The 56,056-nt window shown below is 63.5% G+C and carries 53 protein-coding genes and 4 tRNA genes; 22 read left to right on the top strand and 35 right to left on the bottom strand.

What is annotated here, in order from left to right; translation table 11 throughout:
• Window positions 1-335 precede the first annotated feature (335 nt).
• Together EDD77_RS00280 and EDD77_RS00275 are read right to left on the bottom strand one after the other, a co-directional pair.
• On the bottom strand, window positions 336-1,064 hold the full coding sequence (locus EDD77_RS00280) for a ZIP family metal transporter (protein ID WP_243117483.1): 729 nt from the start codon (window positions 1,062-1,064) through the stop codon (window positions 336-338).
• Between the two features lie 356 nt (window positions 1,065-1,420).
• The gene (locus tag EDD77_RS00275) at window positions 1,421-1,933 is read right to left on the bottom strand and encodes a CYTH domain-containing protein (protein WP_058964073.1); all 513 of its coding nucleotides are present in this window, start codon (window positions 1,931-1,933) and stop codon (window positions 1,421-1,423) included.
• Between the two features lie 171 nt (window positions 1,934-2,104).
• Here EDD77_RS00275 and EDD77_RS00270 point away from each other — a divergent pair, with 171 nt between their 5' ends.
• Window positions 2,105-3,334: a class I SAM-dependent rRNA methyltransferase gene (locus tag EDD77_RS00270; RefSeq protein WP_058964072.1), complete on the top strand. Its 1,230-nt coding sequence runs from the start codon at window positions 2,105-2,107 to the stop codon at window positions 3,332-3,334.
• A gap of 287 nt (window positions 3,335-3,621) precedes the next feature.
• On the top strand, window positions 3,622-5,712 hold the full coding sequence (locus EDD77_RS00265; RefSeq protein WP_058964071.1) for a glutamine synthetase III family protein: 2,091 nt from the start codon (window positions 3,622-3,624) through the stop codon (window positions 5,710-5,712).
• 110 nt (window positions 5,713-5,822) lie between these two features.
• Here the strand turns inward: EDD77_RS00265 and EDD77_RS00260 are convergent, their stop codons facing one another.
• The 3 genes from EDD77_RS00260 to EDD77_RS00250 form a co-directional block, all read right to left on the bottom strand.
• On the bottom strand, window positions 5,823-6,932 hold the full coding sequence (locus EDD77_RS00260) for a hypothetical protein (RefSeq protein ID WP_058964070.1): 1,110 nt from the start codon (window positions 6,930-6,932) through the stop codon (window positions 5,823-5,825).
• Between the two features lie 458 nt (window positions 6,933-7,390).
• A complete protein-coding gene (locus EDD77_RS00255; RefSeq protein ID WP_058964069.1) occupies window positions 7,391-7,906 on the bottom strand; it encodes a flavin reductase family protein in 516 nt (171 codons plus the stop codon).
• 3 nt (window positions 7,907-7,909) lie between these two features.
• Complete coding sequence (locus EDD77_RS00250) at window positions 7,910-8,368, bottom strand: CBS domain-containing protein (protein ID WP_058964068.1); 459 nt, start codon at window positions 8,366-8,368, stop codon at window positions 7,910-7,912.
• 239 nt (window positions 8,369-8,607) lie between these two features.
• On the opposite strand from EDD77_RS00250, the gene EDD77_RS00245 reads away from it, so the two are divergent.
• From EDD77_RS00245 to EDD77_RS00210, 8 genes are all read left to right on the top strand, one after another.
• Window positions 8,608-10,182: an ABC transporter substrate-binding protein gene (locus tag EDD77_RS00245; protein WP_058964067.1), complete on the top strand. Its 1,575-nt coding sequence runs from the start codon at window positions 8,608-8,610 to the stop codon at window positions 10,180-10,182.
• Window positions 10,183-10,232: 50 nt separating this feature from the next.
• Entirely contained in the window at window positions 10,233-10,586 is a 354-nt protein-coding gene (locus EDD77_RS00240) for an Asp23/Gls24 family envelope stress response protein (RefSeq protein ID WP_058964066.1), read from the top strand.
• Window positions 10,587-10,637: 51 nt separating this feature from the next.
• Entirely contained in the window at window positions 10,638-12,329 is a 1,692-nt protein-coding gene (locus EDD77_RS00235; protein WP_058964065.1) for a DAK2 domain-containing protein, read from the top strand.
• A gap of 75 nt (window positions 12,330-12,404) precedes the next feature.
• Entirely contained in the window at window positions 12,405-13,061 is a 657-nt protein-coding gene (locus EDD77_RS00230) for a GIY-YIG nuclease family protein (RefSeq protein ID WP_077138534.1), read from the top strand.
• 25 nt (window positions 13,062-13,086) lie between these two features.
• On the top strand, window positions 13,087-15,135 hold the full coding sequence (recG, locus tag EDD77_RS00225; RefSeq protein ID WP_058964063.1) for an ATP-dependent DNA helicase RecG: 2,049 nt from the start codon (window positions 13,087-13,089) through the stop codon (window positions 15,133-15,135).
• Between the two features lie 66 nt (window positions 15,136-15,201).
• Complete coding sequence (locus EDD77_RS00220; protein WP_058964062.1) at window positions 15,202-16,200, top strand: acetylxylan esterase; 999 nt, start codon at window positions 15,202-15,204, stop codon at window positions 16,198-16,200.
• Window positions 16,197-17,084, top strand: a complete 888-nt coding sequence (locus EDD77_RS00215; RefSeq protein WP_058964061.1) for an acetylxylan esterase — start codon at window positions 16,197-16,199, stop codon at window positions 17,082-17,084. Before EDD77_RS00220 ends, EDD77_RS00215 begins: the two co-directional genes overlap by 4 nt.
• Window positions 17,085-17,112: 28 nt before the next feature.
• Complete coding sequence (locus EDD77_RS00210; protein ID WP_058964060.1) at window positions 17,113-18,228, top strand: Gfo/Idh/MocA family protein; 1,116 nt, start codon at window positions 17,113-17,115, stop codon at window positions 18,226-18,228.
• Between the two features lie 66 nt (window positions 18,229-18,294).
• On the opposite strand, the gene EDD77_RS00205 is transcribed toward EDD77_RS00210, so the two are convergent.
• The 4 genes from EDD77_RS00205 to EDD77_RS00190 all read right to left on the bottom strand — a co-directional run bounded on the left by EDD77_RS00205 (window position 18,295) and on the right by EDD77_RS00190 (window position 24,647).
• Entirely contained in the window at window positions 18,295-21,438 is a 3,144-nt protein-coding gene (locus EDD77_RS00205) for a suppressor of fused domain protein (protein ID WP_132587269.1), read from the bottom strand.
• 30 nt (window positions 21,439-21,468) lie between these two features.
• On the bottom strand, window positions 21,469-22,239 hold the full coding sequence (locus tag EDD77_RS00200; RefSeq protein WP_058964057.1) for a DUF4261 domain-containing protein: 771 nt from the start codon (window positions 22,237-22,239) through the stop codon (window positions 21,469-21,471).
• A 42-nt stretch (window positions 22,240-22,281) separates the two neighbouring features.
• Entirely contained in the window at window positions 22,282-23,625 is a 1,344-nt protein-coding gene (locus EDD77_RS00195; RefSeq protein WP_132587268.1) for an MATE family efflux transporter, read from the bottom strand.
• A 62-nt stretch (window positions 23,626-23,687) separates the two neighbouring features.
• A complete protein-coding gene (locus EDD77_RS00190) occupies window positions 23,688-24,647 on the bottom strand; it encodes a D-2-hydroxyacid dehydrogenase (RefSeq protein ID WP_058964055.1) in 960 nt (319 codons plus the stop codon).
• 180 nt (window positions 24,648-24,827) lie between these two features.
• Here EDD77_RS00190 and EDD77_RS00185 point away from each other — a divergent pair, with 180 nt between their 5' ends.
• On the top strand, window positions 24,828-25,337 hold the full coding sequence (locus tag EDD77_RS00185) for a hypothetical protein (protein ID WP_058964054.1): 510 nt from the start codon (window positions 24,828-24,830) through the stop codon (window positions 25,335-25,337).
• 74 nt (window positions 25,338-25,411) lie between these two features.
• Here the strand turns inward: EDD77_RS00185 and EDD77_RS00180 are convergent, their stop codons facing one another.
• Together EDD77_RS00180 and EDD77_RS00175 are read right to left on the bottom strand one after the other, a co-directional pair.
• Window positions 25,412-25,933 carry a hypothetical protein gene (locus tag EDD77_RS00180; protein ID WP_132587267.1) on the bottom strand — a complete coding sequence of 174 codons (522 nt, stop codon included), beginning with the start codon at window positions 25,931-25,933 and terminating at the stop codon, window positions 25,412-25,414.
• 215 nt (window positions 25,934-26,148) lie between these two features.
• Window positions 26,149-26,853, bottom strand: a complete 705-nt coding sequence (locus EDD77_RS00175) for an NAD-dependent protein deacylase (protein ID WP_058964052.1) — start codon at window positions 26,851-26,853, stop codon at window positions 26,149-26,151.
• A gap of 129 nt (window positions 26,854-26,982) precedes the next feature.
• Between EDD77_RS00175 and EDD77_RS00170 the strand changes: the two genes are divergently transcribed.
• The 3 genes from EDD77_RS00170 to EDD77_RS00160 all read left to right on the top strand — a co-directional run bounded on the left by EDD77_RS00170 (window position 26,983) and on the right by EDD77_RS00160 (window position 31,193).
• Window positions 26,983-27,858: an NAD(P)H-hydrate dehydratase gene (locus EDD77_RS00170; RefSeq protein WP_058964051.1), complete on the top strand. Its 876-nt coding sequence runs from the start codon at window positions 26,983-26,985 to the stop codon at window positions 27,856-27,858.
• A gap of 52 nt (window positions 27,859-27,910) precedes the next feature.
• The gene (locus EDD77_RS00165; RefSeq protein WP_058964050.1) at window positions 27,911-28,984 is read left to right on the top strand and encodes a helix-turn-helix transcriptional regulator; all 1,074 of its coding nucleotides are present in this window, start codon (window positions 27,911-27,913) and stop codon (window positions 28,982-28,984) included.
• A gap of 262 nt (window positions 28,985-29,246) precedes the next feature.
• Entirely contained in the window at window positions 29,247-31,193 is a 1,947-nt protein-coding gene (locus EDD77_RS00160) for an oxidoreductase (protein WP_058964049.1), read from the top strand.
• Between the two features lie 132 nt (window positions 31,194-31,325).
• Here the strand turns inward: EDD77_RS00160 and EDD77_RS00155 are convergent, their stop codons facing one another.
• The 11 genes from EDD77_RS00155 to EDD77_RS00110 all read right to left on the bottom strand — a co-directional run bounded on the left by EDD77_RS00155 (window position 31,326) and on the right by EDD77_RS00110 (window position 40,168).
• A complete protein-coding gene (locus EDD77_RS00155) occupies window positions 31,326-31,547 on the bottom strand; it encodes a hypothetical protein (protein WP_058964048.1) in 222 nt (73 codons plus the stop codon).
• The gene (locus tag EDD77_RS00150) at window positions 31,544-32,740 is read right to left on the bottom strand and encodes an MFS transporter (protein WP_132587266.1); all 1,197 of its coding nucleotides are present in this window, start codon (window positions 32,738-32,740) and stop codon (window positions 31,544-31,546) included. Before EDD77_RS00150 ends, EDD77_RS00155 begins: the two co-directional genes overlap by 4 nt.
• Window positions 32,741-33,016: 276 nt before the next feature.
• The gene (locus EDD77_RS00145) at window positions 33,017-33,883 is read right to left on the bottom strand and encodes a MerR family transcriptional regulator (protein WP_058964046.1); all 867 of its coding nucleotides are present in this window, start codon (window positions 33,881-33,883) and stop codon (window positions 33,017-33,019) included.
• Window positions 33,884-33,978: 95 nt separating this feature from the next.
• Window positions 33,979-34,257, bottom strand: a complete 279-nt coding sequence (locus EDD77_RS17925) for a hypothetical protein (RefSeq protein WP_058964045.1) — start codon at window positions 34,255-34,257, stop codon at window positions 33,979-33,981.
• 86 nt (window positions 34,258-34,343) lie between these two features.
• Window positions 34,344-35,060 carry a helix-turn-helix transcriptional regulator gene (locus tag EDD77_RS18240; RefSeq protein WP_058964044.1) on the bottom strand — a complete coding sequence of 239 codons (717 nt, stop codon included), beginning with the start codon at window positions 35,058-35,060 and terminating at the stop codon, window positions 34,344-34,346.
• Between the two features lie 156 nt (window positions 35,061-35,216).
• Entirely contained in the window at window positions 35,217-35,711 is a 495-nt protein-coding gene (locus EDD77_RS00135; RefSeq protein ID WP_242868356.1) for a GNAT family N-acetyltransferase, read from the bottom strand.
• Window positions 35,708-36,139 carry a hypothetical protein gene (locus EDD77_RS00130; protein ID WP_058964043.1) on the bottom strand — a complete coding sequence of 144 codons (432 nt, stop codon included), beginning with the start codon at window positions 36,137-36,139 and terminating at the stop codon, window positions 35,708-35,710. The genes EDD77_RS00135 and EDD77_RS00130 overlap by 4 nt, the downstream gene beginning before the upstream one ends.
• Before the next feature lie 66 nt (window positions 36,140-36,205).
• A complete protein-coding gene (gene rfbB / locus EDD77_RS00125; RefSeq protein ID WP_058964042.1) occupies window positions 36,206-37,264 on the bottom strand; it encodes a dTDP-glucose 4,6-dehydratase in 1,059 nt (352 codons plus the stop codon).
• A 26-nt stretch (window positions 37,265-37,290) separates the two neighbouring features.
• The gene (rfbD, locus tag EDD77_RS00120) at window positions 37,291-38,187 is read right to left on the bottom strand and encodes a dTDP-4-dehydrorhamnose reductase (RefSeq protein ID WP_058964041.1); all 897 of its coding nucleotides are present in this window, start codon (window positions 38,185-38,187) and stop codon (window positions 37,291-37,293) included.
• A 13-nt stretch (window positions 38,188-38,200) separates the two neighbouring features.
• The gene (rfbA, locus tag EDD77_RS00115) at window positions 38,201-39,088 is read right to left on the bottom strand and encodes a glucose-1-phosphate thymidylyltransferase RfbA (RefSeq protein ID WP_058964040.1); all 888 of its coding nucleotides are present in this window, start codon (window positions 39,086-39,088) and stop codon (window positions 38,201-38,203) included.
• 309 nt (window positions 39,089-39,397) lie between these two features.
• Window positions 39,398-40,168, bottom strand: coding sequence for a glycosyltransferase family 2 protein (locus EDD77_RS00110; protein WP_058964039.1), 771 nt, complete (start codon window positions 40,166-40,168; stop codon window positions 39,398-39,400).
• 298 nt (window positions 40,169-40,466) lie between these two features.
• Here EDD77_RS00110 and EDD77_RS00105 point away from each other — a divergent pair, with 298 nt between their 5' ends.
• The 5 genes from EDD77_RS00105 to EDD77_RS00085 all read left to right on the top strand — a co-directional run bounded on the left by EDD77_RS00105 (window position 40,467) and on the right by EDD77_RS00085 (window position 44,733).
• Window positions 40,467-41,486: an ABC transporter substrate-binding protein gene (locus EDD77_RS00105; RefSeq protein WP_058964038.1), complete on the top strand. Its 1,020-nt coding sequence runs from the start codon at window positions 40,467-40,469 to the stop codon at window positions 41,484-41,486.
• A 52-nt stretch (window positions 41,487-41,538) separates the two neighbouring features.
• Window positions 41,539-42,456, top strand: a complete 918-nt coding sequence (locus EDD77_RS00100) for an ABC transporter permease (protein WP_455577860.1) — start codon at window positions 41,539-41,541, stop codon at window positions 42,454-42,456.
• Window positions 42,449-43,243 carry an ABC transporter ATP-binding protein gene (locus tag EDD77_RS00095; RefSeq protein ID WP_058964036.1) on the top strand — a complete coding sequence of 265 codons (795 nt, stop codon included), beginning with the start codon at window positions 42,449-42,451 and terminating at the stop codon, window positions 43,241-43,243. The genes EDD77_RS00100 and EDD77_RS00095 overlap by 8 nt, the downstream gene beginning before the upstream one ends.
• Window positions 43,244-43,612: 369 nt before the next feature.
• Window positions 43,613-44,095, top strand: coding sequence for an RNA polymerase sigma factor (locus EDD77_RS00090; RefSeq protein ID WP_242868354.1), 483 nt, complete (start codon window positions 43,613-43,615; stop codon window positions 44,093-44,095).
• Between the two features lie 2 nt (window positions 44,096-44,097).
• A complete protein-coding gene (locus tag EDD77_RS00085; RefSeq protein WP_058964035.1) occupies window positions 44,098-44,733 on the top strand; it encodes a hypothetical protein in 636 nt (211 codons plus the stop codon).
• Window positions 44,734-45,112: 379 nt separating this feature from the next.
• Here EDD77_RS00085 and EDD77_RS00080 read toward each other — a convergent pair whose 3' ends face one another.
• The 10 genes from EDD77_RS00080 to EDD77_RS00035 form a co-directional block, all read right to left on the bottom strand.
• Entirely contained in the window at window positions 45,113-45,844 is a 732-nt protein-coding gene (locus tag EDD77_RS00080) for a LytR/AlgR family response regulator transcription factor (RefSeq protein WP_058964034.1), read from the bottom strand.
• Window positions 45,845-45,998: 154 nt separating this feature from the next.
• On the bottom strand, window positions 45,999-48,281 hold the full coding sequence (locus EDD77_RS00075; protein ID WP_058964033.1) for a xanthine dehydrogenase family protein molybdopterin-binding subunit: 2,283 nt from the start codon (window positions 48,279-48,281) through the stop codon (window positions 45,999-46,001).
• Entirely contained in the window at window positions 48,278-48,745 is a 468-nt protein-coding gene (locus EDD77_RS00070) for a (2Fe-2S)-binding protein (protein WP_058964032.1), read from the bottom strand. The genes EDD77_RS00075 and EDD77_RS00070 overlap by 4 nt, the downstream gene beginning before the upstream one ends.
• Window positions 48,746-48,748: 3 nt before the next feature.
• Window positions 48,749-49,528, bottom strand: a complete 780-nt coding sequence (locus tag EDD77_RS00065; RefSeq protein ID WP_058964031.1) for an FAD binding domain-containing protein — start codon at window positions 49,526-49,528, stop codon at window positions 48,749-48,751.
• Window positions 49,529-49,684: 156 nt separating this feature from the next.
• Window positions 49,685-49,760: transfer RNA gene (locus tag EDD77_RS00060), tRNA-Phe, on the bottom strand.
• A 6-nt stretch (window positions 49,761-49,766) separates the two neighbouring features.
• Window positions 49,767-49,842: transfer RNA gene (locus EDD77_RS00055), tRNA-Val, on the bottom strand.
• A gap of 11 nt (window positions 49,843-49,853) precedes the next feature.
• Window positions 49,854-49,929 (bottom strand) — tRNA-Gly (locus EDD77_RS00050).
• A gap of 8 nt (window positions 49,930-49,937) precedes the next feature.
• Window positions 49,938-50,013: transfer RNA gene (locus EDD77_RS00045), tRNA-Pro, on the bottom strand.
• A gap of 136 nt (window positions 50,014-50,149) precedes the next feature.
• Window positions 50,150-50,491, bottom strand: a complete 342-nt coding sequence (locus EDD77_RS00040; RefSeq protein ID WP_058964030.1) for a DUF1622 domain-containing protein — start codon at window positions 50,489-50,491, stop codon at window positions 50,150-50,152.
• 15 nt (window positions 50,492-50,506) lie between these two features.
• A complete protein-coding gene (locus EDD77_RS00035; RefSeq protein WP_058964029.1) occupies window positions 50,507-50,968 on the bottom strand; it encodes a DUF523 domain-containing protein in 462 nt (153 codons plus the stop codon).
• A 242-nt stretch (window positions 50,969-51,210) separates the two neighbouring features.
• Between EDD77_RS00035 and EDD77_RS00030 the strand changes: the two genes are divergently transcribed.
• The gene (locus tag EDD77_RS00030) at window positions 51,211-51,531 is read left to right on the top strand and encodes a thioredoxin family protein (protein WP_058964028.1); all 321 of its coding nucleotides are present in this window, start codon (window positions 51,211-51,213) and stop codon (window positions 51,529-51,531) included.
• Window positions 51,532-51,534: 3 nt separating this feature from the next.
• Complete coding sequence (trxB, locus tag EDD77_RS00025) at window positions 51,535-52,461, top strand: thioredoxin-disulfide reductase (RefSeq protein ID WP_058964027.1); 927 nt, start codon at window positions 51,535-51,537, stop codon at window positions 52,459-52,461.
• Window positions 52,462-52,617: 156 nt separating this feature from the next.
• Here the strand turns inward: trxB and EDD77_RS00020 are convergent, their stop codons facing one another.
• On the bottom strand, window positions 52,618-53,079 hold the full coding sequence (locus EDD77_RS00020) for a spore coat protein (protein ID WP_058964026.1): 462 nt from the start codon (window positions 53,077-53,079) through the stop codon (window positions 52,618-52,620).
• Window positions 53,080-53,163: 84 nt separating this feature from the next.
• The gene (gene rpoN / locus EDD77_RS00015) at window positions 53,164-54,573 is read right to left on the bottom strand and encodes an RNA polymerase factor sigma-54 (RefSeq protein WP_058964025.1); all 1,410 of its coding nucleotides are present in this window, start codon (window positions 54,571-54,573) and stop codon (window positions 53,164-53,166) included.
• Window positions 54,574-54,835: 262 nt separating this feature from the next.
• On the opposite strand from rpoN, the gene EDD77_RS00010 reads away from it, so the two are divergent.
• The gene (locus EDD77_RS00010; protein WP_058964024.1) at window positions 54,836-55,492 is read left to right on the top strand and encodes an HD domain-containing protein; all 657 of its coding nucleotides are present in this window, start codon (window positions 54,836-54,838) and stop codon (window positions 55,490-55,492) included.
• A gap of 96 nt (window positions 55,493-55,588) precedes the next feature.
• Here the strand turns inward: EDD77_RS00010 and EDD77_RS00005 are convergent, their stop codons facing one another.
• Complete coding sequence (locus EDD77_RS00005) at window positions 55,589-55,954, bottom strand: Hpt domain-containing protein (RefSeq protein ID WP_058964023.1); 366 nt, start codon at window positions 55,952-55,954, stop codon at window positions 55,589-55,591.
• Window positions 55,955-56,056 lie beyond the last annotated feature (102 nt).

The raw sequence follows: 56,056 nt of genomic DNA, 5'->3' as shown, positions 1-56,056 counted from the left end.
CCAACACATAAAAACACACTGGCCCCCGGAGTTAGCCGGTGTGGCATAAGAGAACGACGGTTCTGCCGTAGGATTTTGGCGCACAAAATGTTCAAAGGGGCAGGCAAGCCACCAAGGCTTGCTCTGCCCCTTTTCGCACTTTCCGCATCCAAAATCCTGGGGCAGAACTGCCCTGCACCGGAAAAGGTTCGATTTTGATGGGAGTGCAAGGAAAAGACCCGCAGGCACCCTTGGTGGTTGTCAAGGGGCTTTGACGCTGCAATCCCGCAAAAGCGGCCCTTTTCCGGCGTCATTTTCTTATGTCACGCCGGCTTTTGGGGGCCTTTTTCTGTGCGTCAGCCCAGCGCCAGATTCAGCGCCATCAACAGGCCAAAGCCCACCGCCACCGCCAGCACCCCCGGTGCGCCCTGCTGCACGGCCGCGGCCAGCGGCTCCTGCATGGCTGCCGCCAGCATCACCCCGGCGGCCAGCGCCAGCAGCCAGGGCATCAGCCCGGCCAGCACGCCCCCTGCCAGCACTGCGGCCAGCGCCGCGCCAATCGGCTCCACAAGGCCGCTGGCCACCCCTGCGCCGAAGGCCCGCCAGCGCCCGCCACCGGCCCGCCAGATGGGCAAACTCACCGCCGCGCCCTCCGGCAGGTTCTGCAGCCCGATGCCCACGCTCAGCGCCAGCGCCCCCGCGGTCGCCGCCCCGGTGGGGCCGGTGCTGCCCGCCGCAAGGCCCACCACCATGCCCTGAGGCAGGTTGTGCAGCCCGATGGCCAGCGCCGCGCTCCAGCCACGGCCCTTTTTTTCGCAGCCGTTTTCCAGCGCTCCGGCCAGCCGCTCGGCCAGCAGCAGCAACGCCGCCCCGGCCACCAGCCCCGCCGCCGGGGCAAGCCAGCCGCTTTCGGCCGCGGGCAGCAGCAGATTGAACACACAGGCCGCCAGCATCACGCCGCCGGCCAGCCCCTGCCCCGCCCCGCCGCCCGGCGCGGGCCGGGCCAGAAACACCGCCCCCGCCCCCAGCGCCGTGCACAGGCAGGGAAATACGGTCATGGATACCGCCGCCAGAATCTGGTGCATCCCTCTCTCCCCCTTTCCTCTGCCTTCACCCTATGCGAAGGGGGCGGCGGGGGTTCCTGCGCAGGCTTCGGGCAGCGCAAGGCGGCAAAGTGCCGGTTTTCAACACTTTCCACTTTTTTGTGTGGAAAACCCGGTAAAAAGGGCCCCTGTTTTCCACACAATGGGAAACACAGGGGCCCCTGCCTTGTTAAAAATCATTCCTGTTACCGGATTTTTTCCAGTTTCTCACCGGATTTTACAGAAATTTTACCGGACGGCCGGGTTTTCCACACCCCGGGGAAAACCCCGATGTTGAAAACCTGTCGAAAACCGTGGAATACTTTTCGTATTTTTGTGGAAAACTTTCCCACCGGGAATTACTCCACCCGGTATTCGTCGGCCAGATCGCCCCGGGTGGCGCACCAGTAGGCGGCCATGCTCTGGCCCGGCGTACCGGTGACCTCGTTTTCCAGATACCCCGCCAGCGCGCCGGGCTGCCACGCGCGGGCGGCATCCTCGGTGGCAAACTCCACCTCGGCATAGAAGAACTCGCCGGGCTGGCCCGCGTCCACCTGGTTCACCTCCAGCACAAGGCCGCCCTCCAGCGGGTAGCGCCGCTGCTCCTTCTGGATGAGGGGCCGCTGCAGAAAGGCCTCCAGCCGGGCAAAGAGGGCCGGGTCGATGGGCGCTTCGATCTCCTCCCGGGCCAGGCCGTCCGCACTGGCCTTGCCTTTAAAGCAGAGGATATAATCGGTCCTGCCCCCCGACTCCTCGCTGCGGATGCGCACGGTGGGGCGGGTTGTCACATAGCCCTGCCGCATCACGAAGGTTTTCACCGGGGTAAGGCCCTCCGGCCAGCCCTTTACCAGCCATTTGCGTTCGATCTCCATGGCGAATCTCTCCTTTTCCCGGCTGCTTTGCGGCGGCGGATTTCGCTTGCCACCGGGGTGCAAACCGGTTATACTTGAATTGATACAGAAAATTTTACAGGCGGGGCCCGGGGCCCCGCAAAAGCGTTCGGTTTTATTATAAAAGAAACCGTCAGGAAAGGAAAGTGCACCATGAAACAGACCCGTCCCTACCCCGTTTACACCGTGACCAAAAAGGCCGAGAACAGCATTCTGAGCGGCCATCCCTGGGTCTATGCCGACGAGCTCACCGGTCAGCCGGAAACCATGCCGGAGAACGGCGCACTGGTGGACGTGGTGAGCGGCAAGGGCCGTTATCTGGGCACCGGCTTCCTGAGCTGGGAGAGCAAGATCCGCATCCGGCTGATCAGCCGCAACGCCAACGACAGCTTCGACGAGGCCTTCTGGCGGCGGCGCTTTGAGTACGCCTGGGCCTACCGGAAAACCGTGATGGGCGAAGAGGATCTTTCCTGCTGCCGGGTGATCTTCGGTGAGGCGGATCAGATGCCCGGCCTGACCGTGGACCGCTTTGGCGACATTCTGGTCACCCAGACCCTCTCCTACGGTATGGAGATCCGCAAGGCCCAGCTGTTCCCCCTGCTGGTGGATGTGCTGCGCGCCGACGGCCAGATCATCAGCGGCATTTACGAGCGCAACGACGTGGCCCTGCGGGCCCGGGAGGGTCTGTTTGAAAACAGGGGCTGGTTCGAGCTGCACGGCGAGGATCACCCCGCCTCCACCACCACCGAGATCTGCGAAAACGGGGTGCGCTACGCGGTGGATTTTGAGAACGGCCAGAAAACCGGCTTTTTCCTGGATCAGAAATACAACCGCCGGCAGGTGGCAAAGCTTGCCCGGGGCAAGCGGGTGCTGGACTGCTTCACCCACACCGGCAGCTTTGCGCTGAACGCCGCCTACGGCGGGGCCGCCCATGTGACCGCGGTGGACGTGAGCCAGACCGCGGTGGACATGGCCCGCGCCAACGCCGAGCGCAACGGCCTGGCCGACCGGATGGACTTTGTGTGCACCGACGTGTTCGAGCTGCTGCCCACGCTGGAGGGCACCCACAATTACGACTTTATCATTCTGGACCCGCCCGCCTTCACCAAGGCCCGCAAAACCGCGGCCAACGCCATGCGGGGCTATAAGGAGATCAACTACCGGGCCATGAAGCTGCTGCCCCGGGGCGGCTATCTGGCCACCGCCAGCTGCAGCCACTTCGCCACCGAGGAGATGTTCGTCAAGATGCTGAAAAGCGCCGCGGCGGACGCGGGCCGCCAGCTGCGCCAGATCGAGGTGCGCCAGCAGTCCCCGGATCATCCCATTCTGTGGAACGTGGAGGAAACCAACTACCTGAAATTCTTCCTCTTCCAGGTGATCTGACCGGCGGTCTGGCCGGGCGCTGCCCGAACCGGCGCACTGCCGCCCGGGCGGGCCGTTCAATCCGCCGCTGCGGCCGGGAAAAATCACACTTTTCGCCGCCGCTTCTCGGCACTGTCACCAACAATTTTTGCCGCCATGGGCCCGGTCTTTGCAAACCCGCCAAACTGCAAAGCCGGGCCCTTGTTTTGAATTGACGGCGGGTGTAAAAAAACATATAATTTTTTGTGAAATATTCGTATGGGAAACCGCCGGACCCGTCCGGCCTTTTGTGTGAGGGAGGAACAATTATGGCACCAGCCAACACCAAGGAGATCTACGGTTCGCTCGTGTTCAACGAGCATGTGATGAAGGAGCGCCTGCCCAGCGCCACCTACAAGAGCCTGAAGGCCACCCTGCAGCGGGGCGCGGCGCTGGATCTGGATCTGGCCAACATCGTGGCCAGCGTCATGCGGGACTGGGCCATTGAAAACGGCGCCACCCACTACACCCACTGGTTCCAGCCGCTCACCGGCATCACCAGCGAAAAGCACGACAGCTTTTTGAGCCCCAACCGGGACGGCACCGCCATCATGGAGTTCTCCGGCAAGGAGCTGGTGAAGGGCGAATCGGACGCTTCCAGCTTCCCCAACGGCGGCCTGCGCGCCACCGCCGAAGCCCGCGGCTACACCGCATGGGATCCCACCAGCTACGCCTTCATCAAGGATGGCACCCTGTGCATCCCCACCGCCTTCTGCAGCTGGACCGGCGAAGCGCTGGACAAGAAAACCCCTCTGCTGCGCAGCATGAAGGCTGTGACCACCCAGGCCAGGCGGGTGCTGCACCTGTTCGGCAAGGACGTGAGCCATGTGGACGTGACCGTTGGCCCCGAGCAGGAGTATTTCCTGATCAAGAAGGAGCACTACGACACCCGCGAGGATCTGATCCTCACCGGCCGCACCCTGTTCGGCGCGGCCCCCTCCAAGGGTCAGGAGATGGAGGAGCACTACTTCGGCGCCCTGCGTGAGGAAGTGTCCGCCTTCATGAAGGATCTGGACGAGGAGCTGTGGAAGCTGGGCGTTTCCGCCAAGACCAAGCACAACGAGGTTGCCCCCTGCCAGCACGAGCTGGCCCCCATCTTCGACCGGTGCAACGTGGCGGTGGACCACAACCTGCTCACCATGGAGATGATGAAGAAGCTGGCCCCGAAGCACGGCCTTGTGTGCCTGCTGCACGAAAAGCCCTTCGACGGCGTGAACGGCAGCGGCAAGCACAACAACTGGTCTCTGTCCGCCCCCGGCATGAACCTGCTGGACCCGGGCGACACCCCCAAGGACAACCTGCAGTTCCTGATTTTCCTGGCCGCCATCATCAAGGCCGTGGATGAATACAACGATCTTCTGCGCATGAGCATCGTGGGCGCGGGCAACGAGCACCGTCTGGGCGGCAACGAGGCGCCCCCGGCCATCGTGTCCATCTTCATGGGCGAGGTGCTGGAGGGCATTCTGGACGCCATCGCCTCCGGCAGCGAGTACGTGGCCCCCGCCGCCGCCAAGATCGACCTGGGCGTGGAGGTTCTGCCCCAGTTCGCCAAGGACGACACCGACCGCAACCGCACCAGCCCCTTCGCCTTCACCGGCAACAAGTTCGAGTTCCGCATGCCCGGCTCCTCGGTGAACATCTCCGACGCCAACACCGTGCTGAACACCGCCGTGGCCAAGGAGCTGAAGGGCTACGCCGACGAGCTGGAGCAGGCCGAGGACTTCGACAAGGCCGTGGTTGCCCTGATCAAGCGCACCATCCGCGACCACAAGCGGGTGATCTTCAACGGCAACGGCTACAGCAAGGAGTGGGAGGAAGAAGCCGCCCGCCGCGGCCTGAAGAACGAGCCCAGCGCATGCGAAGCTCTGGGCGCCTTTGTGGACCCGAAGAACATCGCCCTGTTCGAGCAGATGGGCGTTCTGAACGAGACCGAGTGCCGCAGCCGCTACGAGGTAAAGCTGGAGAACTACGCCAAGGTTCGCCACATTGAGGCCGTTACCATGCTGGAAATGGCCCGCCGCCAGCTGGTGCCCGCCGCCAGCCGCTACATGGGCGACATTGCCAAGGGCATGAACCGGAAAAAGACCGCCTGCCCGGGCATCAGCTGCAAGGCCGAGGAGAAGGTGCTGCGCCAGCTGACCAACTACACCGACGCCATGAGCGACGCGGCCGACCGGCTGGAAGCCTGCGTGGAGAAGGCCGAGCGCAGCGAGGGCGCGCTGGCCACCGGCCGCTGCTACCACGATGTGGTTCTGCCCGCCATGGCCGACCTGCGTGCCGCCGCCGACGCCGCCGAGTCCATCTGCGGTGCGGAGTACTGGCCCCTGCCCAGCTACAGCACCATGCTGTTCTATGTGTAATCGCCGGGTGTAAGCGCCGGACAAGCCTTATCCAATAAAAAACAAAACCAGCCGCCGCAACCGGAATGTTGCGGCGGCTGGTTTTTTGTTATTCTGGCGTTTGCTGACCGTCAGGCCACGGCTGCCAGGGTCAGGCTCTGGGCCAGGGTTTCCACCTGATCGGCGGTGAAGGGGGCATCCTCCTCCATGCGCAGGGCCACATAGACCCCCAGCTCCTTATCGTAGGCCAGGGCCCCGTGGGCGGTGCGCTCTTCGGTGGCGTATCCCGGCTCGGACTCACCGAAATACACGGTGGCCACCGCGTTTTCGCCGGCGGCGGTCTTTTTCACCACCCGGTAATCCTCCCAGAAGCAGCTGGACGGGGTGCGCAGATAGCTGTACACCAGCTTGTAATACTCCCCCTCCTCCGGCTCGTTGCCCGGCTCGGTGGGCTCGATCAACCCGTAGCCGATGCGGCCCACGGCGTTGCCCGCGCTGTCGCAGATCAGCAGCTGGGTGTTCATGCCCTGATCAAACACCCGCTCGCTTTCCTCCGGCTCCGTCAGGCTCCAGCCTTGGGGCAGCAGAAAGCTGGCGGTGAAGGGGGCCTGATCGTAATATTCCCCGTTGAACTCGTTTCGCCCCTCCTGATAGGCGGGGAACCGGGCGCTCACCCGCTGGGTCATGTCCTGCTCGCTGGCGCTTTCCGGCTGGCTTTCCACCGGCTGCGCCTCGGGGGCATCCGGCTGCTCCGGCTGGGGCTGCCCCAGCGCCAGTGCCAGCAGATCCACCGAAAGCGGCTCCAGCCCGTCGTCCGAATCCAGCACCGCGCTCATGTTCAGCTCCAGATAGCCCTCGGCGCATTCGATCTGATAGGTCTGCCCCGGCTTCCAGGCCTTTTCCACGTTCTCCTTTTCCAGCAGATGCACGCTCATGCCGCCCTCGCCCATGGCGGCACGGCCACAGATCTGGATGTTCCAGTCCTCGCCGGGCCAGCCCTCGGGCAGGGTGAACTCCACGCCGCCCTCGCAGGGGCGCAGGCTGCCCTCCAGAAAGGCCATGGCGTCCTGCGCGGTCTGGGGTGTGCTGCTGCCGGACACCACGTTCCGGTCCGCCCCGCCTTCGCCGCCGGGGCTCGCCGTCTGCCCGCCGCAGCCTGCCATCAGCAGGCCCAGTGCCAGAGCCAGCACCAGCGCGGCGGTGATCCCTTTTCTTCTGTTTACGCTGCGTTTCTCTGTCATGGCGGCACACTCCCTTTCCGTTTGATCCGTTCATATACAGAACGGGCCGGAGCGGCCTTTTATTTCATCTTTCGCCCCCTGCCGGCAGATTTTTCATCCGCCGCGCCGGGCGTATCGCCGCCTTACAGGCTCAGCCCGCCTGGCCCAGCTCCTCCATGGCCTCGCGGGTGTTGTCGGCCGAGAACAGAAACACGCCGCTGCGGCTGTATACCTCCACATGAGACCCCACGTTCCGAATGATGCAATCCATACCCGACCCTGCCTTTCTCAATTTTTGTCGATGTTGTGTTTTCGGGGGCCGCGCCCCCTTCCGATGGTCTTATTCTATCAGAACATAAGTCCGATAATTTGTACTTTGCATCATTCCGCGGCAAAATGCAGTCCGATAAACAACCCTTTTAAAGCACACAGAAAAAGGCCCCCGGAAAAAGCCGGGGGCCTTGCTGCTTTTGATAAGCTTATTCCGCCTTCTCGTACACGGCCTCGATCTCGGCCACATACATGGTGTGGTAGTCCTTTTGGGGGTAGCAGTCCTTATCGCAGCTGTTGCCGGGTAAAAAGCACTCCGGCTCCAGCGTCTGGGCATACAGGCTGCGGCAGACCAGCACCAGCCGGGCCCCGTCGAAGGCGGGCGCGCCGTCGAAGTCCTTCACGGTGTAGCCCACCTTGGCGATCTTGTCCTCGTCCCGGCCGCTCACCTTGCCCAGATAGCCCAATTCCTTCTTCGCCCCTTCGCCGTAAAAGCTCAGGGTGAAGCGGCCGGCCTCGTCCACGAACTCCTTGGTGTAGCGCTGGGGCCGCAGGAAAATCTGCACCACGTTTTTGCCCCACAATACGCCCATGGAGCCCCAGCTCACGGTCATGGTGTTCACGGTGCCGTCGGCCTTTTTGGCGCTCACCAGCGCCCACTCTTTGCCGATCAGCTCAAAGGGATTGCCCGCGATGGCGGCGGACTCGATTTTCCGGTACTCCATTGTTCAAAACACCTTTCTTTCGCTCGATTTGCCGGTTTTCTGGCCGTCCAGCATGGGGGCCACGGCCCGGTAGCGGTCGTAGCAGTACTGGATGATGGCATTGCGCTTGACCAGACCGATGAAACTCTTCTTGTCGTCCAGCACGGGCACGAAATTCTGGGTCATGGCGGCGGCCACCAGCTCATCCATCTGGGTGGTCACGGCCACGGGCTTGTAGTCCCGCTTGCGGGGGATGCTGCTTAAGGGGATGTCCTCCGCGTCGTCCAGATCGATGCCCTGGTTCTTGATGGCCCACAAAAGATCGCCCTCGGTCATGGTGCCCACATATTCGCCCACCCGGTTCAGCACGGGGATGCTGGAATACCGGTGGTACTCCATCTTCTCCAGCGCCTGCCGCAGGGTGAAATCCTCATACAGAAAGGCCACATCCTGCTTGGGCGTTAAAAAGAACAGCAAATTCACTCACAAAACCTCACTTTACGCGCTGCATTTCTCAAAAAACGAACCGGAAGGCTCCGGCCCGGGATTCCATGATTCGGTATCTTTATTTTAACACATTTCGCGCCCCGGGGTGTGAAAAACTTATGAAGGCGGCGCCGGGCGGTGCAAAGGTGCTTTTTTGCCCGATTCTGCTGGTCAACGGCCTCGTTTTATGATATGCTTTAAGGTACCGATTCTGACCAGAAAAGGATGTGTTTCCCATGGCACGTTTTCGCCGCATCGCAGCCCTTGCGCTGTGTTTTGCCCTGCTTGCCGGCTGCGGCCGGCAGGCGGCTTCCTCCGCCTCGCAGGCGGCCTCCTCCACCTCTTCCGCCTCCGCCGCTTCGGGCGCGGCCTCTGTGCCCGGGCAGAGCGCCGGCGCGCCCACCGCGCTGGTGCTGGGCTACACCCCCTCGGCGGGCTTCAACCCCTACACCTCCTCCTCCAATCTGGTGGAGCAGAACGCCGGGCTGTTGTTTGAATGCCTGGTGGAGCTGTCGCCGGAGCTTTCGCTGGAATACCGGCTGGCGGATTCCATCGTGAGCGCGGGCGAAACGGTGACCATCCATATCCGCTCCGGCTGCACCTTCGCGGACGGCACCCCCGTCACCGCCCAGGACGCCGCCGCCAGCCTGGAGGCCGCCCGGGTCAGCGAGCGTTACGCCGCCCGCTTTGCGGGTGTGACCGAGGTGAAGGCCGAGGGCGACACCGTGACCGTGACCCTTGCTTCGCCGGATTCCATGTTCGCCTACCTGTGCGACATTCCGGTGCTGAAGGCCGCCGAGACCGGCGCGGCCCAGCCCACGCCGAACGGCCGCTACACCTACGGCGACAGCGGCAGCCTGGTGCGCAACAACTCCTGCGCCTTCGCGGAAAACGGGCCGGAGGTGATCTATCTCACCGAGGTGAGCAGCTATGAAGAGATGGTCTCCGGCTTTGCGGTGGGCAGCCTGAACCTGTACACCGCCAGCGACTCGGCCCAGACCAGCGCCGGCTTTTCCAGCGTGTCGGACTATTACAAAACCAACAATCTGGTGTTTCTGGGCGTGAACGCCACCCCGCCGGAAAGCGGAACCAAAAGCCCTCTGCTCACCACCCCCGGCGGGCGCGGCCTGCTCAGCCAGCTGATCGACCGCACCCAGATCGCCCAGAAAAGCTATTATGCCCGGGCCTACCCGGCCACCGGCTGCATCAACGACCACTACGACTGCGTGGCCGACAGCCATGTGATCCAGTCCACCGCCGAAGTGAACGCCGAGCAGGCCGCCGCAGATCTGGCCGCGCTGGGCTACACGCTGGACGCGGCGGGCTATTATCAGGACGCCGACGGCCAGCGGGTGAACCTGCGGCTGCTGGTTTACAGCGGCAACACCTACAAGCGCTACGCCGCCAGCCTGATCAAGGACCAGCTGGCCGCCGCCGGGCTGTATGTGACGGTGGAGGAAGCGTCGGATTTTGACGTTTACAGCCAAAAAGTTGCATCCGGTGATTTTGACCTGTACATCGGCGAGGTCAAGTTGTATAATAATATGGATATGAGTCCCTTTTTTGAAGGGGGGCAGGCCAGCGTGGGCATCGTGCAAAGCGAAGCGCTCGCCGCCGCCTACACCGCCTTCAAGGCGGACCAGAACACCGCCGGCGCGCTGGAAACGGCTTTCGCCGCCGAAATGCCCTTTGTGCCGCTGGTGTGGCGCAACGGCACGGTGGTGCACAGCAGCGGCATCAGCGGGCTGAGCTGTTCCATCAGCAACGTATTCTATTCGCTGGAAGGCCTGCGCTTCGACGCGGCCGAATAACAGACCCCACCGCCCACGGGCGGATACAAATTGCAAAGGAGCGGCAGTTTATGATCACATTGCAAAACCCCATGGGCACCATAAGCATGACGTCGGACTACTTCGCCGAGCTGGTCAGCCAGGCGGCCCGCAGCTGCTACGGCGTGGCGGGCATGGCCACCGGCGGCCGCGGCGACGATCTGAAGAGCCTGGTGTTCGGCAGCGATTTCCCGGAAAAGGGCGTTCGCGTGACCCAGTCGGACCGCAGCCTCACCATCGAACTGCACATTAAGGTGGGCTACGGGCTGAACATCGCCACCATCGTGAAGAGCATCACCCACAAGGTCAAGCACGAGGTGGAAAAGGCCACCGGCCTGACCGTGGCCCGCATCGAGGTCTCGGTGGACGACATCGTGGCGGACTGATTCCGCCCCATAAAACAACGATACTTTACTTTACATGAGGTGCAATAGCTTATGATTACCGGTAAGATCCTGCGTGACGCCATCATCTCCGGCGCCAACAACATCTCCAACCAGCGTTCCCGTGTGGACGAGCTGAACGTTTTCCCCGTGCCGGACGGCGACACCGGCACCAACATGAGCATGACCGTGATGGCCGCTGCCCGTGAGCTGGAAAACCTGCCCGACAGCTGCACCGTGGGCGAGGCCGCCAAGGTGGCCGCTTCCGCCATGCTGCGCGGCGCCCGCGGCAACTCCGGCGTGATCACCAGCCTGTTGTTCCGCGGCCTGTCCAAGGCGCTGGACGGCAAGAAGGAAGCCGGCGCCGAGGATCTGGTTCACGCGCTGGAAAAGGGCGTGGAAGCCGCCTACAAGGCCGTGATGAAGCCCACCGAGGGCACCATGCTCACCGTAGCCCGCATCGCCAGCGAGGAAGCTTCTGCCAGCGGCCTGGCCGACGTGAACGAGCTGTGGACTCTGGTGCTTTCCGCCGGTCAGCGCGCGCTGGACAACACCCCCAACCAGCTGCCGGTTCTGAAGAAGGCCGGCGTGGTGGACGCGGGCGGCCAGGGCCTGATGGTGATCTTCGAGGGCATGGACATCGTGTTCAAGGGCGGCGAGCCCGTGAAGGGCGAGGAGCAGACCCAGAGCAAGGTCAAGCACTCCAGCGACGCCGCCGGCAAGGGCGTGTTCAGCGACGACCTGATGAAGGTTGAGGACATCAAGAACGGCTACTGCACCCAGTTCCTGGTGAATAAGAACGAGGGCGTTTCCAGCGACAAGCTGCGCGCCTTCTGCGAGAGCAACGGCGACAGCGTGGTGGTTATTGAGGACGACGACGTGATCAACTGCCATGTGCACACCGCCGACCCCGGCAAGATTCTGAGCCACGCCATCCAGTACGGCTACCTGACCGGCTTCAAGATCGAGAACATGCACGAGCAGTTCCTGGCCCGCCAGAAGCAGGGCAAGGGCCTGGAGAAGCAGCGGGAAGCCGAGCAGGCCGAGCAGACCAGCCCCTTTGTGTACGCTGCCGTTGACCCGGATCAGGAGTACGGCTTTGTGGCCGTGGCCGCCGGCGAGGGTCTGGCCAACGTGTTCACCGATCTGGGCGTTTCCGCCGTTGTGTCCGGCGGCCAGACCATGAACCCCTCCACCGAGGACATTGTGGCCGCGGTGCAGAGCGTGCCCGCCAAGACCGTGTTCGTGCTGCCCAACAACAAGAACATCATCATGGCCGCCGAGCAGGCCCAGAAGCTGGCCGACCGGCGCATTGTGGTGCTGCCCACCCGCACCATCCCGCAGGGCATCACCGCCATGCTGAGCTTTGACCCGGACGCCACCGTGGACGCCAACACCATCAACATGATGCAGGCTGCCGGTCAGGTGAGCACCGGCCTTGTGACCTTCGCCGCCCGCAACAGCGACTTCGACGGCCACAAGATCAAGAAGGGCGAGATCATGGCCATGGAGAACGGCAAGATCGTGAACATCGGCACCGACATCACCAAGACCACCTACCGCCTTGCCCGCAGCATGGTGAAGAAGGATACCAGCTTCATCACCCTGATCTCCGGCTGCGACGTGAGCGAGGAGGACGCCCAGCGCACGCTGGAGCTGGTGCAGGCCAAGGTGGGCGACGGCATCGAGGTCACCCTGATCAACGGCGGCCAGCCCGTCTACTACTACATGATCAGCGTGGAGTAATTCTTCCCTGATCGCAAGCGTTTTCAAGCGCCGCCGAAAATCGGCGGCGCTTTTTCTATTACCGAGGTATCTAACATGGAACATTTTGGTGTTACCGTCGTTAAGCGCAAATACTCACTACACCTTACACGCGAAGAGTTCGCCCCTATTAATACACGATGTACTCTTCCTAAATTCCCCAACCTAGTAAAAGAAAATGCCTATGTGGATGATTCCGGGAAGCAATATCGTTTGGAGTGGTGTGAAAAGTATCGCGCCGTTTGCCTAAAAAACTTTGACTTGAACATGGCTTATTTCAATAGTCTAGACGCAAATGATTTCAATTGTGCACTTCAAAACTTTTTGGAAAAGCATCCTCAATTCCATCAGATTTCAGATTTATCCGACTATGAAATTTCTGGATATTATCTGATGATTCTGGATAACTATAAGCAAGCATATATCGGTAAATCCTCAAACATAAAAAAGCGAATTCGGGAGCACTGGCAGAACAGTAAACCTTTTGACCGGACGTTGTTGCCCATGTACGCCTTCCAAACGTCTTGCTTCTCTATTGATTTTTTCCGAGCATTGGATACAACAAGAATTTATATATGGCCAAGAAAAATTTCCGAAGGGATCGAGAGTGCTTTAGTCAACGATTTTCCCAATAAATATTTAACCAACCGGATCGGCGGAGATACAACAAATCTGCTCGAGGCATGTGCTACACTAAACACTCGTATTCTTTAAAATTACTTTGTAAGGAGGCCCCGCCATGAAGCCGGATACCCCCATTCAATACGTCAAGGGCGTGGGCCCCAGGCTGGCCGAGCGGTTCGCCCGGCTGGGCATCGCCACCGTGGGCGACCTGCTCTGCCACTATCCCCGCCGCTATATTGATTACAGTCAGCCCAGCCCCATTGCCGAAGCCCCCTCCGGCACCGAGGTGGTCATCAGGGCCGAAGTGTGCGCCAAAAAGGGAGCGGTGCGCCTGCCCGGGGGCCGCACCATGGTGCAGGCCACCGCCGCGGACGACACCGGCACCTTGACCCTCACCTGGTTCAACACCCATTTCATGGCGGACAAGCTGCTGCTGGGCGAGGAATACTATTTCGAGGGCCGGGCGAAAGGCGCACTCTCCCGCCGGGAGATGGCAAATCCCATCGTGCGCACCCGGGCGGAGGTGGAGCGCAAGCCCTTTGTGGCGGTCTACCCCCAGACCGAGGGCCTTGCCAGCGGCCAGATCGCCCGCTGCGTGGAGAACGCGCTGGCCGCGGCGGACCCGCTGCCCGAGCCCCTGCCGCCGGACTACCTGCCCCGCTTCCGGATGCCGGATAAGTGGACGGCGGTGAAGAACATCCACCACCCTGCCTCCCCGCAGGCGCTGGCCGCGGCACGGCGGCGGCTGGTGTTTGAGGAGCTGTTCACCCTGCAAATCGGCCTGAGCCTTTTAAAAAGCCGGGGCGCGGTGAAGAGCGGCGCACCCATGCAGCCCACCGGCCTCACCCCCTTCTGGGACAGCCTGCCCTTCTCCCCCACCGGGGCCCAGCGGCGGGCCGCCGCCGAGATCTGCGCCGACATGGCGGCAAAGCGGCCCATGAACCGGCTGTTGCAGGGGGACGTGGGCAGCGGCAAAACCCTTGTGGCCGCGGCGGGCATCTACATGGCCGCGAAAAACGGCTACCAGAGCGCCCTCATGGCCCCCACCGAGATTCTGGCCGCCCAGCACGCGGCCACATTGCAGACCTTTCTCGAGCCCTTCGGGCTTCGGGTGGCGCTGCTCACCGGCGGCATGAAGGCGGCCCAGAAGCGCACCACCCTTGCGGCCATCGCCGCCCACGAGGCGGATCTGGTGGTGGGCACCCACGCGGTGATCAGCAGCGGGGTGGAGTTTGCCCGCCTTGGCTTTGCGGTGGTGGACGAGCAGCACCGGTTCGGCGTGCGCCAGCGGGGCCTGCTGGCGGACAAATCCACCGCCCCCCATGTGCTGGTGATGAGCGCCACGCCCATCCCCCGCACGCTGGGCCTTCTGATGTACGGCGATCTGGACATCTCCATTCTGGACGAGCTGCCCCCCGGCCGCCTGCCGGTGAAAACCTATGCGGTGACCGGCAAAAAGCGGCGGGACATGTATCATTTTCTGGACGACCAGATCGACAAGGGCCATCAGGTGTACATCGTCTGCCCCCGGGTGGAGGAGAGTGATACCGAAGCGCCCGGCGCGGCGGATCTGCAGGCGGTGACCAGCTACCTCACCGACGTGGCCGGGGCGCTTCTGCCCCACCGGCGCATCGGCCTGATGCACGGCAAGCTGAAGCCAAAGGAAAAGGCCGCCGTGATGGAGCAGTTCAAAAACGGCGAGCTGGACGTGCTGGTCTCCACCACCGTGATCGAGGTGGGCGTGGACGTGCCCAACGCCACCGTGATGGTGATTGAAAACGCCGAGCGGTACGGTCTGTCGGCGCTGCACCAGCTGCGGGGCCGGGTGGGCCGGGGCGGCGGCGAAGCCTACTGCATTCTCATCAGCGACCACACCGGCGAAGCGGTGCGGGACCGGCTGCGCTTTCTCTGCCATACACAGGACGGCTTCGAGATCGCCAAATACGATCTGGAGACCCGCGGCCCCGGCGACTTCTTCGGGGATCGGCAGCACGGCCTGCCCACCCTGCAATTGGCCGACCTGATGGGCGACACCCGCACGCTGGAGGCCGCCCAGAAATGCGCCCACGAGCTGCTGGAGCAGGACCCGAAGCTGGCCGCCCCGGAGCACAGCCTGCTGGCGGCACAGGTCTCCCACCTGTTTGAACGCACCACCTTCAACTGATACAAGGCAAGTCCGGTTCGTTCCGGATTCTGCCTTCAAATACTCAACAAATAAGGAAGTGTTTTTATGACATGGAAACCCGATGACCGTTCTTTTCTGGACTCCTATCGGGGTACCGCCCCCTGCCCAGAGGATTTCGCCGTCTTCTGGGCCGAACGCATGGCGGAGATGAATCGTGTCCCGTTAGAATGGGAACTGCGTGACGGCCCATTTCCAGCCCGTGGTTCCGTGCGCTATCAGGAGCTGCGCTTTCGCGGGGCAGATGGTTCGCTGCTCTATGCCAAATACATCCGCCCCGCGTCGGAGCAGCCGGTACCGCTGCTGCTGCATTTCCACGGTTACCCCGGCGCCACCCGCAGCTGGTTGGAGCTGACCAGCTACGCCGCCAGCATGGGAGTGGCCATGCTGGCCATGGACTGCCGGGGCCAGGGGGGTGCCAGCCTGGATGCCGCCTCCTACCAGAGCACTCGTGCCAGCGGCAACATGATTCTTGGACTGGACGGTCCACCGGAACAGATGTATTATGTCAAGGTTCATCAGGATATTGCCCTGCTGATCCGCATTGCCCGGCAGCTGCCCGGCCTGGATCTGGACCGGGTCTATGTGAACGGCGGTTCTCAGGGCGGTGCGCTTGCGCTGGCCACCGCCGCCCTCCATTCGGATCTGATCCGGAAGGCGGGCATCCAGTATCCGTTTCTCAGTGATTTCCAGAAAGTCTGGGAGTTGGATGCCGATCTGATCGCCTACGAGGGTCTGCGCTATTACATGCGCTGGTTCGACCCGATAGGCCTGCATACTGACGAAATCTTCCGCAAACTTGGCTATGTGGATACCATCAACTTTGCCCCCATGGTTCGCTGCCCGGTGCTGTTTGCCACCGGTTTTCAAGACACGATCTGCCCACCTGTTACCCAGTATGCGGTCTACAACCGGATCACCTCGCCTAAGCGACATCTGCTGTATCCGGATTTTGCCCATGAAGAGATTCAGGAATTTGATGACCGGCTGATTCGCTTTTTCTGCTGTCAGGGGCCCGATCTCTGGGAAGAGGAGGAATATGTATGACAAACCGTACCAACTGGCCTGCACCCACCTGCTCCACGCAGCATCCTGTGGATTTTGACATTTTCTGGAACACCTGTCAGGCGAGTCTTGCTCCAGACGATCTGCACGAAACCGAAGAATTTTCCTCCCCGCAGGCCGCGTTCTGCCGCCTGATATTGCAAAACGGCAAGGACGTACTCTGCGCTCGGCTGCTCCGGCCAGCTACCCCCACCAGCGTGCTGATCGACTTTCATGATATCGGCCGTTCCGCACGGGGCCATTACTATCTGAGCCGATATCTGCCTGCAGGCTGCGCCGTGTTGGCCCCCGAGCTGCCCGCCGACGCCGCGGTATGCTGCGGTGCGCCAGACCCCCAAACCCCCGGCGGCGTACCAGTACTGCTGCGCACTTACAAAGCCGCTTTGCGGGCATTGCGCGCCGCACGGCAGCTTTTTCCGCACCTGCCTGTCGCCGTGAGCGGCGAAGGGCTGGGCGGCGCGATGGCGTTGTTGTGTGCCGCCCAAAGCGACGCGGTGACTGTCTGCACGGTGCTGAACCCACTGCTGCTGGATCTGCGAACCATGGCAGGCGCCGGCGCGGGCGGCTATTATCAGCCCCTGACCAACTGGTTCCGCGCCCAAAATCCCACCCGCAGCCGGCAGGAAGAGCTGTTCTGCGCACTGGATCATCTGGACTGCATGAATTTTGCCCCACCATCCAGCTGCGCCTTTCTGCTGGGCAGCAGCCGGATGGACCCGCTCAGCCCCGCTGCTGCCCAGCTGGCCCTGTTCCAGCATTCAGCCAGCACAGACAAACGGCAGATTTTATTCGACAAATACACCCATGAGCGGGTAAACTGGTATGAGGACGCCCAGCTGGAATTTCTGTTGCAGCATCTGGCCTGATCATTCTGTTTTCAAAGGAGGAATCGCCATGCTGCGCGTCGGCATTGCCGGCATCGGCTCCATCGCCCGGGTGTATCTGGGCCTGTTCGCCGCCGGAAAAATCCCCGGCGGGCGCGTCACCGCCCTGTCCAGCCGGAACATGACTCACCTGACCGGCGCCCGGGACGCCTTCTGCACCCCGGATGCCGCCCTCTTCACCGATTACGAAGCCATGCTGCACAGCGGCCTTGTGGACGTGGTGATGATCTGCACGCCCCACAACCGGCATGTGCCCATGGCATTGCAGGCGCTGAAGGCCGGGGTGCACCCCCTGATCGAAAAGCCGCTGGCGGTGGACGCGGACGAGGCCCGCGCCCTGCTGGCCGCCTGCAAGGCCCACCCGGAGCTTACCGCCGGGGTGCTCTACTGCCGCCGGGCCAGCGCCGCCTATCAGCAGGCAAAGCAGCTGGTGGCAAGCGGTGCGCTGGGGCAATTGAAGCGCGCCTGCTGGCTGATCACCAACCTGTACCGCACCCCGGCCTACCACGCCAGCGAGCCCTGGCGGGGCAGCTGGAAGGGCGAGGGCGGCGGGCTGCTGCTCACCCAGGCCAGCCACCAGCTGGATCTGCTCACCTGGCTGTGCGGGGTTCCCAATGAGGTGACCGCCCTGTGCGAATTCGGGGCCGAGCGGGCCATTCAGGTGGAAAACGACGTAACCCTGCATATCCGCTGGCCGGGCGGCGCCACCGGCCAGTTCATCGCCTCCAGCCGGGAGTTCCCCGGCACCAACCGGCTGGAACTGAGCGGCAGCAAAGGCCAGCTGATTCTGGAAAACGACCGGCTGTTCACCCTGCGCCGCCTTGCGCAGGACGAGCGGGACTTTGCCCGGGCCACCACTGGCTATTTCGGGCCCATCCCCTTCACCGAGGAGCGGTGGGAAACCCCGGAGGAGCCGAACGAAGCCCAGCAGGCGGGCATCGTGGCGGATTTTCTGGCGGCGGTGGAAGGCCGCCGCGCCCCGCTGTGCCCGGTGCCGGATGCGCTGGGAAGCCTGCTGGCCACCAACGCGGCCTATCTTTCCGCCTGGCAGGGCGGCACCGTGCCGGTGCCCCCGCCCCCGGGCGCCTACGCCGCCGAACTGGCAAAGCGGATGGAAGAGAAATAACGAAAAACACAAAGCGCCCCCGGGCCTTGCCAGAACGGCAGGCCCGGGGGCGCTTTTATGGTTTGTTCAGTTTTGTTCCTCTTCCGCCGGCAGCCCGGCTTCATCCCGCAGGTTCACACCGCCGCAGTTCAGCCGGAACACATGGAAGCCGATCTCCGCGAAGGGATACCGGTTCAGCAGGGCGCTGGCCGCGTTCAGGGCGGTTTTCAGATCGAAGCAGATGCAGTCGATGTAGGAATAGGCAAAGCCGGTGGCCCCGCCCAGAATCCACAGATCATCGCCCGCGGCCTTCTGCAATTCGTCCTCCAGCTTTCCCCGCAGCTCCACCCGCTGGCCCTCCGGCACCTGTTCGGTGCTGTAAAAGAAGAAGCCGCCGATCACGCCGTCCGCCTGCAAACGGTCCATGCGGGAATCGTCGCCCCGGTAATAGTCCGCCAGCAGCTCGCTGCAGCAGGTGGCCCCGGCAATTACATCCTGCCGCAGGGCCCAGTCCTCCTGGGTGGAGGGCTCGTAGTAGTAATTCTGGTAGTTCCAGGCAATGGCCTGGGCCTGGTCCAGCGCGGCTTCGTCGCCGCCGCAGAACCATTCCGCCATCTTCGCCCGCAGCTCCCGCAGCGGCATGCCGCCCTGGGGCCGGGGCGCGGCCAGCACCTCCAGCCGCTCCACCCGGCACAGCGCGGCACCCTCGCCCATGGCCTGGCTCAGCAGCCGGGCCGCGGGGGCGATGTCCTGCCCGGCGTGCAGGCCGGGGGCCCAGACGGCCATCACAGCCTTTTCGCCCCGCCGCTCGGGCCAGACCAGCGCCCCTTCCAGCGCCGGGGCCTGTGGGTCGGCGGGCTGGCCCGCCCAGAACACCCAGCGCTCGGCCAGCGTTTCGGGGGCCTTCTCCTGCCAGTAGAGAATCTGAATCAGCCGGGTGGGCATGCACTCGGCCCACACCGCAAGGCGCAGGCGGCCGTCCGCTGCGGTATCCAGCGAGAACTCCGCCCCGCCGAACACCCCGGCCAGCAGCTCCGCGTGCAGATGGCGGGTCTTTTTGGCATCGCCCGCTTCGCTCAGCGCCAGCAGCTCCTGTTCCCGGGCGGCAAAATCGGCCCAGTAGTCCCGCACGCGCTCGGTGAAGGGCTGCTTTTGCACCGGCAGGGCAATGGCGCTGCGGCACCAGTCCAGATACCGCTCGGTCTCCTCGTCGCCGGGGGCCAGCTCATCCGCCCGGTCAAAGGCCTCCAGCGCCTTTTCCTCCCGGCCCAGATGATACCAGGCATACCCGGCCCGGAAATGCCACAGCGGGTCCGCCGCGCTCTGTTCTTTGCACAGATCCAGCACCTGCAGTGCTTCCTCAAAGCGGCCCAGATTGTTCAGCGCCCGGGCCTGCTGGCCCAGCAGCTTCGGGCCTCGCTGTTCGGGCGGCACCGCTTCGATGGCTTTTAAAATCCGCTCATACTGCCGGTCGGCGTTCCAGGCTTCGATCTGCGCCAGCAGCGCCTCATCCTCCGGTGCGCCGCCCTGTGCCGGGCAGGCATTGGGCCGGGCCGGGCTGCTCAGGGGGGCCCGGGGCTCCAGCTCCTTTTCGTCGAACAGGCGCAGAAGGCCCTCGGCCTCCTGCTCCAGCTTGTAGGCCATCTCTTCGTTGTAGAGGGGCGCGGCCTGATACAGGTTCACCTCGCCCCCGCCGGGCAGCGGGCAGACCGCCGCCGCATCCGGCACGCCGCCGGGGATGAGCAGAATCACCCCGGTGAAGCCGCAGCCGGGGGCAAAGGGTCGCCCGTTGGGAATGGTGTGGCCCCAGCCCAGCCAGGTGCCCTGCTCCCGGGGCATGGCGGCCAGCAGCCGCAGCCAGCCCACCGGCCATGCGTTTTGCGGGTCGGCGGAGCGGGAATCCCAATGGGGCGGCAGATACATCATGATCTCGGCCCGCTCGGCCCCGAAGCCCGCCAGCTCCGGCGGCACGTTCATGGGCGCGGCGCCCATGCCGCAGGTGACGAGCACCGTCCAGTGCCGGTGGCGGTGGGGCCGCAGCACCAGCAGCTCCACTCCGCCGCTCTCGGCCGGGGGAATCACCTCGCTCACCGGCCCCAGCCAGCGGTGCAGATGCTCGATCAGCCGGGCCTTCTGCTCTTCGGTATAGGCAGCGGGCGGGGCCGAGGGCTCCGCCGCCTGCTCCTCCGCGGGCAGGGGAGGTTCATCCGCTGAATAATCCTCGTATTCCGGCTCGCCCCAGCGTTCAAAGTTGGCGTCGAACCGCTGGTAGGCGAACAGCCGTTCCTCCCGGCTGCGGCCCACCTGATATCCCAGCCGGAAGGCCCCGCTGCGCTCGATGAGCAGATGGGCCAGCTCCAGTCGGCGGCCCGCTTCCTTTTTCCGGATGGCCGCCCTGGCCAGCCGATCCAGCTCCTCCAGCCGGGCGGCGAGGGCCGCGGCCCAGGCTTCGCTCACCTTGCCCGCGCCCCGCTGGTTCATATCCAGACGCAGGTTCACAAAATTCCCCTGAAATTTCAGGTCCGCAAAGCAGTAGATGCCCTCGAAGAGGGGATTCTCCGCCCCGAAGGCCGCGGCGGCCCGGGCAAGGCCCTCGTCGTCGCCCAGCATGCAGAGCAGCGCTTCTTCGGCGGGGCTGCGCAGGCCCCGGCCTGCCCGCTCCTCGCTCTGGGCCGGGCAGACGCCCTCCGCCTCCAGCCGGGCGGCCTCGATCTGCTCCAGCCCCTGCCCGGCACGCAGGCCCTTCAGCGCCCGTTCCAGCCGGGTCTGGCCGGGGCAGGCGGCAAGGCCCTCCTCCAGCAGCTGTTCGGCGGCGGCTTCGTCGCCAAAATGGGCGGTGAGCACCGCCGCCAGATACCGGCAGATTTCGTCCTGCCCGTCCAGCGAAAGGCCCATGCGGGCAAGGCGCAGGCTTTCCTCCGGCGCGCCGGTGTACAGCCGGGCCAGCGCCAGACTGCGGCACCATTCCAGATTGCCCGCGCCCTGCTCCTCCAGCCGGGCCAGCCACTGGACGGCCTGCTGCCAGGCCTCGTATTCCGCCGCGCCCAGATCCAGCCGGGCCACCAGCAGCGCCAGCTCCAGATCGGCGCGCATCTGCTCCCGGCTGACAAGGCCCAGATCAATGGCGCCCTCCACCTGATCCTGCACCAGATCCAGCGCGTCGTACCAGCGGCCCCGGGCCGCCAGCTCCTCCACTCTGGCCCGGGTCTTTTCGTCCAACAGCCGTGTCATCCCCTGTTTCGTTCTCCTTCCCCTGTTTGTTTAAAAGCCCAGCTTCAGGCTCTCGCCTTCCACGGCCACGCCGGCGCTGCGGCTCACCGGAATCGGCGTGCCGTCCCCCATGGCCAGCACCTGGCCCTCGGCCAGCTCCACTTCGCCCTCCAGCAGATCCATCACCAGATTCGCCAGCAGATCCCGCAGCTCCACCGGGCGGCGGGCGCTGTGCAGAATTTCCAGCTCGGGCAGCTCAAAGTCCTGCAAGCCGTAGGTGTAGGCGCACACCCCCTGCTCGCTCTGCCACAGGCCGAAATACACCCAGTTCAGAATGGGCAAAACATACTCGCGCATGGTGTCGGCCACGGCCCGGTAAAAATCCGGGGCCAGCAGGGTGCCCGCCGCCATCACGCCCAGCGCGCCGGGCTGGCCGCAGGCCGCCGCACTCACCTTGGTGAGCAGCTTTGCCGCTTCCACCGGGCCCGCCTGCCCCTGGGGCAGCACCGTGATCAGCAGATGGGCCCTGTGGGCCGCCGCGGCCTGCACCGCTTCCTCCCACCAGTAGTTGGTTTTCGCCTGCTGCTCCGCCTCGCCCTCCGGCACCGGCGCGTCGATCAGGGCCACCGCCGCGATCATACCGTCGGCGTCGAACACCACGTTGCCGGTGGCGGGGGCCTCCTTCTCGCCGTTCACCGGCAGGCCCCATTCGCTTTGCAGATCCCGGATCAGCTGCTCCCGGTCAAAGGCGGGCTGCTCCAGCAGCACAAAATTCACCAGCGTACCGCCGGCAGCGCCGGCAACGGTCTTTTTCTCTTCCATGGTGGTTCCTCCCTTTTGCGGCCCGCCGGGCGGGCCTGTGCATTACGGCCGCTGACCGGCCGGTTTCTCGTGTTCTGTATCCGGGCGCTGCCTGCCCGCCTGCACCGCCAGCAGCACCACAGCGGCCAGCGCCGCCAGCGCCACCGCCACCGGCCAGGCCACCCACACACCGGTGAGCCCCAGAACAAGCGGCAGGGTGAGCAGCGCCAGCGGCTGGGTGCCCAGCGGCTCGCCGTAGGCCAGAATGCCGCTCGCCACCGGCTCGCCCACCGCGCAGAAGTAGCTGCTGCAAAAGCGCACCACCGCCATGAAGGGGTAGCCGATGCACAGCGTCCAGATGGCCGACGCGCCCTCGGCGGTGGCTTCGGGGCTGGCCCCGAACACCAGCGGCAGCTGGTAACGGCCAATCCAGGTGAGGGCGCTGCAGGCGAGGGCCACCCCCACCGCAAGGCAGAGGCCCCACCGGCGCAGCTGAGCCAGATGCTCCCACTCCCCGGCGCCGCGGGCATGGCTGAGCAGCGGCTGCACACCGTCGCCCACGCCGCTCACCAGCGGGATCACCGCACCCAGCACATAGCTGAGCACCGCATACACCGCCACGCCCCGGGTGCTGCCCCAGTGCAGCGCCTGCAGATTGGTGATCAGCAGAATCACGCTGGTGGAGATGGAAAGCCCGAAGGGCGAAACGCCGTATTGCACAATGCGCCGCAGCATGCCCCAACGGGGAACAAAATCCGCCCGGCGCAGGGGCAGCTCCCTGCTCGCCAGCAGGCAGGGCAAAGCCAGCACCGCACAGAGAATCTGGGCCGAGCCGGTGGCCACCGCAGCGCCCGCCAGCCCCCACTGGAAGGCCTGAATGAACAGCCAGTCCATCAGAATATTCCCCAGCAGCCCCACAATGGTGAAGCTCATGGCCTGTATGGTCTTGTGGCTGCCCCGCAACAGGGGCAGCACGCCGGTGTTGATGGTCTGGCCCAGCGCCAGCGCGCAGATCATCCGGCTGTATTCCAGCGCCGGGGCGTACAGCTCGCCCTTCGCGCCGATCAAAGGCAGAATCACCGGGCAGGCCAGCCAGAGCCCCACGCTCATGGCAACGCCCGCCGCTGCCAGCGCGGTGAGGGTGTTGCCCCTCGCCAGCGCCGCCTCTTCCTTATCGCCCCGGCCCAGCGCGGTGGAAAGGCGCACCGCGCCCCCCAGCCCGAGCCCCAGGCTCACCGCCTGAATGAAGGCGGTGACGGGCCAGGCCACATTGATGGCCGCAAGGCCGATATCGCCCATATTCCGGCCGATGAAAAAGCCGTCCACAATGATAAAGCAGCTGTTCAGCAGCTGGCTCAGCATGCTGGGCAGCGCATAGCGAAAAAACTGCCGTTTCAACGGGGTCAAGCCACCCGCTCCTTTCCGTTTGCCAGGGGGCCTGGCCCCGCTTTTTCTTTTGTTCTGGCGCCTTATACCAGGTTGCGCTTTTTGCCCTGCAAAAAGGCTTCCAGATTGGCGCACACCTCGGCGCTCAGCCGGGCCAGCGCCTCTTCGGTGGCCCAGGCCACATGGGGTGTGATCAGCACATTCGGGCAGTGGAGCAGCCCGTCCTTCGGGCGCACCGGCTCATGGGCCGCCACGTCCGAGGCGTAGTAGCCCAAATGCCCGCTTTTCAGCGCGGCGCACACCGCCGCCTCGTCCACCAGCGCACCCCGGGCGGTGTTCAGCAGAATCGCCCCCGGCTTCATGGCCGCCAGCGCCGCCTCATCGATCATGCCACGGGTCTCGGCGGTGGCGGGGCAGTGCAGACTCACCACATCGCTGTCCTCCAGCAATTGCTCAAAGGGCACGAACTCCACCCCGTCGGCGGCGTATTCCGGCTTCACATGGCGGGTATAAACCAGCACCCGCATGCCAAAGCCCCGGGCAATGCGCGCCACCGCCCGGCCGATGGCCCCGTAGCCCACCACGCCGAAGGTGCGGCCCGCCAGCTCAAAATGGGGGCGGATGCCGTAGTGCTGCTCCGGCACATCCACCTGCCAGTAGCCGTCCCGCACGCTGGCATCCCGGCCGGCGATGCTGTTGGCCAGCTCCAGCAGCAATGCAAAGGTGTGCTGGGCCACGCTTTCGGTGGAGTAGCCCGGCACGTTGGCCACCGCCACCCCATGGGCGTGGCAGGCGTCCAGATCCAGCTTGTCGATGCCGGTGGACATCAGCCCCACCCAGCGCAGCTTCGGGCAGGCCGCCAGCACCGTCTCGTCGATGTAGCATTTGTTGTCCACCGCAAAATCCGCATCCCGCAGCCGCTGGGCCAGCTGCTCGGGAGGGGTGCGGGGGTATTCCTCCACCACATCCGCCAGGTCGTGCAGCCGGCTCCAGTCCAGATCGCCCGGGCGTACACAGTAGCTGTCCAGCACAACAATTTTCATCGATTCTGCCTCCGTATCCGGGGCGCTTTCCGCCCCGTTTTTGTCTCTTTTGTAATTTTACCCGCTTTTGGCAGGCCCTTCAAGCCCCGCCGCTGGATTTTTGCCGCCGGTTCGTATATAATGAAAAGGAAACCATCTGCCGGGCCCGGTTGTCCGGTGTGGATAAGGGGGGCTTTTGCCATGTATACGCCAAAGCTTGTGATCCGCAAGCTGCTGCTGGGCGCGGTGCTCATGACCGTGGCCATCATCATCACGGTGCTGATTCGGGAAAATATGGACGTAAAGGACCCGGAGCAGGCCCTGCCCACCATCACCATCACGGTGAACGGGGATGTGAACCTGAACGATAAAATGGTGTTCCGGGCCGGATACGAGTGGAACTTCTTCACCACCGTGGCCAAGGATACCCCCACCTACACCAGCGCCACCCTGCGCGAGCAGCTGTATCCGGTGGATCTTGCCCCCAACAGCGTGCTGGACATCAGCTTCTCGCTGCCGCCCAAAACCCTGCGCATCCAGCGTGCGTCGGACGATGCGCTGGAAAACTTTGTGGAGCTGGCGGACGTGAGCGACGGCCAGATCATCAGCCCCAGTGCGCCGGGCCTGTATCTCTATCAGGTGGAAGCGGGCTTCGGCTGGCGCGGCTCGGTGCGCTACTTCTTCATGGTGCGGGTGCAGCAGACCAGCTGAGTCCAGAATCTGAGCAGCAAAAAGGAGCGTTCTTATGCCACACCGGCTGAGAACGCTCCTTTTGTGTTTTGGTATCAGTCTCCGGGCGTTTCGCCGCCTGCCTGAATCATGGCCGCGGTGTGGCGGGCCATCAGCCGCCGCTGGTAGTCGCCCGCATAGGTGCCGTGCAGCAGCTTTGGCAGGGCTTCCTCCTCCAGCGAGTGCCAGCTCATGGCCTCCTGCTCCGGCAGAATGGGGTAAAACAGCACCCCGTTTTTCTCCGCCGCCGCAAGGCACTGGGGCCCGAAGCCCACCACCAGAACCTTCTGGCGGTCGTAGCCGCGGGTCAGCAGCTCGCTCACGCAGTGGGCCAGCTCCCGCCGCTTGATGCACATCGCCGTGCAGGGGGGCAGGCCATGGAAATTCCATTCGCTGTATGCCGAGCGTACGTTCAGATTGGTGAGCAGCACAATGTCCGCCACGATGCGCATCCGCTCCAGGCAGGCCTTCACCCCGTCGAACACCTGGCCGCGGGCAGCATCCAGCGCATATTCCGCGCCCAGAAGGCAGACCATGAACGCCCTCGCCTTCGGCGGGATCTTCTGTGTCCGTTCCATAACAACGCCCCCAATTTTTTCTCAGGCAACACCGCACCATTCACGGCGAACGCCTCAGACGCGCTCCGCCGCCTGAAATTCTGCGGGACTGCCTTAACTTATCCGCGCCGGGTAAAATTCTTTATAACTTAACTATACCAGCAGAGCGGGGGCTGTTGCAACTGTTTTTTGTCTGTTTTTAATGATTTTTTCTCTTTTTATTGAATAATTCTATCTCATTCTCCAAAAACCTGACCGATGGGCTGCTGGATGCACAGGGTGGCCATCCTGTCTGCCGGGGTGGGGGTCATGTTGATGACCACCAGTTCCCTTCCGCCGTAATAGCGCAAAAGGCCCGCCGCCGGATACACCGCAAGGCTGGTGCCGCCCACGATCAGAAGATCCGCTGCCTCCAGCGCATGCACCGCCCGGGTCAGTACCTTCTGATCCAGCGATTCCTCATACAGCACCACGTCCGGCTTCACGATGCCGCCGCATTCACACCGGGGCACGCCCTCGCTTTCGGCAATGAACTCCACCGGGTAGAATTTGCCGCACCGGGTGCAGTAGTTGCGCAGGGTGCTGCCGTGCAGCTCCAGCACGTTTTTGCTGCCCGCCGCCTGATGCAGCCCGTCGATGTTCTGGGTGATCACCGCCTTCAGCCTGCCCTGAGCCTCAAGTCTGGCCAGCCGCAGATGGGCGGCGTTGGGCCGGGCGTCCTTCACGATCAGCTTGGCCCGGTAAAACCGGTAGAATTCCTCCGGATTCGCTTCAAAAAAGCTGCGGCTGATGATCTGTTCCGGCGGGTACTTCCACTGCTGGTTGTACAAACCGTCCACGCTGCGGAAATCCGGGATGCCGCTCTCGGTGCTCACCCCCGCGCCCCCGAAAAACACAATATTGTTGCTCTTTGCGATCAAATCCTCCAGCTGCCGGTTCATGGGCCCACACTCCTTTGCCTTGTCTCTCTTTGCCGCCCGGCGGGCGGTGTAGTATAATAACCTTATAGAAATGATACCACAAATCCATCCGCCCGGCCATGCCGCCGGGCAAAAAGGGAGGAAACCCGTATGGCAAAGGAAATCACAGCCAGTCTGGTGTTTGAGCATCTGCCCGCCCGCAAGCCGGACAGCCACAAGGGCAGCTACGGAAAGCTTTTGTGCGTGTGCGGCTGCAACCAGTATCGGGGCGCGGCGGCGCTGGCGGTGGAGGGCGCGCTGCGCGCCGGCGCCGGTGTGCTCACGCTGGCATCCATCGAGCCGGTACTGCAGGGGGTGGGAGCCCGCTGCCCGGAGGCGGTGTTCCTGCCCTGCCGCACCGGCGAGGACGGCGGCATCGACCCGGCCGAGGGCGAGCGCATCCTGCAGGCCGCCCGGGGCTCGGACGCGATGCTCTTCGGCCCGGGCCTTGGCAACACGCCGGGCACCGCCGCCCTTCTGGAGCAGCTGGGCGAAAGCGCGGGCTGCCCGCTGGTGCTGGACGCGGACGGCCTGAACGCCGCCGCGGCCATGGAAAGCCTACCCCGGCCCGCAAACCTGCCCCTGATCATCACCCCCCACCCCGGCGAGATGGCCCGGCTGTGCGGGGTGACCACCGCCGAGATCAACGCCAGCCGGGAGAGCGTGGCCGCCGGCTATGCCCGGGCCAACCGGTGCGTGGTGGTGCTGAAGGGCCACCGGACCATCGTGGCCGGGCCGCAGGGCGAGGTATTCTGCAACACCACCGGCAACCCGGGGCTTTCCCGGGGCGGCAGCGGCGACATTCTGGCCGGCATGACCGCGGCCTTTCTGGGTCAGGGGCTGGACCCGCTGTATGCAGCGGTGTGCGCGGTGTGGCTGCACGGAGCCGCCGCCGACCGGTGCGCCACCCGGCTGGGCCAGTACGGCATGCTGCCCCACGACATTTTATACGATCTGGGCACCATTTTTGCAGACAGCGGCCGCTGATGCCGCGCCCACTGTTCCGCATTGATTCGTTATAAAAAAGGGGGGGACCGCCATGCAGAACATGAACGCCTATTACGATTTTTCCGGCCAGAAGTTCGGCCACCCTCTGAGCCTGAGCATCAACGGCTTTGACCGGCAGGTGTTCAGCCAGCAGACCAGTCTGGAGCTTTCCTACGTGCTGGAAGGGCGGTATGAGGTGATCACCGAGGGCTTTTCCCACCTGCTGAACCGCCATGAACTGGCCCTCATCGCCCCCGGGGAGATCCACATGATCCGCAAGGCCCCCGACGCGGAAAACAGCGCGGCCAGCGTGATTCTCACGGTGCACATCGATTTCGAGCGGATGCCCGAGGCGCTGGTGGGCCAGGTGGACGGCCTGTTCTCCACCATGGTGTGCACCGAAGCGGAAAACGCCCCCCTGCTGGGCCGGCTGCGCCAGACGCTGGGCCGGCTGCTGCGGCTGCTCACCCAGCCGGAGCACAGCCTGTTTCAGCTGAACGCCCGGATGATGGAGCTGGCGGACCTGTGCGCCAGCGGGGCCAGACGGCCCATGGAGTCCATCCCGCTGCAATCGCCATTGCACGAAAGCTCCCGCCGGGCCATCCGGTTCATCAACCGGAACTTCCGGCAGGACATCCATCTGGAGGACGTGGCCAAAGAGCTGGCCTTCAGCGTGTCCTATACCTCCAAGCTGTTCACCAAACACATCGGCCTGCCCTTTGTAAAATACCTTTCCTATGTGCGGGTGCGGGCCTCGCTGGAGGCCCTTTTAGAGGGCAAAGAGAGCATCGAGGCCTTGGCGCTGGACTGCGGCATGCCCAGCGCCAAGGCCTACGCCGCCGCCTTTAAGGAGATGTACGGCATTCTGCCCAGCGTCTACCGCAAGCGGTTTTTGCAGAACCTGCGGTACAGCGAGACCGGCGCGGACCAGAAAATGCGGCTGGACGCGGCCCATCTGGCCCTGCTGGATCACCTGCTGCGCCTGCCGGACCAGACCATCCATCAGGCGCCGGGCCTTACCATCCTGCGCCGGGGCGAAGCGGTGGTGTGCGAGAGCGACGGCCCCGCCGCCCTCACCCAGCAGGCGGGCAAACTGGTGGTGGAGTTTACCCCCACGAAGAATTGAAAGCCGGTTTTCCCCGCCGCTCCATTTTCAGAACAAAAAACGCCTGTTTTAACGTTTAACCACGTCAAAACAGGCATTTTTTGTCTTTTGTCGGCAGTTTTATGGCTCCGGCTGACAAACTTCTAACAAAATCCCGCCGTTGATGGCAACCAGCGCACGGGCTTTTGGCCGCCCCACCGTGCTATAATGTGGCCATTGAAACAAGGAACCGGCACGGCGGGCCAGCGGCCCCGCCCGATGCCCCATGAGAAGGAGTTTGGCCATGAGCAAATACGAGCATCTGCTCTCGCCCATCAAGATTGGCGAGACCACCGTGAAAAACCGCATCTTCATGCCGCCCCTGTCCACCAATCTGGCGGATAAGGGCTATGTGACCGACGAGCTGGTGGAGCACTACAAGGCCCGTGCAAAGGGCGGCGTGGGTCTGTTCGTCACCGAGGTGGTGACCGTGGAGCCCACCTACTGCTACCTGCCCGGCGACATGTGCATCTACGACGATTCCTTCATCCCCGGCTGGAAGAAGCTGGCGGACGGCGTGCACGAGTACGGCGCGAAGATTCTGCCCCAGCTGTTCCACCCGGCCCACATGGCCTTCCCCCTGCCCGGCACGCCCCGGCTGATCGCCCCCTCCAACGTGGGCCCCTACTACGCCAGGGAGGCGCCCCGCGCCGTGACAAAAGAGGAGCTGAAGGTGATCATCCGCCAGTTCGGCGAGGCCGCAAAGCGCGCCCAGATCGCCGGCGCCGACGGTGTGGAGATTCACGCGGCCCACGCCCACGGCCTGCTGGGCGGCTTCCTGTCCCCCCTGTACAACAAGCGCACCGATGAATACGGCGGCGACATCGACCACCGCCTGCGCCTGACGCTGGAGGTGATCGAGGAGGTTCGCCGGGTCTGCGGCAAGAACTTCATCATCGACGTGCGCATCTCCGGCAGCGAGTACACCGACGGCGGCCTGAACCTGAACGACATGATCTATGTGGCCAAGCAGCTGGAAAAGGCCGGTGTGGACTTCCTGCACGTTTCCGGCGGCACCACCATCGCCCGCGGCAGCTCCATCCCCGCCCCCGGCACCCCCATGGGCTCCCATGCCGCCACCGCCGCCGAGATCAAGAAGTATGTGTCCATCCCGGTGGCCACTGTGGGCCGCATCACCGAGCCCTGGATTGCCGAGGAACTGATCGCCAACGGCAAGGCGGACATCTGCATGATCGGCCGCGCCAACCTGTGCGACCCGGAGTTTGCCAACAAGGTGGCCGCCGAAAAGGCCGACGACATCCGCCCCTGCATCGGCTGCCTGCGCTGCCTGAACGGCATCATGTTCGGCAAGCGGGTGGCCTGCACCGTGAACCCCTCCTTCGAGCTGGAGAATGAGGACACCCTGGCCCCCGCCGCCGAAAAGAAGAACGTGCTGGTGATCGGCAGCGGCCCCGCCGGCATGGAAGCCGCCTTTGTGGCCGCAAAGCGGGGCCACCATGTGGTGCTGTGCGAGAAGGAAGCCGAGCTGGGCGGCCTGATGCGCATTGCCGCGGTGCCCATCGCCAAGCAGGATCTGACCCGCCTGATTCAGTACATGGCCCGCCGTCTGGAGGGCGCGGGCGTGGAGGTACGCCTGAACTGCGCCGTGGACAAAGCCATGCTGGAGGGCGAGTTCAAGGGCTGGGAGGTGATCGCCGGCGCGGGCGCACAGCCCATTGTGGTGCCTGCCTTCACCGGCTTCAAGCAGTGGATGACCGCCGACGACGTGCTGGCGGGCCGCGCCTTCCCCGGCCGTAAGATCGTTGTGATCGGCGGCGGCTCGGTGGGCTGCGAGACCGCCGACTACCTGGCCCCGCTGGTGAACGATCTGTATCCCCGCAACCGGGAGATCACCCTGCTGGAAATGGCTCCCGGCGTGATGGCCAGCGAGTCCGGCCCGGGCCGCAGCCTGCTGGTGCAGCGCATGATGGCCAAGGGCGTGCAGATGATCTGCGGCGCCAAGGTGGAGAAGGTGGACGAATCGAGCATCTGGTACACCAAAGACGGCCAGCAGCACTGCATTGCCGACGCGGACACTCTGGTTCTGGCCATGGGCTACAAGGCCGACCCGGCGCTGGAGGAGATGCTGAAGGCTGCCGGAGCCAGCTACCACCTGATCGGTGACGCCAACAAGGTTGGCACCATCAAGGACGCCATCGGCGCCGGCTACGAGACCGCCAAGGCTCTGTAATGCCCTGACGCGGCGTTTCCCTTGTCCGTGTTTTCCCGCAACACCCAAACACCCAAAACAGACCGCCGCACCGCTCCATTCTTTCCCCTGGAGCGGCGCGGCGGTTCTGTTTTCTTTTTTATATGAGGATGCTCAGCGCAGTGCCCGCCTGACCACCAGTGCCAGACCGATGCACACCGCCGTGACCAGGGCATGCAGCAGGATGGAGGTGTACCAGGGTGCGCTCATCATGGCGTAAAGCCCCGGCCGCGCCACCCGTTCCCAGCAGGTGTACAGGCTGCTGCCCAGAAACACCCCGGCCATGGTGCCCATAAACAGATTCAGCCCGGTGCGGACGTGTTTTTTCCAGTTCATTCCCGTTTCCTCCCTTTTCTGCAACGGTGCGCGGCCATGCCCGCCGCCACCAGCGAAAGCAACCCAAGCCCCAGCGCCGCCATGCCGCCGGAATAGCCCAGCCTGTCACACAGTGCGCCCGCCAGCGGGCTCACCGGCAGCATGACCAGACTGTACGCCATGCTCTGCACACTCACCAGCGTGGCCCGCCGGTCGCTGGGGAAATCCCGGTTCAGGCGGGCGGTCATCTTCACCTCCAGCACGCCGTCCCAAAAGGTGGCGGCGGCTCCGGCGGCCAGTGCCAGACTGAGCACCGGCGCACCGGCCAGCGCAAGGCTGCCCCCGATGCCCGTCGCGCACAGCAGCGCCACACTGCGAAACCGAAAGCGCCCGCCCATCCGGCCGGCCAGCGCGGAACCCGCCGCGCCCGCCAGCGGCAGCAGGGCCAGCACCGGCCCCAGCAGCCCGGCAGGAAGGCCCAGTTCCATCAGGCGAGGCTGCAACAGCTGGCCCCCGAAATAGGCGCAGCAGCCGCAGGCGCCGTCCAGCAGCATTTTTTCCACCGCCGCCGGGTTCTGGCGCAAAAACACACCGGTCTCGGCCACATGCTGCCGCAGCCGGGGCCGGAACTCCCGAATCGTGCCCTGCGCAGCCTGCCCGTGGGGCGGCTCCGCCAGCCCCAGCGCCAACACAAACCCCGCCAGAGCGGCGGCAAAATCCGTCAGGTAGGCCAGCCGCCAGCCCAGAGCCAGTGCCGCCCCGGCGCAGAGGGCACAGCCCACGGCGGACGCCCGGTAAAGAACGCCCATTCGCCCGGCCACCCGTTCATAGTCCCCGGCCCGGCCCGCCTGCAGCAGGCTGTCGTAGGTGATGGCCTCCCGTGTGCCGCTGATCAGATTGTAGGAAAGGGCCGAAAGCCCCATGGCAAGGCAGACGCCCCCGATGCCCCGGCTGGCGATCATGGCAAGGCAGGCCAGCGCCCGCACGGCCATGCTGGCGGCCAGCGTGCGCCTGCGGCCGAACAAGTCCGCCGCCATGCCGCTGGGCACCTCACACAAAAGGCTCACCAGATGGAAAAACCCCTCGGCCAGCCCGATCTGGGCCAGCGAAAAGCCCCGCCCGGCCAGCAGCACCACCCAGATCACCTGGGCAAGCCCGAATCCGCTCACCGCTTCCAGAAAATACAGCGCGCGGAGCTGATGATTGATCTTCATAACAAAAAATCCTTTCCGAATCAAGATGCGTGTTCACGCCCTGTTTCGGAAAGGATCCATTGCACAAAAATCTTCCCGGGAAATTCCCGGAAACGTGGCCTGTTCAGGCACGGGGGCAGCGTTCTGACCGAAAAAAGGGCGCACTTCGAGCCGGAATCGCCATTTCGTTGCCTTTTTGTACACGAATCGTGCGAAATTTCCATCCCATGGCCGCGCCCTCCTTTCGTTTGTTTCTGCCCTCATCATACCATGGCGGCCCGCGTCGCGCAAGCCGTTTCAGCTTTTGAAGTGGCGGAACACCCAGTACATGGCCGTGATGGTCACGGCCAGCGTCGCGCCCGCCAGTGCCACCTCCGGCCGGTTGGCCGGGTCGGCGTCGATCACCCGCGGCGCCCACAGCAGCACGAACAGCGCCACCGGCCAGCCGTAGTGCACCAGCTTCATCCAGCGGCTGCGGGCCTTTGGCACATCGCTTTCCAGCTGCTCCGGGTGCAGGGCGGTGCAGCGCACAATCAGCAGAATCCCCGGCCCCATCCGCCACCAGACCAGCTGGGCGGTATAGGGAATGCCGTCGATCTCAAATTCCGGGGCCATGCTCTCCTTGGTCACCACCAGATTCACCCCCTGCTGCTCACCGTAGCGGCAGAGGGCCATGGTCAGCTCCGCCGGGTTTGTCACCGGGTCGTCCGGCGTGAAGGTGAACACCTTTTTCCCCTCGGCCTTCGCCACCTTTTTGTAGTCCCGGGTCCATTCTGCAAACAGGCCCGCCCGGTTTTCCGGCGCGTCCATCCGGTCCAGCAGTCCATCCAGAAATTCCTCGTCCGGCTGCGGGGCGCTTTGCAGCTCCCGGCAAAAGCGGATGGCCGCCTCCAGCTCCTTCTGCCGCTGCTCCAGCCGGAACCGCTGGGCCGTGGAGACCTGGGCCAGCGTGGTTTTGCCTGTCAGGCAGGCCCCGATCTCCTCCAGCGGCACATCCAGCATGCGCAGCGCCCGGATCAGCTTTAAGTCCCGGATGTCCTGTTCCGTGTAGTCCCGATAATCGTTGCCCAGGTTGCGGTGGGGGTGGATGAGGCCCTGGTCCTCGTAAAAGCGCAGGTTCCGCCGGGAGATGCCGGTGGCCGCTTCGGTCTGCTTTGCGTTCATAGAATTCGCCTCCTGCTCTGTGTTTTGCACTCTCAGCATAAGGGATGCACCAGATGCCAGGTCAATGGTTTTTTGAAAATTCGCGCCGAAAAATTTCAGCGGCCCTGTTTCCAGATGCTGATGCTCCACAGCACAGCGTTTTCCACAAATACCGCAAAGGAGATCCACAGCCAGCGGCGGAACACAAAGAAGAAATCCGGCCGGGTGCGCATCTCGCCCTCCCACACGCCGAACCACCGCTGCAGCAGGCTGTAATAGGGGATACCGTCCTGCAATTCCGGCACCAGCGCCCCCAGACAGTTGATGCCCAGATCCACCGTGACGAACAGCACCGCCACCAGTACCGCCAGCGAAAGGATTCGTGCCAGCTTCATGTTTCCTTCCTCCTTTGGAGTCTTTTTCCCATTGTAGCATGGCACCCGGCGCGGCGGCAATCCGGGCATAAAAAAGCAGTGAGGCGTTACGCCTCACTGCTTTGCTTATTTTCCCGCAGCGTCAGACCCGCCGCCAGCAGATAGATTGCCGCCAGCGCCGCCAGCACCGCAAAGAGAGCGGGCAGCGGCTGGATCAGCGGCAGATACTTCTCCATGTTCAGCCCGGAGTTCCACTCAAACAGCTTGCCGGAGGAAAGGCTCTGCACCCAGGCCACATGATCCAGCTGGCGCAGCCACCAGACCCCGCCGCTCATGGTCAGGGTGAGCCAGGCCAGCAGCAGCTCCAGCGGCTTCCGTTTCAGCGCCAGCCCGTAGCCCAGCGCCAGCGCCGCCAACAGCCCGGCAAACAGCCAGCCCTGCCGCTGCCAGAGCACCAGCGGCAGCTTCGGCCACAGGTACATGGCCCAGAATCCGACCAGCAGCGCAAAGCCGAACAGCGGCAGCAACGCCCGGCCCCGGGGCATGTGCCAGCCCAGCACGGCCCCCTCCGGCGCGCCGGTGGCAAACCGGCGGTGCAGCAGGGTCACAGTGAGGGCGGTGACGCCCACCCCCAGCACCCTTGCCAGCGGCACCAGCAGCGGCACGTCCGGGTAGCCTCCGCCCGACTCCCAACGGAAGACGCTTTTGTTGCTCACGCCCAGCGCGTCCGCCAGCTGCTGCTGGGTCAGGTTTCTTTCCTTGCGGTAGCGTTTGAGCCGCTCGCTGAAGCTTTGCTCCATTCTGAATGCCGTTCCGGGTTCCATCCTCGGCCCCTCCTTTCGTTCCTGCTTCATTGTAGCAGGAATCCCCTCCCACCGCCACCCCGCCGGGCGGGAATTTGCTCCCGGAAGGCGGGAATCGCCGATTTTGCTGCAAAAAGAGCGCATGTCCTCAGGGGCACGCGCTCTTTTCTGTTTCGATCACCGCAGCTTCTGGTAGGCCAGCCGCTCGCCGCCGTGGCGGCAGCTCACCACGCCCCGCAGCCCGAAGCCGCATTTTTCCAGCAGCCGCTGCATGGGAAGGTTGTCCCGGTGGGTGTCGATGCGCAGGTTGTCGCACCGCTGCCAGCACCAGTCAAGGCACCAGGCCGCCGCGCCCCTGCCGCCGTAGGAGGCCACCCGGTGCACGACCCAGTAGGGCCGCTCCTCCTCCAGCCAGCTGCCGTCCCGGATCACGGCATAGTCCTCGTCCGGGCCGGGAGCCAGATAGAAGGCGGCCAGCAATTCGCCCTTTTCCCGGCACAGCCAGGCGCAGCCGGAGTCAATGTCCTCCGTCAGCTGGGCCTCGTCCGGGTAGGAGTCACCCCACTGGCCCGGGTTGCCCTGCTCGGCCATGAATTTTCTGGCATGGGCATACAGGGCCTTCATGGCGGGCAGATCCGCCCGCGTGGCCCGCTGCATTACAAATTCGCTCACAGGCTCCTCCTTTGCTTTGCGGCAAAGCCCAGCAGGTAGGCCGCGCTGGTGAGGGCCAGCGTGAGGAATGCCTGCAGGGGCAGATACGCCCCGCCCAGCAGATCGGCCGTCGGGGTCAGCAGCAGGCTCATACAGGCGCCGTACATCTGGCTCAGGGAGCCCAGCACCGCCACCGAGGGCACAAAACCGAACACCACGCTCACCGCGCCCCACCACTGCAGCAGGGCGAAGCCCGGCCAGGGGCGCTTGTCCTGCCCGGCGGCCCAGCGGCCCACGCCGTACCAGCCGGCCAGCAGCGCCACCGACAGCACGGTCTGCAGCCCGTACAAAGCCGCTTCGCTGCCGCCAAGCAGCACCACCAGATTGAACAGCACGATACCCGCCACGGTGGGCAGGAAGGCCAGAATCAACAGATCCCGTTTTTTCATGGGCGTATTCCTCCTTGATACCACAGCGGGCCCTTCGTGCTGCCGAAGGGCCCGTTTTGTTGCGGTTTACTTGTTCTTGTACATCTCTTCGTAGTACTTCTGGTAGTTGCCGCTGGTCACGTTGTTCATCCACTCTTCGTTGGCCAGATACCAGTCGATGGTCTTTACGATGCCAACCTCAAAGGTGGTCTCCGGGTACCAGCCCAGCTCTTCCTTGATCTTGGTGGGGTCGATGCCGTAGCGTCGGTCGTGGCCCAGACGGTCGGCCACATACTTGATCAGGCCCTCGTTGATGCCCTCGTCCTTCAGGCGATCGTGCAGCTGGTTGATGATGGTCTTGACGATGAAGATGTTGGGACGCTCGTTATGGCCGCCCACGTTGTAAACCTCGCCGTCACGACCGCCCTCGGCTACCATGTCGATGGCCTTGCAGTGATCCTCCACATACAGCCAGTCGCGCACGTTCATGCCGTCGCCGTACACGGGCAGCTGCTTGTGATGCTTCACGTTGTTGATCATCAGGGGGATCAGCTTCTCGGGGAACTGGTAGGGGCCGTAGTTATTGGAGCAGCGGGTGATGTTCACCGGCATGCCGTAGGTGTCGTGGAAGGCCATCACGAACATGTCGGCGCTGGCCTTGGAGGAGGAGTAGGGGCTGTGGGGGCACAGCGGGGTGGTCTCCATGAAGTAGCCGTCCTCGCCCAGGGAGCCGTACACCTCGTCGGTGGAAACCTGAATGTACTTCTTGCCCTCGGCCCACTTGCCGTCCTTGAACCAGGCGTTCTTGGCGCACTGCAGCAGGTTCACGGTGCCCAGCACGTTGGTCTCCACGAAGATTTCAGGGTTGGTGATGGAGCGGTCCACATGGCTCTCGGCGGCGAAGTTGATCACATAATCAAAATCGTATTTCTCGAACAGGCCGCTTACCAGCTCCCGGTCGCAGATATCGCCCTGCACGAAGATGTGGCGCTCGTCGCCTTCCACACCCTTCAGGTTTTCCAGGTTGCCCGCGTAGGTGAGCTTATCCAGGTTTACCAGCTGGATTTCCTTGTATTTATTCAACATATAGTAAACAAAGTTGGAACCAATAAAGCCGGCGCAGCCGGTGATGAGATAGCGTTTCATCTCTTATATACTCCTTATGTTATCAGTTATTCGCCGTTCCAGTGGGCGAAGAAATCGGCCAGAGCTTCTTTCCAGTCCCGCATGTGGTTGCCCACGGTGCAGGCCAGCATCCGGTTTTCCAGCGCGCTCCATGCGGGGCGGTCGGCAGCGGCGGGGTGCTTGGCGGAATATTCCGCGCTGGTGCAGGGGGCCACGGTGGCATCCACGCCGGAAAGGCGGATGATCTCGCTGGCGAACTCATACCAGGAGCAGACGCCCTCGCCGGTGCAGTGGTAGACGCCATAGTCGTGGCTCACGGCCAGCTGCAGAATGTGATGGGCCAGGTCCTCGGCGTTGGTGGGGTTGCCCAGCTGGTCGCTGACTACCTCCAGCCTGCCGAACTTTTTGCCCGCGTTCACGATGGTTTTCACGAAGTTCTTGCCCGCGTAGCCATACAGCCAGGCGGTGCGAACAATGAAGTACCGGTGGCAGAAATTCTTCACATATTCCTCGCCCAGGGCCTTGGTTTTGCCGTAGACGCTCTTGGGGTCCACCCGCTCGCTCTCGTCCAGAGGCTTGTCGCCCTCGCCCCGGAACACATAGTCGGTGGAGACGTGGATCAGCCGGGCGTTGATGCGCTCGGCGGCCTGCGCCAGATTGGAAGCGCCGATGGCGTTCACCTTGAAGGCGGCCTCGGGGTTTGTCTCGCAGCCGTCCACGTTGGTGAAGGCGGCGCAGCTGATGATGGTATCGGGCTGATGGCGGCGCACAAAGGCGATGGTGGCGTCCCGGTCGGTGATGTCCAGCTCGGCCACGTCGGTGGCGATGACGGTGGCGTTTTTCAGCCGCTCGGGCACGGGGCCAAGGGCGCTGCCGCCGTTTTTCAGCTGGCGCTGGATCTCGGTGCCCAGCTGGCCGCTGGCGCCGGTGATGAGGATCTTCATGCAAAGGCCTCCCTTAGTATTTGATCTTTGCGTCGGCAACTCGTTTCAGGTGTTCGCCGTAGGGGCTCTTGCCGTAACGCTCGGCGCTTTCCAGCAGCTTTTCCTTGCTGATCCAGCCGTTCTTGTAGGCAATTTCCTCGGGGGCGCTGATCTTGATGCCCTGCCGCTTTTCCACCATGCGCACGAAGTCGGCGGCGTCCACCAGACTGTCCATGGTGCCGGTGTCCAGCCAGGCAAAGCCGCGGCCCAGCAGCTGCACGTCCAGCTTGCCTTCTTCCAGATACATGGCGTTCAGGGTGGTGATTTCCAGCTCGCCGCGGGCGCTGGGCTTCACCTGCTTGGCCTGGGCGCTGACCCGGTTGTCGTAGAAATACAGGCCGGTGATGGCGTAGTTGGATTTGGGTTCCTTCGGCTTTTCCTCCACGCTGATGACCTTGCCGGTCTCGTCGAATTCCACGATGCCGAACCGCTCGGGGTCGTTCACATAGTAGCCGAACACGGTGGCGCGGCCGTTTTCCTCGGCGTTCTTCACGGCATTCTTCAGAATGCGGGAGAAGCCGTTGCCGTAGAAGATGTTATCGCCCAGAATCATGGCGCAGCAGTCGTCGCCGATGAATTCCTCGCCCAGCAAAAAGGCCTGAGCCAGGCCGTCCGGGCTGGGCTGTACCTTATAGGACAGGTGCAGGCCGTACTGGCTGCCGTCGCCCAGCAGATGCTCGAACCGCGGGGTGTCCTCCGGGGTGGAGATGATCAGGATGTCCTGAATGCCGGCAAGCATCAACGTGGACAGGGGGTAGTAGATCATGGGTTTGTCGTACACCGGCAGCAGCTGCTTGCTGGTGACCATGGTGAGCGGATACAGGCGAGTGCCTGCGCCGCCGGCAAGGATGATACCTTTCATAATAGCATTACGCTCCTTTTTCCGCCCGGGTCATGCCCGGGCCATTTTAAAAAATTTGCGCAGCTTAACACAAAGCGGAGCTACAGCCGCTATATACTTTTTTAGCGGACTCGACTTTTTCCGGACTCGACCGGAAGTTAAGTCTGATCCGTAAGCCCACCACACCGGGCTTTCCTCAGCGATGGCCGCCGACTGCCTTGAACCTGCATCCCGTAAGTTGGGAAAAATCGAAATTTCTTCCCCCGCAAGCATTGCCAGCCGTTTTTTCGGCGTTCGGAACGCTGCGAGAGAGCGGGGGCAGGGCCTGTTTCAGCAGCCCAAACGCCAGCCCCATTTGTTAAAGTAGCGGCCCATGCTTTTGAGCTGCTGCAAAAAGGGCTTCAGGCTCTTGTTCGGAGCCCGGTGCCAGGCGTGATAGGCCGTGAACTGGGGCAGATAATACACAAAGCCCTTCTGCCGGGCCTTCTGGGTGATGTCCGCGTCCTCCACATACATGAAGTAGCCCTCGTCAAACCCGCCGATGGCCTTGTACACGCTGGTGCGCATGCAGAAAAAGCTGCCGGTGCAGAACTCGATGGCCGTGGGCACGCTCAGGTCCTCATCCAGCATGGCGTACCGGTCACCGAATTTTTTAAGGCCCGGTACCCCCTGCCGCGCCGCAAGCCCCAGAATGTTCGGCTTGCGCTTGGGCAGAATCTGCACCCGCCCGTCCGGGAACAGCAGCTTCGGGGTGGCCATCACCACATCCGGGTGACTATCCATCCAGTCACAGATGGCGGGCAGCACGTTGCTATCGATAAAAATATCCGGGTTCAGCACAAAATGATACTCGCTGTCCAGCAGCTCCAGCACCTGATTGTGCCCCTTGCCGAAGCCCAGATTCTCCGGCAGCCGGATGACCTTCACGTTTTCGGGAAAGCCCTGCCGCTCCAGCGTTTCGCCGGCTCCGTCCGGGCTGGCGTTATCCACCAGATAGACCGTGAGCGCGCAGTCCTTCGTGTATTTCAGCAGCGATTCCACCGCCCGGATCACCTCGTCGGCTCCGTTATAGCTCACGATGCAGGCGCTGATCTTCCTCATTCGGGCATCCTCCAAGCGTAATTAGTCTATTTTAGTATAGCATTTTTTGCCCGTATCTACAAGGAAAAACCGCCGCCCGCGCCGTTTTATGCCCTTTTTCACCCCTTCTGTGCCCTTTTTCGGGGCCGGGGCCGCCTTTTTTTTGCCTTTTTGCCCATTCCCCGTTGACAGAACCGTAAAACTTTACTAGAATAAAGCCAAGGCCGGCAGCGGCCTTTTTCCAGCACCTTGCACTTTACTGCTGCAATTCATTGTGGCGGCAAAGTGAACTTCTTTTTTTCACAGGGAGGAACCACACATGAAACTTCGCAAGACCATGGCAGGCGTTCTGGCCTGCGCCATGCTGGCCACTCTGGCCGGCTGCGGCTCCGGCGGCACTTCTTCCGCTGCGTCCACCGCTTCCACTGCGTCCGGTGCATCCGGCTCCGCCGAGGGCGCGTCCTACCGGGTGGGCGTGTGCCAGCTGATGCAGCACCCCGCGCTGGACTCCGCCACCCAGGGCTTTCAGGATGCCCTCACCGAGACCTTTGGCGACGCCGTCACCTTCGATGTGGAGAACGCCTCCGGCGATAACTCCAACTGCGCCACCATCATCAACAGCTTTGTGTCCTCGGATGTGGATCTGATTCTGGCCAACGCCACCACGCCCCTGCAGGCGGCGGCCGCAGCCACCGACAGCATCCCCATTCTGGGCACCTCCATCACCGACTACGCCACCGCGCTGGACGTGACCGACTGGACCGGCTCCTCCGGCCGCAACATCAGCGGCACCACCGATCTGGCCCCGCTGGACGGTCAGGCCGACATGATCAAGGAGCTGTTCCCGGACGCCAAGAACGTGGGCCTGCTCTACTGCTCGGCGGAACCCAACTCCAAGTATCAGGTAAACGTGATCACCGAATACCTCACCGAGCTGGGCTACACCTGCACCGAGTATTCCTTCTCGGACACCAACGATCTGTCCGCTGTGTGCACCAGCGCCTGCGCGGCCAGTGACGTGATCTACATCCCCACCGATAACACCGCCGCCAACAACACTGAACTGATCGCCAACATCGCGGTGCCCGCCGGGGTTCCCATCGTGGCAGGCGAGCAGGGTATCTGCAGCGGCTGCGGCGTGGCCACTTTGTCCATCGACTATTACGAGCTGGGCCGCACCACCGGTGAGATGGCCGCCAAGATCCTCACCGGCGAAGCGGACATCACCACCATGGAGGTGCAGTCCGCCCCCACCTTCACCAAGATGTACAACCCCACTTTGTGCGAGCAGCTGGGCGTGACCATCCCCGAGGGCTACACCGCCATTGAAGCGGAATGATCCATCATCCGCCGGGCCAGATTCCCGGCTTTAGGAGGAGCTTTTCTTGTTCATCAACACACTTCTGAACGCCCTGCCGGGCGTGGTCGCCCAGGGCCTGATCTGGAGCATCATGGCCATCGGCGTTTACATCACCTATAAAATTCTGGACGTGGCCGACCTGACGGTGGACGGCACCATGTGCACCGGCGGCGCGGTATTCATCATGCTGGTGACCGGAGGCTGGAATCCCTGGCCCGCGCTGGTGGCCGCCTTTCTGGCGGGCATGGCAGCGGGGCTTGTCACCGGCCTGTTGCACACCGCCTGCGGCATTCCTGCCATCCTGGCCGGCATCCTCACCCAGCTGGCGTTGTATTCCGTGAACCTGCGCATCATGGGCCAGTCCAACCGGCCCATCAGCGTGGACAAATACCCCCTGCTGGTGAGCGCCCGCAATGTGCGCGAGGCCGCGCTGTCCAACCCCATTCTGATGTGCGTGCTCTTCACCGCCGCCACCATCGGTGCCCTGTACTGGTTCTTCGGCACCGAGCAGGGCTGCGCGGTGCGTGCCACCGGCGCGAACCCCAACATGGCCCGGGCTCAGGGCATCAACACCAATTTCACCACCGTGCTGGGGCTGATGCTCTCCAACGGTCTGGTGGCTCTTTCCGCCGCGCTGCTGGCCCAGTATCAGGGCTTCGCGGACGTGAACAGCGGCCGCGGCGCCATCGTCATCGGCCTTGCGGCGGTGATCATCGGCGAGGTGCTGTTCTCCAAAGTGTTCCGCAACTTCGCGCTCAAGCTGCTGGCCGTGGTGTTCGGCTCGCTGATCTACTATCTGGTGTATCAGGTGGTCATTCTGCTGGGCCTCAAGAGCGACGACATGAAGCTCATCACCGCCCTGATCGTGGCGCTGTTCCTGGCCGTGCCCTACTGGAAGGGCCGGTACTTCACAAAACGCACCGGGAAAGGAGCGGGCAGCCATGCTTGAACTGAAAAACATCTATAAAACCTTCAACCCGGGCACCGTGAACGAAAAGCGGGCGCTGCAGGGGCTGAATCTCTCGCTGGCGGACGGCGATTTCGTCACCGTGATCGGCGGCAACGGCGCGGGCAAATCCACCATGCTGAACATCATCTCCGGCGCTTCCACCGTGGACGAGGGCAGCATCTCCATCGGCGGGGTGGATGTGACCCGCCTGCCGGAATACAAGCGTGCCCCCTACATCGGCCGGGTCTTTCAGGACCCCATGATGGGCACCGCCGCCACCATGCAGATTGAGGAAAACCTGGCCCTCGCCGCCCGGCGTGGCCAGCGCCGGGGCCTGCGCACCGGCATCAGCCGGGCCGAGCGGGAGCAGTACCGGGAGCTTTTAAAGATTCTGGATCTGGGCCTTGAGGACCGGCTCACCAGCAAGGTGGGCCTGCTCAGCGGCGGCCAGCGGCAGGCGCTGACCCTTCTGATGGCCACGCTGAAAAAGCCCCAGCTGCTTTTGCTGGACGAGCACACCGCCGCGCTGGATCCCAAGACCGCCGCCAAGGTGCTTTCGGCCACCGAGCAGATCGTCCGGCGGGACAATCTGACCACCCTGATGATCACCCACAACATGCGCGACGCCATTGCCCACGGCAACCGGCTGGTCATGCTGTACGACGGGCGCGTGGTGGTTGACGTGCGGGGCGAGGAAAAGCGCCGCCTGACCGTGGAGGACCTGCTGGAGAAATTCAATCAGGCCAGCGGCTCCAGCGAAGCGGACGACAAGCTGCTGCTGTCCTAACCGCTTGCCTTCTTTTGGGCAGCACCGCACACTTCCAGATGGTGGAACGCGCCGGAAAATTTTGGCGCGATACGCCGCCTGCGCCCATCGGGCGTGAATCGTGCGGGGTTGCTCCCCCTATCTATGCTTTCCCCTCCGATTGGCTGCCTTGGGGGCCCCTCGCCGCTGTGCGGGGCGGCCCCCAATGGCCAACCGGGGCAGCGGAAATAGAACGAAAGGCGCCCCCGGCGCATCCCTCTGCGGGCAGTAGCCTGCGGGGCAGGATGAGTCGGGGGCGCTTTTCGCCCATTTTTCTTTACAATCCAAACCATCCGTGCAATAATAGGGCCAGTTGTGTTGTATTCTGTATGAGAAAGGGGGGCCTGCCCCGTGGAAACGGCCCAGATGCCTGCCTTCACCCCGGAAGCGGCGGTGGAGCAGTTTGGCGATACCGTGTTCCGGGCCGCCTTCGGTCTGGTAAAAAATCCGCAGGACGCGGAGGACATTGCCCAGGAAGTATTTTTGAATCTGGTGCGCCATGCACCCCAGTTTGATTCCGCCGAGCATCAGAAGGCCTGGCTGCTGCGCTGCACCATCAACCGGTGCAAAAGCCACTTCCGCAGTGCCTGGGTGCGCCGCAGCGCCCCGCTGGACGAGCACCTCTCCACCCCCTTCACCCCCGCAGAAAACACCGTGCTGGACGCGGTGGCCGCCCTGCCCATGAAATACCGGCAGGTGATCTATCTGCATTACATCGAGGGTTATTCCACCGCCGAGATCGCGGCGCTGCTGGGCTTAAAGCAGAACACCGTGCTCAGCCAGCTTTCCCGCGGGCGGGCCCTTCTGAAAGACACGCTGAAAGGAGACTTCTGACCATGCCCGACTCCAAGGATTACAAAAGCGCCATGGAAAAAGTCGCCGCCGGCCAGCGCTGGAAGCAAGCCACTCTGGAAAAGATGCAGGCGGAGACCGCGGCCCAAAAGGCCTCCCGGCCCCGCCGGACCATTCCCTTCGGCCGTCGTGCCATTCCGCTGGCCACCGCCGCCGCCATTTGCCTGCTGGTGATCCCGGCCGCCGCCCGCAGCCTGACCTCCGTCTCGGGCGGCGCCACCGCAGCGGATCAGGCCAGCCCCCGCGTTGCCACCCGCCAGATGCCGGAAAGCAGCGCTGCCGTGGCCCCCGAGGCCGCGCCCTTTGCGCTGGCCGCCGCCCCGGAAGCCGCCATGGCCGAAAACGGCGCGCCGGATGAAACCGCCGCTCCCGCCTACACCACCGTGGAGGCAGACTCCCCCGAAGCCGCTCTGCCTGCCGATACGCAGCCCGCCGACGAAGCGGAGGGCGCGGACGCTGCGCTGGAGCAGCTGGACGAGATCCTCGCCGCCGAGGGCGAGGGCCGCACCCGGGCGGATGTTCTGGCCAGCGGCCTTGCCCCGGACGGCTCCTTTGCCTTTGTGCTGGCTGGCGAAAGCGACGGAAGCTACCGGCTCTATCTGGTCAGCCCCGGCGAATGACGCGCGCAACCCGAAAACAAAAGCATCCCCCATTAGCCGGTGTGGCATAAGAAAACAACGGTTCTGCCTTAGGATTTTGGCGCACAAAATGTTCAAAGGGGCGGGCAAGCCATCAAGGCTTGCTCCGCCCCTTTTCGCACTTTCTGCATCCAAAATCCTGGGGCAGAACTGCTTCGCACCGGAAAAGGCCCGATTTTGATGGGAGTGCAAGGAAAAGGCCCGCAGGCACCCTTGGTGGTTGTCAAGGGGCTTTGACGCTGCAATCCCGCAAAAGCGGCCCTTTTCCGGCGTCGTTTTCTTGTGTCACACCGGCTTTCCCTGCCGGTGTTGGCACGGAACAGGGGATGTTTTTTCTTTTTGAGGGCCTTTCGACGGGAGTTCAGAACCGGGCGGCCCATTCCTCAAAGCGGGCCTGCCATTCCAGATACTCCGCCCGCACCCGGCCATAGCGCCGCTCGCTCACCGGCACCCCGCGCCCGCTGCGCAGCACGAACTCGAACCGGCGCAGCCGCTGCACCTGACACAGATTCACATAATAGCTGCGCTGGGTGCGCAGAAAGGGCCTCCCCTCCAGCAGCTGCTCCAGCCGGGCAAGGCTGATACGGCAGGGCAGCGGGAGGGTATTGTCCGCAAAATGGAATTCCACGGTGTGGCCGTCCAGCCGGATGGATTCCACCCGGGCCAGATTCACCCGGCACACCTCCCCGTCCACCGGCAGCTCCAGCGTGCAGGGGGCGAGGTACTGGGCCAGCAGATCCTCCAGACATGGGCCCATGCACTGCTCCAGCCGATCCTTACACAAATAGCGGAAGGCCCGCAGCCCATAGCCCTCCGGCGCGTACTCACAGAAGGCGGACACAAACACCAGCGGCACCCAGGGCCAGAGCGCCCGCAGTCGCCGGGCCGCCTCCAGCCCGTTCATCCGGGGCATCTGCACGTCCAGAAACACCGCGTCATAGCGGCAGTGCTCGCATTCCGCCAGCAGCTGCGCCGCCTCGGAAAAGCAGTCCACCCGGCAGCCGGTTTTCTGCCAAGGCTCAAAGCTCCGCAGCAGCCGGGCCAGCTGCCAGCGGTAAAAGCTGTCGTCATCACACACCGCAAACCGGTACATCCTTCCTCCGCCCCCTTTCCTTTATTATAAAAGCCCGGGCACCCGTGCGGAGGGCGAACTTTCCTTCGTGTTTCTTCGCAACATTCTGACAGAACAAAAAAGCGGCCGGAGCTCCCGTCAAAGGGGGCTCCGGCCGCGTTGTATCGTTCCGGCTTTATTCAGCTTTGTTGCGCAGTGCCATGACCACGTCCTCCGGCTTTACCGGCAGGGTGTGGAAGGCAACGCCGGTGGCGTTCTGGATGGCGCCCAGAATCGCCGGGGCGGGGGTGTTGATGACCAGCTCGCCGATGCTCTTGGCGCCGAAGGGGCCGCTGGGCTCGTAGCTGGACTCGAACTCTACCCGGATGGTGCCCGCCTCCAGACGGGTGGGAATCCGGTACTGCAGGAAGGAGTCGTTCATCATCCGGCCTGCCTTGGTGTACTGGATGTCCTCATACAGGGCTATGCCGATGCCCTGCACGATGCCGCCCTCGGTCTGCACCCGGGCCAGATTCTTGTTCACCACGGTACCGCAGTCCACGGCGGCCACATAGTCCACCAGCTGGATCTTGCCGGTCTCGGGATCCAGGTCGATCTCGGCCATGCCCACCATCATGGGCGGGGGCGATACCGGGGAGGAATGGCTCTCGCAGGCGGAGATGCACCGGGCGTGGCCCTCAAAGCTGGCGTAGCCGATGGCGGAAAGGCTCACTTCCTTATCAGTGCTGGGCACAAAGACCCGCTTGCCGTCGAACTCGGCGGTGTCGGCGGGAACGTCCAGCATCTTGGCGCCCTGGGCCAGGATCTTTTCCCGCAGCTGGGCGCAGGCCTTCACCACAGCCATGCCGGTCACATAGGTGGTGGAGGAGGCGTAGGAGCCGCAGTCGTAGGGGCTCTGGTCGGTGTCCACACCGCGCACCGAGATGTTCTCCATGGGGCAGTCCAGGCAGTCGGCGGCCATCTGGGTGAGGATGGTATCACAGCCGGTGCCCATGTCGGTGCAGCCCACCAGCAGGGTGTAGAAGCCGTCGTCGTTCAGACGGATTTCCACGCTGCCGATGTCCACGCCGGAGATACCGCTGCCCTGCATGGCCATGGCCACGCCCACAGAGCGGATGTGGCCGTTTTCCAGCACCCGGCGGGGGGCCTTGTTGTCCCAGTCCATCATCTTCTTGGCGGTTTCCATGCACTTGTCCAGCGTGCAGCTGGTGCAGTTTTCGCCGTAGTACATGGCGAAGGTCTGGCCCAGACGGACCATGTTCTTTTCCCGGATGGCGCAGGGGTCCATGCCCAGCTGGGCGGCCAGCTCGTTCACGGTGCTCTCCACCGCAAAGATGCCCTGGGTGGCGCCGTAGCCGCGGTAGGCGCCCGCGCCCATGGTGTTGGAGTACACCACCTCGCTGCTGAAGCGGGCGGCCTTCAGGCTGCCGTACAGTGAGATGGACTTGGTGCCCACCAGACCCACGGTGGTGGGGCCGTGCTCGCCGTAAGCGCCCGCGTTGGACAGAGCCTTCACATCCAGCGCACGGATGGTGCCGTCCTCATCCGCACCGATGCGCACGGTGACGCGCATCTGGTGGCGGGGGGAACCGTTGGCCTGGCTCTCCTGCCGGGTGAAGCACAGGCAGGCGGGGCGGCCGGTTTTCATGGTAACAAAGGCGGGGTATACCTCGCTCACGGCGCTCTGCTTTGCGCCGAAGCCGCCGCCGATGCGGGGCTTGATGACCCGGATGTTGGCCTTGCTCATCTCCAGCGCGTTGGACAGAATGCGCCGCACATGGAAGGGCACCTGAGTGGAGGAAACCAGCGTGAGCCGGCCGTACTCGTCCAGATAGCTGAAGGTGACGAAGGGCTCCATCATGGCCTGGTTGTTGGCCTTGGTGTAGAAGGTCCGCTCGATCACCACCGGGCAGGTGGCCAGCTCGGCTTCCACGTCGCCGTTCTCCATGCAGTCCACACTGCACAGGTTGCGCTTGTTGTCCGCGCCCACGGGGCACAGGGCCTTGAAGTCCTCTTCCGGGTGCACCAGAATCGGGTTGTCCTTGGCCTTGGTAAAGTCCAGCACGGGCTCCAGCACCTGATATTTCACTTTAATGAGGCCCGCGGCCTTGGCAGCGGCAGCCTCGGTCTCGGCGGCCACAAGGGCCACCGGGTCGCCCACGCAGCGCAGGCGGCGGTCCAGAATCAGCCGGTCGTAGGGGCTGGGTTCGGGGTAGGTCTGGCCCGCGGTGGTGAAGCGGCTGGCGGGTACATCTTTATAAGTAAAGATGGCCACAACGCCGGGCACCTTCATGGCGGCGGCGGTGTCGATCTCCTCGATCAGCGCGTGGGCATGGGGGCTGCGCAGCATCTTCACCATCAGGGTGTTGGCGGGCACCATGTCGCCGGTGTAGACCGGCTTGCCGGTCACAAGGCTCATGGCATCCACCTTGCGGATGGCCTGATTCACATACTTCATTGTGCTTTGCCCTCCTTTGCGGCCAGCCAGGCGCGAATGGCCCGCAGCTGGCTCTGGTAGCCGGTGCAGCGGCACAGGTTGCCTTCCAGATATTCCCGGATTTCCTCGTCGGTGGCGTCGGCGCCCAGCTCGCGGCCCATGGCCAGCACGCTCATGATGAAGCCGGGGCTGCAGAAGCCGCACTGCTCGCCGCCCTGATCGGCCAGAAAGCCGCCGAATTCCTCGGCTTCCTTCTGCAGGCCCTCCAGCGTGGTCACGGTGTGGCCGTCTGCCTGAGCGGCCAGCACGCTGCAGGACAGCACCGGCTTGCCGTCCATGTGCACGGTGCACAGGCCGCAGCCGGAGGTCTCGCAGCCGCACTTCACGGATTTGCAGCCCGCATCCCGCAGAAAATGCAGCAGCTGGGTGTCCGGCGCGGCTTCGGCGGTATAGGGTCTGCCGTTCAATTGAATGGTCACCTGCATGGATCAGCCCTCCTGTAAGGCCGCAAGGCAGCGGCCGGTCAAAACGTTTGCCAGATGGCGGCGGTATTCCTCGCTGCCGCGCATGTTGCTCGCGAAGGTCAGCTGGCTCTGCATGGCCTCGCAGAAGCTCTCCAGCGCGGCCTTGTCTGCCGAGAGGGCCAGCGGTGCGTTCACCACCTGGGCCCGGGCGGGACGTGCGCCCACCACCACGCGCACCTGGCCGTCCTTCTCGGAGGCGGCCACGGCCAGCACCGGCAGATCGGTCTCGGCGTTGCGCATGGTCTGGTAGGCCGGGCGGCGGTCGTTCTTCTTCACATGAATGCGCACCAGAATATCCCGGTCGGCGGGCAGCTTGGCGTACTGCTCCAGCGGCATGCGGCCGGCCTTGAACAGCTCCACCTCACAGTCCAGCGCCAGCAGCGCGCAGAGCAGGTCGGAAAAACCGAACCGGGCCGCGATGCTGCCGCCCAGCGTGGCGCAGTTGCGGAACTGCACGCCCACGATGTGGCGGGTCATCTCCTTGAACAGGCCGCCGAAGGCCTCGTTCAGGGCTTTGTTTGTCTCCAGCTGGCGCAGGGTGACCATGGCCCCCAGCGAAAACTCGCCTTCGGTCTCCTCAATGGTATCCAGCCCCAGCCCGCTCAGGTCCACAAGGGCGCCCACTCTGCGCCGGGTCAGGCGCAGCCAGCAGCCCCCTGCCAGCAGGGTGGTGCTGCGCTTCTGGTTCAGCTGCCAGGCTTCCTCCAGCGTGGCGGCCTTCACATATTGCTGTGCGGTAAACATGCCTCACAGTCTCCTTTCCGTTTTCTCCGGAGCAAGGCCCCGGTCAAGGGCATTCGTTCTCACTTTAATTGTAGCAAAGCGGCGGGGCCTTGTCGAGAGAAAAGGCCCCCACGCGCACAAAAAAAGACCCGCCTTAGTTTGTAAGACAGGTCTTTGTGGTGCCTCCGATCGGAATCGAACCAATGACACGGGGATTTTCAGTCCCCTGCTCTACCAACTGAGCTACAGAGGCGTTTTTTGGTGGAAGTTACAGGGCTCGAACCTGTGACCCTCTGCTTGTAAGGCAGATGCTCTCCCAGCTGAGCTAAACTTCCAGACAAAAAAATGGAGCGGCTTACGAGGCTCGAACTCGCTACCTCCACCTTGGCAAGGTGGCGCTCTACCAGATGAGCTAAAGCCGCTTATATGATGGTCGGAGTGGCGGGATTCGAACCCACGGCATCCTGCTCCCAAAGCAGGCGCGCTACCAGCTGCGCTACACCCCGTTGTGTTCAGGGCCCCTGTTCGTTGGGTGCTTGATTAGTATACTCAATTTTGGGCCGGGTGTCAACACCTTTTTGCAAAAAAATTCAAAAAAATTTGCGAGGCCCGAAAACCCCGCAAAATCGAACCTTATTCCGCTTACTGCTGATGCTCCAGCTTGGCCTCCACCTCGGCCTCCTCGTTCTTGATTTCCCAGTGAATCAGGAAGGTCAGCGCGGCCCGCAGCACAATGATGGCGCCCACGATCATGATCTCGCTCATCTGGCGCACCACCACGGTGCGCAGAATCTCGCTGCCCAGCTTGAACTCAAGGCCCATGGCCATGCCCTTGGCCAGCTTGAGCCGGGTCAGGGGGTCCCGGCGCAGATAGTTCCAGATGCCCCGCACACCGGCGGCGATCAGAACCGCCACGCCCATGAATTCAAACAGCAGGATGGCGCCCTCCACGATCAGGTGCAGCACGTCGTTCAACAGTTCCATTGTGTTCTCTCCTTTTTATTCAATGGGGCGGCTTTGCGCCCACTGGTCCAGCCGGTCCAGCGTTTCCTCGCTGAACACCGGCAGGCCGTTTTTCAAAAGCAGGTCGGCGGCCACCCCGTTGCCTGGCACAAGGGTGCCGGTAAAGCTGCCGTCGTAAACCATCCCGCACCCGCAGGAGGGGCTGCGGGCCTTCAGCACCGCCGCTTCGCACCCGGCCAGCCGGGCCAGGGCCAGCGCCTCGGCCGCGCCCTTTTCGTACTGGGCGGTCACATCCTGCCCGTCCCGGTTCATCACCCGGCCGCCCTGCCGCTCGGCAGGGGTGCGGGGGGTGGGCAGCCCGCCGTAGATCTCCGGGCAGACCGGCACCGGGGTGCAGTCGTGGCTTTTGAGCCATTCCACAAGGGGCCGGTTCTGTTTGGCGGCCCCGTCGTACCGGCAGGCACAGCCCAACAGGCATGCCGAAACCAGCAGCTTCATCTTCTCCACCCCGCCTTTCGCTTTCTTCGGGCATGAACGCCCTGCTTTTTCAGGCATCACCACATCATTCAAGCCAAGGCGTGAATGATGCAGTGCTCCCTCGACTATAACTATATCATATCAAATTGCCCGCCGAAAAGAGTTTCCATGACTTTGTTACAGAGTTTTACCCATTTTGATGCTAGGATAAGAACGAAAAAACCAATCGAATGTATTCCGAACCTTGAAGGAGGTCGTTTTTTATGGCAATGTTTTCCGTTACCACACAGGATTTTGAAAAGGCCGTGATCGAATCCGCTGCTCCGGTGCTGGTGGAGTTCACCGCCCCCTGGTGCGGCTACTGCCGCCGCCTGGCCCCCGTTCTGCAGCGCATGAGCGGCGAAGAGGGCATGCTGCCCATCGCCGCCGTGAACATCGACGAGGAGCCCGCGCTGGCCGAACGTTTTAAAGTGGATACCATCCCCACCCTGCTGGTGTTCCGGGGCGGCAGCCACGGCCCGGCTCTGGTGGCTCCCTCCACCGCCGCTCAGATCAAGGAGTGGCTGGCCGGTCAGGAGGTGTGAGCCATGATGAAAAAACTGTGGGACGTTGTGATCGTGGGCGGCGGCCCCGCCGGGTATTCCGCCGCGCTGTACGCGGTGCGTGCGGGCTATTCCACCCTGGTGGTGGAGATGCTCAGCGCCGGCGGCCAGATGGCCACCACCAACGCCATTGAAAACTACCCCGGCTTTGTGGAAAGCGTGGACGGCTTTGAGCTGGCCATGACCATGCAGCAGCAGGCGGAGAAATTCGGCAGCGAGACGCTGTACGCTCAGGTGACCGCGGTACAGCTGGCCGGGCCGGAAAAGCACCTGACCACCACCGAGGGCAAGCTGCGGGCCAGGGCCGTGATCTTCGCCACCGGCGCGGATCCCCGCCCCCTGGGCCTGCCCGGGGAGGACAGCCTGCGCGGCCGTGGCGTTGCCTACTGCGCCACCTGTGACGGCGGCTTCTACCGGGGCAAGACCGTGGCCGTGGCCGGCGGCGGCAACTCCGCCGCCGAGGACGCGCTCACCCTCTCCAAGCTCTGCAAAAAGGTATATCTGATTCACCGGCGGGATACCCTCAGCGCCACCCGCAGCTATTTGAAGCCGCTGGAAAAGGCCGAGAACATCGAGTTTCTGTGGAACAGGCAGGTCACCGGCTTTGACGTGGACGGCACCCTCACCGGCCTGACCCTCACCGATACAAAAACCGGTGAGGAAAGCCATCTGCCGGTGGACGGCCTCTTCGTGGCCATCGGCCGCCAGCCCAACACCTGGCTGGTGAAGGGCCAGCTGGAGCTGGACCGGCAGGGCTACATTGTGGCGGACGAGAGCTGCCGCACCAGCCAGCCGGGCGTGTTCGCCATTGGCGACGTGCGCACCAAGCCCCTGCGTCAGGTGGTCACCGCCGTGGCCGACGGCGCCACCGCCAGCAAATATCTGGAGGAGTACCTGAACGGGCTTTCCTGATTTCTGTTTTGCTTTTTCCGTTTCCGGTTTTCCACATTCCGGGCGCTGCCCGGTGGAAAACCCGCGAAATTTCCTTCTTCTCTTCCCAAATAAAAGGCAGAGGCCGCCTTCCGCAAGCTGCGGGGGCGGCCTCTGCCTGTTTTTGTTTTTTCACGCTCAGCAGTACAGACCATTGGCGGTCATATAGTCGGAAATTTCCTTGCCGTGCTGCTGCTCCTGCTGCTGGATGGCGGCCAGTGCGCTGCGGGCCGCCGGGTCGGAAAATTCAAACACCGCGGTGTTGTACACCCCGGAAACGAACTTTTCGGTGGCCAGCACATCCGCCAGCAGATAGGCATCGCTCTTTTTCTCCGCCCGGCTCACCGGCGAGCGCTGGGGCTCCGGCTGGGGCTTTTTGGCGTTCTGGCTCTGGCCCGGCTTCAGGGTGGGGGTCTCGCCCGCCAGCATGCCGGTCACGGTGTCGTAATGGTTCTGCTCGGCCTTTTCCAGCCGGGCGAACATCTGCTTCAGCGCCGGGTCACAGGCGGCTTCCGCGGCCTTGTGGTACTTCTCGGCGCAGGTTTTTTCCTCGTTTTGCAGATCCTTCAAAAGGCTCTGCTCCTTTTTGGTCAGGTTCATGGCGCGTCTCTCCTTTTCTCAAACAGGCCCGATGCTCCGGGCTTCTGGCATCAGTATGCCGCAGAAAAGGAGGAATTATGCACCTTAGTCCATCCGCCGCCGGGCCGACGAGCTGGGAATGCCCAGCTCCTCCCGGTATTTGGCCACGGTACGCCGGGCCACCGGCAGGTTCACCGCCTCCAGCGCGGCCCGCAATGCCTCGTCGGACAAAGGCTTTGCCGGATCCTCCGCCTGCACGAAGCGTAAAAGCTGGCGCTTGATGCTCTCGCTGCTCACCTGACCGCCCTCCACCGGCACACCGGCGGAGAAAAACCGCTTCAGCGGCAGGCTTTTGCCCTCGAACTGCAGGGTCTTGCCCTGCACCGCCCGGCTCACCGTGGAAAGGCTCAGGCCCAGGCTCTGGGCCATCTGGGTCAGGGTCATGGGCTTCAGGGGCCCGCCCCGCAAAAAGAAGTCCTGCTGGTCCTGCGCCAGCTGACGCAGCAGCCGCACCAGCGTGCTCTCCCGTTCATTCACCGCCCGCAGCAGCTGCTGGGCCTCGGCCCGGCGCTCCTTCAGGTAGGTTTTCGCCTCGGGGGTGCCGCTCTGCTGCAGCAGGGCGCAGTTCTGCTCGTTCAGCTGCAGCCGGGGGGCCAGCCGCCGTTCCAGCTCAATGACCAGCTGCCCGTTCTCCCGGCGGAACACCGCCTCCGGGATCTGGTAGGCCAGCGGCCCTGTGCCGTAGCCCTGGGCCGGGCGGGGATTCAGCGCCCGCACCGCCTTTGCCGCCGCCTGGGCCTGGGCCGGGGTGCATTCCAGCAGCCGGGCAATGGCGGTCATGTTGTTTCTGGCCAGCAGCTCCAGCCCCTCGCGCACCAGACGCACCGTGTGCTCGTTGAAGTCCTTTGTCTGGGCCAGCTGAAGCACCAGACATTCCGGCAGAGTGCGGGCGGCCACACCGGTGGGCTGCAGGCTTTGCAGCAGATACAGCGCCTGCTCCATCTCAAACATGCTCACGCCCTGCTCCGCCGCCAGATCCTCCAGCGCAAATTCCAGAAAGCCGTTTTCATTCAGGCAGTCGGCCAGATAATCCGCCAGCCGGCGCAGCCCGTCGGTGAGGCCGGGCATGCGCAGCAGCTGCTCGTGCAGGGCCTGCGCAAGGCTTTCGCCCCGGTCCGCCGGGTCTGCCAGCGTGGCCATCCGATCCCATTCGCCGTCGCCGCCCCGGTTCCAGTCGCCCGCCATTTCCCCTGCGGGCAGATCCCACACCGCGGCGCTCTCGCTGCCGGTGGCCTCCCACCGGTCCGCCTCGCCGCCCGTCTCCTCGGCGGCATGCTCCGCCGGGTCGGGCAGGTGCAGCTCCTGGGGCAGCTCCAGCTCCAGAAGCGGGTTTTCCAGCGCCCTGTCCTGCAGATATTCCTGCAGTTCCAGCACCGGCATCTGCAAAATCTCCAGCGACTGCCGCTGGCTCTGGCTCAAGATCTGTTTTTGTTCCTGACGCTGCATCAGTTCCATGATGCTCCGCTCCTTTATTCGAATTGCTCCTTTTCATTATATCCGTTTGAGGGCGGCGGGGCAACCGGCCACCGCTCCGCTCCGGCCCGCCGGGCCGCATTTTCGTTCATTTTATAACAATCCGTCGGGAATGACAAGGGGGGCCGCGGCGCCGGTTTTCTAACAAAGGTTTTACCTTGATTTTTTCGTTTCTTTGCAGAAAAAGCGGTATAATAAAATGGATTTCCTGATTCACTGCAATCCATTGGGAGGATTCTATTGTATGATCACACCCCGTCACATCAAGGAAAACAAACAGATTCAAACCTACATCCGCCGGGCGGATGAGACCCTTGCCGCCATGGGCTACACCGAACACAGCACCGCCCATGTGGCCCGGGTGGCCCATTTTGCCGAAAAGATTCTGGCCCATCTGGGCTATTCCCAGCGCACCTGCCAGCTGGCCTGGATCGCCGGTTACATGCACGACATCGGCAACGTGATCAACCGGATCGACCACGCCCAGTCCGGCGCGGTGATGGCCTTCCGCATTCTGGACAATCTGGGCATGGAGGCGGACGAGATCGCCACCGTGTGTTCGGCCATCGGCAACCACGACGAAGCCACCGCCTACCCGGTGAACCCGGTGGCGGCGGCGCTGATTCTGGCCGACAAGACCGACGTGCGCCGCAGCCGGGTGCGCACCAAGGACCCAGCCCAGTTCGACATCCACGACCGGGTAAACTACGCGGTGGAAAAAGCCTCCACCACCCTCACCGACGACGGCGCGGTGCTGCTGGAGCTGACCATCGACACCGCCATCTCGCCGGTGATCGACTACTTCGAAATCTTCATGGACCGCACCCTGCTCTGCCGCAAGGCGGCGGACAAGCTGGGCCTTGTGTTCCGGCTGGTGGTGAACGGCCAAACCATCCTGTGAGCCGCCCGGCCCGAAACAAAAACAAAAAGCGCCCGTTCAGCTTCCCCTTTTTCAAGGGAAACGCCGAACGGGCGCTTTGTTTTTCTTTTCAGATATTCAGCCCTCGCCGAAGGCCGCGCGAATGGCATCGGCCGCGGCGGCATGAGCCTCCTCCACACCGGCCATGGCCTGCCGGGCCCCGGCCAGATCGCCGGCCCGCAGCTGGGCCAGCTGGGCGGTGGTGCGCTCAAAGAGAACGGTCAGCGACAGGTTGCCGCTGGTTCCCTTCAGGGAATGGGCCGCCCCGGCAGCGGCTTCGGTGTCGCCCACGTCCAGCGCCGCTTTCAGCGCGGGCAGGGATTCCTCCTGCAAAAAGCGCTTCAAAAAGCGCTCCAGCAGCGCCTCGCTGCCCATGAACCGTTCCAGAGCGCCGTTCACGTCCACGCCGCCCTGCTCCAGAATCGCCTGGGTCTGTGCGTTCATTGCAACTCCTCCTATTACAATATATTTACGGTTTAAGGCACGGCAGCCAGCCGTGTCTTTTCCGTATCGTTGCCTAAGCTGTTAGAATGAGAGTGTCTTGGC

It is taken from the genome of Allofournierella massiliensis, from assembly GCF_004345265.1.
Lineage (GTDB): Bacteria > Bacillota > Clostridia > Oscillospirales > Ruminococcaceae > Allofournierella > Allofournierella massiliensis.
This window is presented reverse-complemented; position numbering and strand designations above follow the sequence as displayed.

Coding starts and splice junctions, on each gene's coding strand:
- EDD77_RS00280 (WP_243117483.1), bottom strand. CDS start 1,064: ATGCACCAGATTCTGGCGGCGGTATCCATGACCGTATTTCCCTGCCTG.
- EDD77_RS00275 (WP_058964073.1), bottom strand. CDS start 1,933: ATGGAGATCGAACGCAAATGGCTGGTAAAGGGCTGGCCGGAGGGCCTT.
- EDD77_RS00270 (WP_058964072.1), top strand. CDS start 2,105: ATGAAACAGACCCGTCCCTACCCCGTTTACACCGTGACCAAAAAGGCC.
- EDD77_RS00265 (WP_058964071.1), top strand. CDS start 3,622: ATGGCACCAGCCAACACCAAGGAGATCTACGGTTCGCTCGTGTTCAAC.
- EDD77_RS00260 (WP_058964070.1), bottom strand. CDS start 6,932: ATGACAGAGAAACGCAGCGTAAACAGAAGAAAAGGGATCACCGCCGCG.
- EDD77_RS00255 (WP_058964069.1), bottom strand. CDS start 7,906: ATGGAGTACCGGAAAATCGAGTCCGCCGCCATCGCGGGCAATCCCTTT.
- EDD77_RS00245 (WP_058964067.1), top strand. CDS start 8,608: ATGGCACGTTTTCGCCGCATCGCAGCCCTTGCGCTGTGTTTTGCCCTG.
- EDD77_RS00240 (WP_058964066.1), top strand. CDS start 10,233: ATGATCACATTGCAAAACCCCATGGGCACCATAAGCATGACGTCGGAC.
- EDD77_RS00235 (WP_058964065.1), top strand. CDS start 10,638: ATGATTACCGGTAAGATCCTGCGTGACGCCATCATCTCCGGCGCCAAC.
- EDD77_RS00230 (WP_077138534.1), top strand. CDS start 12,405: ATGGAACATTTTGGTGTTACCGTCGTTAAGCGCAAATACTCACTACAC.
- recG (WP_058964063.1), top strand. CDS start 13,087: ATGAAGCCGGATACCCCCATTCAATACGTCAAGGGCGTGGGCCCCAGG.
- EDD77_RS00220 (WP_058964062.1), top strand. CDS start 15,202: ATGACATGGAAACCCGATGACCGTTCTTTTCTGGACTCCTATCGGGGT.
- EDD77_RS00215 (WP_058964061.1), top strand. CDS start 16,197: ATGACAAACCGTACCAACTGGCCTGCACCCACCTGCTCCACGCAGCAT.
- EDD77_RS00210 (WP_058964060.1), top strand. CDS start 17,113: ATGCTGCGCGTCGGCATTGCCGGCATCGGCTCCATCGCCCGGGTGTAT.
- EDD77_RS00205 (WP_132587269.1), bottom strand. CDS start 21,438: ATGACACGGCTGTTGGACGAAAAGACCCGGGCCAGAGTGGAGGAGCTG.
- EDD77_RS00200 (WP_058964057.1), bottom strand. CDS start 22,239: ATGGAAGAGAAAAAGACCGTTGCCGGCGCTGCCGGCGGTACGCTGGTG.
- EDD77_RS00190 (WP_058964055.1), bottom strand. CDS start 24,647: ATGAAAATTGTTGTGCTGGACAGCTACTGTGTACGCCCGGGCGATCTG.
- EDD77_RS00185 (WP_058964054.1), top strand. CDS start 24,828: ATGTATACGCCAAAGCTTGTGATCCGCAAGCTGCTGCTGGGCGCGGTG.
- EDD77_RS00180 (WP_132587267.1), bottom strand. CDS start 25,933: ATGGAACGGACACAGAAGATCCCGCCGAAGGCGAGGGCGTTCATGGTC.
- EDD77_RS00175 (WP_058964052.1), bottom strand. CDS start 26,853: ATGAACCGGCAGCTGGAGGATTTGATCGCAAAGAGCAACAATATTGTG.
- EDD77_RS00170 (WP_058964051.1), top strand. CDS start 26,983: ATGGCAAAGGAAATCACAGCCAGTCTGGTGTTTGAGCATCTGCCCGCC.
- EDD77_RS00165 (WP_058964050.1), top strand. CDS start 27,911: ATGCAGAACATGAACGCCTATTACGATTTTTCCGGCCAGAAGTTCGGC.
- EDD77_RS00160 (WP_058964049.1), top strand. CDS start 29,247: ATGAGCAAATACGAGCATCTGCTCTCGCCCATCAAGATTGGCGAGACC.
- EDD77_RS00155 (WP_058964048.1), bottom strand. CDS start 31,547: ATGAACTGGAAAAAACACGTCCGCACCGGGCTGAATCTGTTTATGGGC.
- EDD77_RS00150 (WP_132587266.1), bottom strand. CDS start 32,740: ATGAAGATCAATCATCAGCTCCGCGCGCTGTATTTTCTGGAAGCGGTG.
- EDD77_RS00145 (WP_058964046.1), bottom strand. CDS start 33,883: ATGAACGCAAAGCAGACCGAAGCGGCCACCGGCATCTCCCGGCGGAAC.
- EDD77_RS17925 (WP_058964045.1), bottom strand. CDS start 34,257: ATGAAGCTGGCACGAATCCTTTCGCTGGCGGTACTGGTGGCGGTGCTG.
- EDD77_RS18240 (WP_058964044.1), bottom strand. CDS start 35,060: ATGGAACCCGGAACGGCATTCAGAATGGAGCAAAGCTTCAGCGAGCGG.
- EDD77_RS00130 (WP_058964043.1), bottom strand. CDS start 36,139: ATGAAAAAACGGGATCTGTTGATTCTGGCCTTCCTGCCCACCGTGGCG.
- rfbB (WP_058964042.1), bottom strand. CDS start 37,264: ATGAAACGCTATCTCATCACCGGCTGCGCCGGCTTTATTGGTTCCAAC.
- rfbD (WP_058964041.1), bottom strand. CDS start 38,187: ATGAAGATCCTCATCACCGGCGCCAGCGGCCAGCTGGGCACCGAGATC.
- rfbA (WP_058964040.1), bottom strand. CDS start 39,088: ATGAAAGGTATCATCCTTGCCGGCGGCGCAGGCACTCGCCTGTATCCG.
- EDD77_RS00110 (WP_058964039.1), bottom strand. CDS start 40,168: ATGAGGAAGATCAGCGCCTGCATCGTGAGCTATAACGGAGCCGACGAG.
- EDD77_RS00105 (WP_058964038.1), top strand. CDS start 40,467: ATGAAACTTCGCAAGACCATGGCAGGCGTTCTGGCCTGCGCCATGCTG.
- EDD77_RS00095 (WP_058964036.1), top strand. CDS start 42,449: ATGCTTGAACTGAAAAACATCTATAAAACCTTCAACCCGGGCACCGTG.
- EDD77_RS00085 (WP_058964035.1), top strand. CDS start 44,098: ATGCCCGACTCCAAGGATTACAAAAGCGCCATGGAAAAAGTCGCCGCC.
- EDD77_RS00080 (WP_058964034.1), bottom strand. CDS start 45,844: ATGTACCGGTTTGCGGTGTGTGATGACGACAGCTTTTACCGCTGGCAG.
- EDD77_RS00075 (WP_058964033.1), bottom strand. CDS start 48,281: ATGAAGTATGTGAATCAGGCCATCCGCAAGGTGGATGCCATGAGCCTT.
- EDD77_RS00070 (WP_058964032.1), bottom strand. CDS start 48,745: ATGCAGGTGACCATTCAATTGAACGGCAGACCCTATACCGCCGAAGCC.
- EDD77_RS00065 (WP_058964031.1), bottom strand. CDS start 49,528: ATGTTTACCGCACAGCAATATGTGAAGGCCGCCACGCTGGAGGAAGCC.
- EDD77_RS00040 (WP_058964030.1), bottom strand. CDS start 50,491: ATGGAACTGTTGAACGACGTGCTGCACCTGATCGTGGAGGGCGCCATC.
- EDD77_RS00035 (WP_058964029.1), bottom strand. CDS start 50,968: ATGAAGCTGCTGGTTTCGGCATGCCTGTTGGGCTGTGCCTGCCGGTAC.
- EDD77_RS00030 (WP_058964028.1), top strand. CDS start 51,211: ATGGCAATGTTTTCCGTTACCACACAGGATTTTGAAAAGGCCGTGATC.
- trxB (WP_058964027.1), top strand. CDS start 51,535: ATGATGAAAAAACTGTGGGACGTTGTGATCGTGGGCGGCGGCCCCGCC.
- EDD77_RS00020 (WP_058964026.1), bottom strand. CDS start 53,079: ATGAACCTGACCAAAAAGGAGCAGAGCCTTTTGAAGGATCTGCAAAAC.
- rpoN (WP_058964025.1), bottom strand. CDS start 54,573: ATGGAACTGATGCAGCGTCAGGAACAAAAACAGATCTTGAGCCAGAGC.
- EDD77_RS00010 (WP_058964024.1), top strand. CDS start 54,836: ATGATCACACCCCGTCACATCAAGGAAAACAAACAGATTCAAACCTAC.
- EDD77_RS00005 (WP_058964023.1), bottom strand. CDS start 55,954: ATGAACGCACAGACCCAGGCGATTCTGGAGCAGGGCGGCGTGGACGTG.